Origin of the sequence: Saccharothrix lopnurensis (genome assembly GCF_042658445.1) — a bacterium.
GTDB classification, from domain to species: domain Bacteria; phylum Actinomycetota; class Actinomycetes; order Mycobacteriales; family Pseudonocardiaceae; genus Actinosynnema; species Actinosynnema lopnurensis.
This window is the reverse complement of sequence record NZ_JBHSQO010000029.1, coordinates 7,837-63,951: the sequence shown is the minus strand read 5'-3', so window position 1 is coordinate 63,951 and position 56,115 is coordinate 7,837. Positions and strand designations below refer to the sequence as shown.

55 protein-coding genes (1 of these 55 only partly in view) are annotated in these 56,115 nt (G+C 73.1%); 39 read left to right on the top strand and 16 right to left on the bottom strand.

Features of this window, described 5'->3' with window-relative positions; genetic code table 11:
* Positions 1-1,667 carry the 5' portion of an ATP-binding protein gene (locus ACFP3R_RS24705; protein WP_380638773.1) on the bottom strand. Its footprint begins 745 nt before the window's first position, so the window shows 1,667 of its 2,412 coding nt (coding positions 1-1,667); its start codon is at positions 1,665-1,667; the stop codon falls past the left edge of the window.
* Positions 1,664-2,284 carry a DUF6879 family protein gene (locus ACFP3R_RS24700; RefSeq protein ID WP_380638772.1) on the bottom strand — a complete coding sequence of 207 codons (621 nt, stop codon included), beginning with the start codon at positions 2,282-2,284 and terminating at the stop codon, positions 1,664-1,666. Before ACFP3R_RS24700 ends, ACFP3R_RS24705 begins: the two co-directional genes overlap by 4 nt.
* 509 nt (positions 2,285-2,793) lie before the next feature.
* Between ACFP3R_RS24700 and ACFP3R_RS24695 the strand changes: the two genes are divergently transcribed.
* Positions 2,794-3,312, top strand: a complete 519-nt coding sequence (locus ACFP3R_RS24695) for a hypothetical protein (protein ID WP_380638771.1) — start codon at positions 2,794-2,796, stop codon at positions 3,310-3,312.
* A gap of 51 nt (positions 3,313-3,363) precedes the next feature.
* Here ACFP3R_RS24695 and ACFP3R_RS24690 read toward each other — a convergent pair whose 3' ends face one another.
* Positions 3,364-3,582 carry a hypothetical protein gene (locus tag ACFP3R_RS24690; protein WP_380638770.1) on the bottom strand — a complete coding sequence of 73 codons (219 nt, stop codon included), beginning with the start codon at positions 3,580-3,582 and terminating at the stop codon, positions 3,364-3,366.
* 217 nt (positions 3,583-3,799) lie between these two features.
* Between ACFP3R_RS24690 and ACFP3R_RS24685 the strand changes: the two genes are divergently transcribed.
* Together ACFP3R_RS24685 and ACFP3R_RS24680 are read left to right on the top strand one after the other, a co-directional pair.
* Positions 3,800-4,657, top strand: a complete 858-nt coding sequence (locus tag ACFP3R_RS24685) for a helix-turn-helix domain-containing protein (RefSeq protein ID WP_380638769.1) — start codon at positions 3,800-3,802, stop codon at positions 4,655-4,657.
* A 40-nt stretch (positions 4,658-4,697) separates the two neighbouring features.
* Complete coding sequence (locus ACFP3R_RS24680) at positions 4,698-4,802, top strand: DUF397 domain-containing protein (protein WP_380638768.1); 105 nt, start codon at positions 4,698-4,700, stop codon at positions 4,800-4,802.
* A gap of 12 nt (positions 4,803-4,814) precedes the next feature.
* Here ACFP3R_RS24680 and ACFP3R_RS24675 read toward each other — a convergent pair whose 3' ends face one another.
* Both ACFP3R_RS24675 and ACFP3R_RS24670 read right to left on the bottom strand, forming a co-directional pair.
* Positions 4,815-5,822: an EamA family transporter gene (locus ACFP3R_RS24675; RefSeq protein WP_380638767.1), complete on the bottom strand. Its 1,008-nt coding sequence runs from the start codon at positions 5,820-5,822 to the stop codon at positions 4,815-4,817.
* A complete protein-coding gene (locus tag ACFP3R_RS24670) occupies positions 5,819-6,589 on the bottom strand; it encodes a lysophospholipid acyltransferase family protein (RefSeq protein ID WP_380638766.1) in 771 nt (256 codons plus the stop codon). Before ACFP3R_RS24670 ends, ACFP3R_RS24675 begins: the two co-directional genes overlap by 4 nt.
* A 130-nt stretch (positions 6,590-6,719) precedes the next feature.
* Here ACFP3R_RS24670 and ACFP3R_RS24665 point away from each other — a divergent pair, with 130 nt between their 5' ends.
* The 3 genes from ACFP3R_RS24665 to ACFP3R_RS24655 are packed head-to-tail and all read left to right on the top strand — an operon-like array spanning position 6,720 to position 10,780.
* A complete protein-coding gene (locus ACFP3R_RS24665) occupies positions 6,720-9,272 on the top strand; it encodes an FtsK/SpoIIIE family DNA translocase (protein WP_380638765.1) in 2,553 nt (850 codons plus the stop codon).
* Between the two features lie 30 nt (positions 9,273-9,302).
* A complete protein-coding gene (locus tag ACFP3R_RS24660; RefSeq protein WP_380638764.1) occupies positions 9,303-9,971 on the top strand; it encodes a GTPase domain-containing protein in 669 nt (222 codons plus the stop codon).
* Complete coding sequence (locus ACFP3R_RS24655) at positions 9,968-10,780, top strand: hypothetical protein (protein WP_380638763.1); 813 nt, start codon at positions 9,968-9,970, stop codon at positions 10,778-10,780. Before ACFP3R_RS24660 ends, ACFP3R_RS24655 begins: the two co-directional genes overlap by 4 nt.
* Before the next feature lie 58 nt (positions 10,781-10,838).
* On the opposite strand, the gene ACFP3R_RS24650 is transcribed toward ACFP3R_RS24655, so the two are convergent.
* The 3 genes from ACFP3R_RS24650 to ACFP3R_RS24640 all read right to left on the bottom strand — a co-directional run bounded on the left by ACFP3R_RS24650 (position 10,839) and on the right by ACFP3R_RS24640 (position 12,894).
* Positions 10,839-11,306, bottom strand: a complete 468-nt coding sequence (locus tag ACFP3R_RS24650) for a phospholipase (protein WP_380638762.1) — start codon at positions 11,304-11,306, stop codon at positions 10,839-10,841.
* A gap of 173 nt (positions 11,307-11,479) precedes the next feature.
* Complete coding sequence (locus ACFP3R_RS24645; protein ID WP_380638761.1) at positions 11,480-12,328, bottom strand: MerR family transcriptional regulator; 849 nt, start codon at positions 12,326-12,328, stop codon at positions 11,480-11,482.
* A 65-nt stretch (positions 12,329-12,393) separates the two neighbouring features.
* On the bottom strand, positions 12,394-12,894 hold the full coding sequence (locus ACFP3R_RS24640; protein WP_380638760.1) for an amino-acid N-acetyltransferase: 501 nt from the start codon (positions 12,892-12,894) through the stop codon (positions 12,394-12,396).
* Between the two features lie 840 nt (positions 12,895-13,734).
* Here ACFP3R_RS24640 and ACFP3R_RS24635 point away from each other — a divergent pair.
* The 8 genes from ACFP3R_RS24635 (at position 13,735) to ACFP3R_RS24600 (ending at position 21,251) form a co-directional block, all read left to right on the top strand.
* A complete protein-coding gene (locus tag ACFP3R_RS24635; RefSeq protein WP_380638759.1) occupies positions 13,735-14,403 on the top strand; it encodes a helix-turn-helix domain-containing protein in 669 nt (222 codons plus the stop codon).
* 84 nt (positions 14,404-14,487) lie between these two features.
* On the top strand, positions 14,488-15,864 hold the full coding sequence (gene rimO / locus ACFP3R_RS24630; RefSeq protein WP_380638806.1) for a 30S ribosomal protein S12 methylthiotransferase RimO: 1,377 nt from the start codon (positions 14,488-14,490) through the stop codon (positions 15,862-15,864).
* Positions 15,861-16,490 carry a CDP-diacylglycerol--glycerol-3-phosphate 3-phosphatidyltransferase gene (gene pgsA / locus ACFP3R_RS24625; RefSeq protein WP_380638758.1) on the top strand — a complete coding sequence of 210 codons (630 nt, stop codon included), beginning with the start codon at positions 15,861-15,863 and terminating at the stop codon, positions 16,488-16,490. Before rimO ends, pgsA begins: the two co-directional genes overlap by 4 nt.
* Positions 16,491-16,545: 55 nt before the next feature.
* Complete coding sequence (locus ACFP3R_RS24620) at positions 16,546-17,052, top strand: CinA family protein (protein WP_380638805.1); 507 nt, start codon at positions 16,546-16,548, stop codon at positions 17,050-17,052.
* Positions 17,053-17,208: 156 nt separating this feature from the next.
* Positions 17,209-17,631: a helix-turn-helix domain-containing protein gene (locus ACFP3R_RS24615; protein ID WP_380638757.1), complete on the top strand. Its 423-nt coding sequence runs from the start codon at positions 17,209-17,211 to the stop codon at positions 17,629-17,631.
* Between the two features lie 329 nt (positions 17,632-17,960).
* On the top strand, positions 17,961-18,848 hold the full coding sequence (locus ACFP3R_RS24610) for a PspA/IM30 family protein (RefSeq protein ID WP_380638756.1): 888 nt from the start codon (positions 17,961-17,963) through the stop codon (positions 18,846-18,848).
* A gap of 16 nt (positions 18,849-18,864) precedes the next feature.
* Complete coding sequence (gene pspM, locus ACFP3R_RS24605) at positions 18,865-19,704, top strand: phage shock envelope stress response protein PspM (RefSeq protein WP_380638755.1); 840 nt, start codon at positions 18,865-18,867, stop codon at positions 19,702-19,704.
* Positions 19,705-20,006: 302 nt separating this feature from the next.
* Complete coding sequence (locus ACFP3R_RS24600; RefSeq protein ID WP_380638754.1) at positions 20,007-21,251, top strand: uracil-xanthine permease family protein; 1,245 nt, start codon at positions 20,007-20,009, stop codon at positions 21,249-21,251.
* A 73-nt stretch (positions 21,252-21,324) separates the two neighbouring features.
* Here the strand turns inward: ACFP3R_RS24600 and ACFP3R_RS24595 are convergent, their stop codons facing one another.
* The 3 genes from ACFP3R_RS24595 to ACFP3R_RS24585 are packed head-to-tail and all read right to left on the bottom strand — an operon-like array spanning position 21,325 to position 24,019.
* On the bottom strand, positions 21,325-22,353 hold the full coding sequence (locus tag ACFP3R_RS24595) for a quinone-dependent dihydroorotate dehydrogenase (RefSeq protein ID WP_380638753.1): 1,029 nt from the start codon (positions 22,351-22,353) through the stop codon (positions 21,325-21,327).
* A gap of 10 nt (positions 22,354-22,363) precedes the next feature.
* Positions 22,364-23,161: a DNA-formamidopyrimidine glycosylase family protein gene (locus ACFP3R_RS24590; RefSeq protein ID WP_380638752.1), complete on the bottom strand. Its 798-nt coding sequence runs from the start codon at positions 23,159-23,161 to the stop codon at positions 22,364-22,366.
* 21 nt (positions 23,162-23,182) lie between these two features.
* Positions 23,183-24,019: a ParA family protein gene (locus ACFP3R_RS24585; RefSeq protein ID WP_380638751.1), complete on the bottom strand. Its 837-nt coding sequence runs from the start codon at positions 24,017-24,019 to the stop codon at positions 23,183-23,185.
* A 34-nt stretch (positions 24,020-24,053) separates the two neighbouring features.
* On the opposite strand from ACFP3R_RS24585, the gene ACFP3R_RS24580 reads away from it, so the two are divergent.
* From ACFP3R_RS24580 to ACFP3R_RS24550, 7 genes are all read left to right on the top strand, one after another.
* Entirely contained in the window at positions 24,054-24,776 is a 723-nt protein-coding gene (locus ACFP3R_RS24580) for a class I SAM-dependent methyltransferase (protein WP_380638750.1), read from the top strand.
* 81 nt (positions 24,777-24,857) lie between these two features.
* On the top strand, positions 24,858-25,442 hold the full coding sequence (locus tag ACFP3R_RS24575) for a sigma-70 family RNA polymerase sigma factor (RefSeq protein ID WP_380638804.1): 585 nt from the start codon (positions 24,858-24,860) through the stop codon (positions 25,440-25,442).
* Positions 25,443-25,690: 248 nt separating this feature from the next.
* A complete protein-coding gene (locus ACFP3R_RS24570) occupies positions 25,691-26,284 on the top strand; it encodes a sigma-70 family RNA polymerase sigma factor (protein ID WP_380638803.1) in 594 nt (197 codons plus the stop codon).
* Positions 26,285-26,405: 121 nt separating this feature from the next.
* Positions 26,406-27,686, top strand: a complete 1,281-nt coding sequence (locus tag ACFP3R_RS24565; RefSeq protein ID WP_380638749.1) for a DNA polymerase IV — start codon at positions 26,406-26,408, stop codon at positions 27,684-27,686.
* A gap of 183 nt (positions 27,687-27,869) precedes the next feature.
* The gene (locus tag ACFP3R_RS24560; protein ID WP_380638748.1) at positions 27,870-28,511 is read left to right on the top strand and encodes a Crp/Fnr family transcriptional regulator; all 642 of its coding nucleotides are present in this window, start codon (positions 27,870-27,872) and stop codon (positions 28,509-28,511) included.
* A gap of 85 nt (positions 28,512-28,596) precedes the next feature.
* On the top strand, positions 28,597-28,854 hold the full coding sequence (locus ACFP3R_RS24555) for a hypothetical protein (protein WP_380638747.1): 258 nt from the start codon (positions 28,597-28,599) through the stop codon (positions 28,852-28,854).
* Positions 28,855-29,357: 503 nt separating this feature from the next.
* A complete protein-coding gene (locus tag ACFP3R_RS24550) occupies positions 29,358-29,741 on the top strand; it encodes a DUF3040 domain-containing protein (RefSeq protein WP_380638746.1) in 384 nt (127 codons plus the stop codon).
* 159 nt (positions 29,742-29,900) lie between these two features.
* On the opposite strand, the gene ACFP3R_RS24545 is transcribed toward ACFP3R_RS24550, so the two are convergent.
* From ACFP3R_RS24545 to ACFP3R_RS24535, 3 genes are read right to left on the bottom strand one after another with little or no spacing between them, the layout of a single operon-like run.
* Positions 29,901-32,339 (bottom strand): transglutaminase TgpA family protein, encoded by a 2,439-nt coding sequence (locus tag ACFP3R_RS24545; RefSeq protein ID WP_380638745.1) that lies wholly within the window; start codon positions 32,337-32,339, stop codon positions 29,901-29,903.
* A 2-nt stretch (positions 32,340-32,341) separates the two neighbouring features.
* Positions 32,342-33,607, bottom strand: coding sequence for a DUF58 domain-containing protein (locus tag ACFP3R_RS24540; RefSeq protein ID WP_380638744.1), 1,266 nt, complete (start codon positions 33,605-33,607; stop codon positions 32,342-32,344).
* Between the two features lies 1 nt (position 33,608).
* Positions 33,609-34,766 carry an AAA family ATPase gene (locus tag ACFP3R_RS24535; RefSeq protein ID WP_380638743.1) on the bottom strand — a complete coding sequence of 386 codons (1,158 nt, stop codon included), beginning with the start codon at positions 34,764-34,766 and terminating at the stop codon, positions 33,609-33,611.
* Between the two features lie 475 nt (positions 34,767-35,241).
* Between ACFP3R_RS24535 and mraZ the strand changes: the two genes are divergently transcribed.
* The 13 genes from mraZ (at position 35,242) to ACFP3R_RS24470 (ending at position 48,974) form a co-directional block, all read left to right on the top strand.
* Positions 35,242-35,673, top strand: coding sequence for a division/cell wall cluster transcriptional repressor MraZ (gene mraZ, locus ACFP3R_RS24530; protein ID WP_380638742.1), 432 nt, complete (start codon positions 35,242-35,244; stop codon positions 35,671-35,673).
* A 163-nt stretch (positions 35,674-35,836) separates the two neighbouring features.
* Positions 35,837-36,829, top strand: coding sequence for a 16S rRNA (cytosine(1402)-N(4))-methyltransferase RsmH (gene rsmH / locus ACFP3R_RS24525; protein ID WP_380638741.1), 993 nt, complete (start codon positions 35,837-35,839; stop codon positions 36,827-36,829).
* Positions 36,826-37,527 (top strand): cell division protein FtsL, encoded by a 702-nt coding sequence (gene ftsL / locus ACFP3R_RS24520; protein WP_380638740.1) that lies wholly within the window; start codon positions 36,826-36,828, stop codon positions 37,525-37,527. Before rsmH ends, ftsL begins: the two co-directional genes overlap by 4 nt.
* Positions 37,527-39,419, top strand: a complete 1,893-nt coding sequence (locus ACFP3R_RS24515) for a peptidoglycan D,D-transpeptidase FtsI family protein (protein ID WP_380638739.1) — start codon at positions 37,527-37,529, stop codon at positions 39,417-39,419. The genes ftsL and ACFP3R_RS24515 overlap by 1 nt, the downstream gene beginning before the upstream one ends.
* A 268-nt stretch (positions 39,420-39,687) precedes the next feature.
* Positions 39,688-41,217, top strand: coding sequence for a UDP-N-acetylmuramoyl-L-alanyl-D-glutamate--2,6-diaminopimelate ligase (locus tag ACFP3R_RS24510; protein WP_380638738.1), 1,530 nt, complete (start codon positions 39,688-39,690; stop codon positions 41,215-41,217).
* Positions 41,214-42,674 carry a UDP-N-acetylmuramoyl-tripeptide--D-alanyl-D-alanine ligase gene (locus ACFP3R_RS24505; protein ID WP_380638737.1) on the top strand — a complete coding sequence of 487 codons (1,461 nt, stop codon included), beginning with the start codon at positions 41,214-41,216 and terminating at the stop codon, positions 42,672-42,674. Before ACFP3R_RS24510 ends, ACFP3R_RS24505 begins: the two co-directional genes overlap by 4 nt.
* Complete coding sequence (gene mraY, locus ACFP3R_RS24500) at positions 42,671-43,759, top strand: phospho-N-acetylmuramoyl-pentapeptide-transferase (RefSeq protein WP_380638736.1); 1,089 nt, start codon at positions 42,671-42,673, stop codon at positions 43,757-43,759. Before ACFP3R_RS24505 ends, mraY begins: the two co-directional genes overlap by 4 nt.
* A 4-nt stretch (positions 43,760-43,763) precedes the next feature.
* Positions 43,764-45,146, top strand: a complete 1,383-nt coding sequence (murD, locus tag ACFP3R_RS24495; protein ID WP_380638735.1) for a UDP-N-acetylmuramoyl-L-alanine--D-glutamate ligase — start codon at positions 43,764-43,766, stop codon at positions 45,144-45,146.
* Positions 45,147-45,361: 215 nt separating this feature from the next.
* The gene (locus ACFP3R_RS24490) at positions 45,362-45,790 is read left to right on the top strand and encodes a hypothetical protein (RefSeq protein ID WP_380638810.1); all 429 of its coding nucleotides are present in this window, start codon (positions 45,362-45,364) and stop codon (positions 45,788-45,790) included.
* On the top strand, positions 45,708-46,037 hold the full coding sequence (locus ACFP3R_RS24485) for a DddA-like double-stranded DNA deaminase toxin (protein ID WP_380638734.1): 330 nt from the start codon (positions 45,708-45,710) through the stop codon (positions 46,035-46,037). The genes ACFP3R_RS24490 and ACFP3R_RS24485 overlap by 83 nt, the downstream gene beginning before the upstream one ends.
* The gene (locus ACFP3R_RS24480) at positions 46,034-46,474 is read left to right on the top strand and encodes an Imm1 family immunity protein (RefSeq protein ID WP_380638733.1); all 441 of its coding nucleotides are present in this window, start codon (positions 46,034-46,036) and stop codon (positions 46,472-46,474) included. Before ACFP3R_RS24485 ends, ACFP3R_RS24480 begins: the two co-directional genes overlap by 4 nt.
* A gap of 81 nt (positions 46,475-46,555) precedes the next feature.
* A complete protein-coding gene (ftsW, locus tag ACFP3R_RS24475) occupies positions 46,556-48,001 on the top strand; it encodes a putative lipid II flippase FtsW (protein WP_380638732.1) in 1,446 nt (481 codons plus the stop codon).
* A 346-nt stretch (positions 48,002-48,347) separates the two neighbouring features.
* The gene (locus tag ACFP3R_RS24470; RefSeq protein WP_380638731.1) at positions 48,348-48,974 is read left to right on the top strand and encodes a hypothetical protein; all 627 of its coding nucleotides are present in this window, start codon (positions 48,348-48,350) and stop codon (positions 48,972-48,974) included.
* A 357-nt stretch (positions 48,975-49,331) separates the two neighbouring features.
* Here ACFP3R_RS24470 and ACFP3R_RS24465 read toward each other — a convergent pair whose 3' ends face one another.
* Positions 49,332-49,868, bottom strand: a complete 537-nt coding sequence (locus tag ACFP3R_RS24465) for a hypothetical protein (RefSeq protein WP_380638730.1) — start codon at positions 49,866-49,868, stop codon at positions 49,332-49,334.
* Complete coding sequence (locus tag ACFP3R_RS24460) at positions 49,865-50,455, bottom strand: RNA polymerase sigma factor (protein ID WP_380638729.1); 591 nt, start codon at positions 50,453-50,455, stop codon at positions 49,865-49,867. The genes ACFP3R_RS24465 and ACFP3R_RS24460 overlap by 4 nt, the downstream gene beginning before the upstream one ends.
* Before the next feature lie 155 nt (positions 50,456-50,610).
* Between ACFP3R_RS24460 and murG the strand changes: the two genes are divergently transcribed.
* The 5 genes from murG to ftsZ all read left to right on the top strand — a co-directional run bounded on the left by murG (position 50,611) and on the right by ftsZ (position 56,069).
* Entirely contained in the window at positions 50,611-51,681 is a 1,071-nt protein-coding gene (gene murG / locus ACFP3R_RS24455; RefSeq protein WP_380638728.1) for an undecaprenyldiphospho-muramoylpentapeptide beta-N-acetylglucosaminyltransferase, read from the top strand.
* A 46-nt stretch (positions 51,682-51,727) separates the two neighbouring features.
* Complete coding sequence (murC, locus tag ACFP3R_RS24450; RefSeq protein ID WP_380638727.1) at positions 51,728-53,206, top strand: UDP-N-acetylmuramate--L-alanine ligase; 1,479 nt, start codon at positions 51,728-51,730, stop codon at positions 53,204-53,206.
* Positions 53,203-53,937, top strand: coding sequence for a cell division protein FtsQ/DivIB (locus ACFP3R_RS24445; RefSeq protein WP_380638726.1), 735 nt, complete (start codon positions 53,203-53,205; stop codon positions 53,935-53,937). The genes murC and ACFP3R_RS24445 overlap by 4 nt, the downstream gene beginning before the upstream one ends.
* An 85-nt stretch (positions 53,938-54,022) precedes the next feature.
* Positions 54,023-54,529 (top strand): DinB family protein, encoded by a 507-nt coding sequence (locus ACFP3R_RS24440; RefSeq protein WP_380638802.1) that lies wholly within the window; start codon positions 54,023-54,025, stop codon positions 54,527-54,529.
* Between the two features lie 208 nt (positions 54,530-54,737).
* Positions 54,738-56,069 (top strand): cell division protein FtsZ, encoded by a 1,332-nt coding sequence (ftsZ, locus tag ACFP3R_RS24435; RefSeq protein ID WP_380638725.1) that lies wholly within the window; start codon positions 54,738-54,740, stop codon positions 56,067-56,069.
* The last annotated feature ends 46 nt before the right edge of the window (positions 56,070-56,115 follow it).

The window sequence follows — 56,115 nt, the reverse complement described above, 5'->3', positions numbered from 1 at the left end:
CCGTTGAGGACCGCTGCCTCGCCCAGCCGGTCGCCGGTTCCGCGGCGGAGTTCCAGGCACCTGGCGAAGTACCGCGCGCCGTCGGTGAGTCGGCGGGTCTGCACGCACACCGTGGCCATGCTCTCCAGCAGTTCCGCCTCCGCGCCCGGGTCGCCCTCCCGGCGGGCCGCGTCCAGCCCGATCCCGGTGGTGACCCGCCAGTCGTCCACCGGCCCCAGGACCCGCTGGACGTGGTGCAGGACGGCGGCGAGTCGCCAGGCGTGCCCGTGGAGCCCGGCGTCGGCCGCCGCCCGCACCGCCGCCACGAGGTTCGGGCGTTCCAGCGCGTACCAGTCGTTGGCCTCCTCGACCCCGGCGAACACCGGGGACCCGACGCCGGGCTCCTCGTCCGGGGGGAGCGGAACGCGCGGTGACAGGGGGTTGAGCGCCGCCTGGAGCGCGTCGGCGCCGCGCAGGTACCATGCCACGACCCGGCGCAGGACCCGCACCCGCTCCCGGTCGGTCTCCTCCGCGCGGGCCTGGTCGTTGGCGTAGAACTTCAGGAGGTCGTGGAACTGGTACCTCCCCGGCGCGACCTGTTCGAGCAGGTGCGCCCCGGCCAGGACGTCCAGGACGCGGCGGGCCTCGCCCGCGCCGGTGCCCAGGAGGGCCGCCGCGGCGGCCGCGCTGAACGTGCCCCCGGGGTGGAGGCCCAGCAGGCGGAATGACCGCGCCGAGCTGCCGGTGAGCGCGCGGTACGACCACGCGAAGACGCTCCGCACCGCGTCGGCGTCGTCGTCGTCACCGGCCAGCGCACCCCACAGACCGGACTCGTCGCGGAGTTCCCCGGCCAGCTCGTCCAGCGGCACCACGGGTTCCCGGGCGGCTCTCTCCGCGGCGATCCGCAGCGCCAGCGGCAAGCGCCCGCACAGCCGCGCCAGTTCGGCCAGCTGGTCCGGGTCGTCGTCCGCGCGGTAGTCGGCGGTCACGTCGCGCAGCAGCGCCACGGCCTCGGACTCCGTGAGCATGTCCAGGGTGAGGCGGTGCGCTCCGTTGCGGAAGACCAGGCTGGAGAGCCGGCTCCGGCTGGTGATGACGGTCAGGCACTCGGAGGTGCCCGGCAGGAGGGGCCTGGCCTGGGCGGCGGTGGCGACGTTGTCGAGCAGGACGAGGACCCGCCGGTCCGCCAGCAGGGAGCGGTAGAGGGACGCCTTCGCCTCCAGGTCCACCGGGACGGCGCCGCGCGGGACGTCGAGCGCCCTGAGTAAGTGCTCCAGCGCCTGGGTCGCGTCCACCGGCGGTCCCGGGTCGTACCCCCGCATGTTCACGTAGAGCCGGCCGTCGGGGAAGTCCTTGCGGACCCGGTGCGCCCAGTGGACGGCGAGGGAGGTCTTGCCCACGCCGGCGGTCCCGGCGATGACCGCGAGCCTGATGGTGGACGGTTGGCTCGCGTCCCCGAGCAGGATCCGGTCGAGCCGCTCCAGTTCGGCGGTCCGGTTCACGAAACCCCGGACGTCCGCGGGGAGCTGCCGCGGCTGGACGGCCCACCGCCGCTGATCGGCGCCGTGGAAGTGGACGCCCCCGTGGACGTCCCTGGCCTGCACGGTCTCGCTCGCCGACCCCGACACCTCGGAGCGGGTGGCGCTGTCGTCCGGCGGACGGCCGTGCCCGTTATCCCGGTGCGTCAACGCGCTTCCAGCCGCGGGGGGTCGAGGTGCTCGATCTCGCGTTCGAAGTACGTTTCCAGGTCCTCGCCGGCCGCGTACAGGGCTTTGACCAGTTCGGCGCACCGGCGACCCGACTCGGCGTCGGTGGTGCGCCGGGCGCCGGTCGGCCGCCCGTCCGGCGAGTAGAGCACCTCGTACACCGCGCCCGTGCCGGTGGCGATGATCTCGGGCAGCGGCCCGTCCCGCTCGTGCTCCTCGACGCGGTCGGACCTCAGCACGCGGATCCTCTCGCCGGCGCCGGCGGGGATCATCAGGTAGTGGAACTCCCACTGGACGTACGGTTGCACCGGTTCTTCCACGACCCGCACCCGGTAGTGGGTGACGCCCTGGGCCCGCGTTTCCTCGTAGTACTCCCGGTAGGTCGACCGGGTCCCCTCCATCAGCCGGAGCGACTCGTGCCATCGCCCCCGGGAGAACGCCACCCACGGCGGGTCGTCCGGGTCGCTGAAGAACTGGCGCCGTTCCAGCTTCCACGCCTCCCCGGCGCCGTTCGGGTCCCGCCTCCTCCGGCGGAAATCGGCGCTGTACTCCTCCAGGGTCATCGGTTCGCTGCGGGCGCGGTCGAAGAGGTCAGGCATCGGGTATGTCCGCCAGGAATCAGCTGTCGCCGAGGCAACGTGGGAAGGGATCCTCGGTCCGTGGTCGACCGGTGATCGCTCCGAGGTGCGACAAATTCAGGCATAAACGCTAGCACCGATCGAGGGTGTATCTGTTCCGTCGAAGGCGGGTTGACCGGTATGGGGTATGGACTTTTCGGAAATTAATCCGTTCGTGGCGTCATCACCACCGTCCGTCCACTGTGTGGGGCTCCTGCGGGGGGCCAGGTTACGTCTTAGGGCTGAACGGGTCCGGCTTCCTTGATCTGCGGACGGGCGCGCAAGGTTTCGGCAGGCCGCAGTTGTGCGTGCCCGGTCGGCTGTCTTCCGCGCATCGGCGGCCTGCGGCATGACGTACGGATGATCCGGTTTTTCCTTCTGGTCGCCAACCGAACGGTCGGCACTCGATCGCCGCATTTACCGGGAACCGGCCCGTCCATAGTGTTGGCGCTCGGTTCTCCATCGGCGGATCAGGAATGGTGAGGAAATCCATGGGAAGAATCCTTGAGCGGAGACCGGCTGCCCTCCTGGCGAGGGTGGCCGCGTTCGTGCTGGCGGCTTCGGCGGTGGTGGCGCTCGGTCCGGTCGCGCAGGCGGGGACCGACGGGCCGCGGTCGGTCGTCACCAAGTCGGCCGTGCGGCTCGCGGCCTCGGACGTCTCCGCGCAGGCCGCCAACACCATCACCCGGGGCGCCTGGTCCTGCACGCTGACGGTGAGCAACCCCCTCCGCTGGTACGGCGGCTCGGGCGGCGGCGTCCAGGGCGCGGGGTGGCTGAACTGCTCCCACGTCATGCCCCAGCTGGAGATCTTCGTCGGCGTCGTCCGCAACAACGCGCTGGTGAACCTCGTGACCGACTACGACACCTCCACGATCCAGGTCAACACGGTCTCCTCCGTGTCCCCCTACATCCGGGCGAGCTACCTGACGGCCGCGATCGGTTACGTCGAATGGCCCGACGGCGTCATCACCGAATTCCCCGAACTCCAGACCCCCGCTTTCACGATCTGACCCTCGGTCTCCCGGTCCGCCGTCCAGGGGGAGGTGGACCGGGAGACCGCGTCACCACTGGGACGGGCCGGCCGGTCCCTCGGCCAGCATTTCCGCGAGGGTCCGGTTCCCGTCCAGGCCCTTGAGCGAGCGGATCTGCGCCGGGGTGTAGCCGGCCGCAATCAGGTCCCTGATGTCGAGCAGGTCCGGGTGGTGCGGCATGAGCTTCCGCATGAGTTCGATCAGCGTCTCGTCGGCCATCGCGAAGCGGTCCTCCTGTCGTCTCCGCACCGCGAGGCGGCCGGGGCGCACCCAGCGGGGTCCGCGTGCTCGCCGTTGCGCGGCAACAACATCGCCGTGGTGCCCCGCCCGGCCTCTCGATCGCCCGAAGCTACCGCTCGCCCACCCGATCCGACTACCGCTGGACCGCTGGTACCGGGTGGATCGTTGGGGTGGAATCGGCCGAGTTGAGTGGAAACCGCTGGTCAAGGCGCTCTAGCTTGCCCGCATGGAGACCAGGACGTCCAACGCGCTCAGTCGCGAACTCGGGGATGCGCTGCGCCGGGCCCGGTACCGGGCGCAGCTCAAGACCAACACCCTGTTGGCGGAATTGGGGTGGTCGGCGGGCAAACTGTCCAAATTGGAGACTGGAACGCGCAACGCGAGCACCGACGACATAGCGCGGTTGGTCGGGCACGTCCGCGCCGAGCCGGAGATGTACGAGCACATCATGGCGCTGGCCCACGAGGAGCCCAGCGGCCACTACGTGCGACCGCACGGTGTCGCGATGCCCGACAGCCTGCGGATGCTGATCCTGCACGAGCAGATGGCCAAGACGATCTGCGGCTACGAGGGCTTCGTCATCCCGGGCCTGCTCCAGACGGCGGACTACGCCCGAGCGCTGATGGGTGACGCGGAAGGTGCTGAATCCGCTGTGGCCACCCGCATGGCGCGCCAGAAGGTCTTCGACCGACCACTTGGCCCCAGGGGCCGCTTCTACCTCTACGAGGCCGCGTTGCACCGCGTGGTCGGTGGGCCGCAGGTGATGTACGAGCAGATGCTGCAACTGCTGTTCCGGGGCGGGGTGCGGCTCATCCCGTTCACCACCACGCTGCCGCGTTCGCTGAACTCGCCCTTCACCTACATGACCTTCGCTGACCACTTCCCCGTCACCTACGTCGAGTGCGGTCCGGTGTCGCTGTTCCTGGACACCTTCGAGTCGACCAAGGCGTTCCAGCGGAGCTGTAATGACCTCGCGCGGGTGGCGTTGAGTGAGGAACAATCGCGGTCGGTGTTCGCCGAGTGGGCGGACCGCTACGACCGACTGCGGGAGGCAAAGTTTGCGACCGAGGGTGAGGTGGCGTAAGAGCCGTTTCAGCGAGGGAGTGGGCACAAACTGCGTTCAAGTGGCGTTCGCGTCCGAAGCCGTGGGCGTCAGGGACTCCAAGAACACCACGCCGCAGTTGGCCTTCACCCCCGACGCCTGGCGGGCGTTCCTCGCCAGGCTCTGACACCGCGACCGATCATCCGACTCCTGGTGAGGCGCTGTCCGACGAGCGCCCGCGCTCACCGGGAGCTTCGGCGCGTCCGGGCGTCCTGGGGCTGTTCCCCGGGGCGCTCGCCACCCGCACCACGGCCGCCCCGGTCAGCAGCACCACCGCGCCGGCCACCTGCACGGCGGTCAGCTCCTCGCCCAGCAGCCACCACGCCAGGGCGGCCGACACCACGACCTCCAGCAGTCCGATCACGCTCGCCACCGCCGACGGCAGGTGGCGCAGCGAGAGGATTCCGGCCAGGTAGGCCACCACGGTGGAGAACAGGGCCATCACCGCCAGCAGGAGCCAGGACGGGCCCAGCTCCGTCGGCACGCCCACCGGGATCAGCCACGGCGGGCTGAGCACGGCCAGGACCACCGCGCCGAACAGCATCCCGACCGCCGTCACGCCGAACGGGTCGGCCCGGCCCGCCGCGCGTTCGCCCAGCAGGTAGTACGCCGCCAGGCACACGGCCGAGGCGAGGGCGGCCACCACGCCGACGGTGTCCAGGCGGGGTGCCCGCCACACCTCGCCGACCACCGCCAGGCCGACGACCGCGATCGCCGTGCCCCACCACGCGGCGGTCGGCAGCACCGCGCGGCGCACCAGGCGCACCCACAGCGCCACCAGGACCGGCGCGGTGAACTGGAGCAGCATCGCGATGCCGACCGGGATGCGCGACGCCGACACGAAGAACAGCAGCGGCGCGCCGACGACCGCGAACAGGCCGTAGCCCAGCGGCAACGCCCACCCGCGCGGTCCCGAACCCCCCGCGGCGAACCGCAGGGCGCGGGGGCGCAGCACGGCGGTGCCGACGAGCAGCACCACCGCCGCGAGGGCGATGCGGGCGCTGGTGACCTGGGCGGGTGCCGCGCCCGCCGCCATCACCGGTTTCGCCAGCACCCCCGAGGTGCCGAACGCGATCGAGGACAGGACGGCGAGGGACGTGCCGCGACCGAGCCCGCCGGCCCCGCCCACGGGTGCGAGCCCGCTCACGGTCGCCAGGGGCTGGTGCCGGTGGTGGGCCTCGTCGGGTCGTGGAACCTGGGCAGGTCCGGCTCGTCGACCCGCAGCGGCACCAGGCCCTCGGTGATCGCCCGCATGATCCGCTCGTGGGCGCGGCGCGCGTGGCCGGGACCGCCCTCCTCCAGGTCGGCCAGGTCCACGGGCTTGCCGAAGTGGACCTTGAAGGTGGGTCGTCGGCGCAGCCCGCGCGCGTAGGACGTCAGGTAGGGCTTGGCGTCGTCCCAGTTCCTGACGCGCGTGTTGCCCCAGTACACGGCCTCGTGCGCGCCCCACTGGCTGATCGGGACGACCGGCACGCCGCAGCCGAGCGCCAGCCGTGCCGCCCCCGTCTTGCCCCGCTCCGGCCACAGGCCGGGGTCGAGGCTGATCCGGCCCTCCGGGTACAGGGCGATCGGGTCGCCGTCGTGCCGCAGCGCCTCCTCCATGCGGTGGTACGCCTCGCCGACGTTCGTCGAGGCGCGGTCCACCCGCAGGTGACCGGAGGCCCGCAGCGCCGGTCCCAGGACGGGCGCGTCGAGCAGCCCGCCCGCCAGCAGGAAGCGCGGTGCGACGCCGATCCGGCGGCACGCGGCGACGAGGACGAACGGGTCGAGGTTGCCGATGTGGTTGGACGCGAGCAGCAGGGGACGGCCCCTCAGGTCCGCCGGGATGTCGCCGGTGACGTCGAGTCGTCCGCTGAGACCGACGATCGCCTCGTCGACGGCGGTCAGCACGCGCCACAGCAGTGGTGTGGGCACAGCGGGCAGGCTACGGCGTGTCGACGTGCCCGCGCACCGGGTTCCGGGCAACCATGGTCGTCGGGCAGCACACACCCCGCCTCGCGTGACTGCTGGGGCGGTTGGGGCTTGAGGGACTACCGTACACACCATGGCCGGCCGAACGGGAACCTCGCGCAAGGGCACGACCCGCAGCAGATCCTCCGGGTCGAAGCCCAGCGCCGGCACGTCCCGCTCGGGCGGCGCGCGGTCCGGTTCGCGGGCCGGTGGCGCGAAGTCCGGCGCCGGTCGGGCCGGTGCCGGTCGGGCCTCGGGCGGCAGCGGCTCCAGGGCGGGCGGCAAGCGGCCGGTCCGCCGGTCCGGGCCACCCGGCGGCGCGTTCGGGATGCTCTGGGGCTGGCTCAGTCGGGGCACCGGGACGGTGGTGAGGACCGTGGTCCGGAGCAAGGAGATCGACCAGGAGCACCGCCGCGACGGGCTGGGGCTGCTGCTGATCGTCCTGTCCGTGATCACCGCCGCGGGCGTGTGGTGGCAGGCGGGCGGCCCGGTGGGGCAGTGGGTCGACGTGGCCGTGCGCAGCTCGGTCGGCGGGCCCGCGGTGATCGTGCCCGTGGTGCTGCTCGGTGTCGGCATCGGGCTGATGCGGACCGACCCCAACCCGGAGTCGAGACCCCGGCTGGTGTTCGGGGGCGTCCTGGTCGGTGTCGGGTTCCTCGGCATGTTCCACCTCGTGGGCGGGTTGCCCGCGGACCCCCTGGCGCGGCGCGACGCGGGCGGCGCGCTCGGGTACCTGTCGGGCGGGTTCCTGGCGCAGGGGCTGACGCCGTGGGTGGCCGGGCCGGTGCTGGTGCTGATCTTCGGGTACGGGCTGTTGTTGCTGCTGCACGTGCCGGTCCGGCAGGTGCCCGCCCGGCTGTCCGGGCTGCTGCACCACCGCCGCGCCGACAAGCCCGCGTTCGAGGGCTTCAGCGACGCCGAGGAGCCGGACGAGGAGCCCGTCGAGGTCGAGGAGAAGCCCGCCAGGCCGCGCCGCGCCCCGCGCGGCAGGCGCGCCGCGGTGGAGGAGCCCGACGAGCAGCCCGAGCTGCCGCTGGACGAGGAGGAGCCGCCGCCCCCGCCGGTCGCGCCCAGGGCCGTGCCGAAGGTCAGGGCGAAGGCCGAACCCGAGGCGACGCCCGCGAAGACCGCGCCGCTGGTGGTGCGCGCGGTGGAGGGGGACTACCGGCTGCCGCCGCCGACCATCCTCAAGGACGGCGACGCGCCGAAGGCCCGCAGCCGGGCCAACGACCAGATGATCGAGGCCATCACCGGCGTGCTGGAGCAGTTCTCCATCGACGCCCAGGTCACCGGGTTCACCCGGGGGCCGACGGTCACCCGGTACGAGGTCGAGCTGGGCCCCGGCGTGAAGGTCGAGAAGATCACCGCGCTGACCAAGAACATCGCCTACGCGGTGGCGACGGACAACGTGCGGCTGCTCGCGCCGATCCCCGGCAAGTCGGCGGTCGGCATCGAGGTGCCCAACAGCGACCGCGAGATGGTGCGGCTGGGCGACGTGCTGCGCGCGCCGTCCACGGTGAACGACGCCCACCCGATGGTCATCGGGCTGGGCAAGGACATCGAGGGCCACTTCGTCACCGCGAACCTGACCAAGATGCCCCACCTGCTGGTGGCCGGCTCCACCGGTTCGGGCAAGTCGAGCTTCGTGAACTCGATGCTCGTGTCGCTGCTGGCGCGGGCCACGCCGGACGAGGTCCGGATGATCCTGATCGACCCGAAGATGGTCGAGCTGACCCCGTACGAGGGCATCCCGCACCTGATCACGCCCATCATCACCCAGCCGAAGAAGGCCGCGGCGGCGCTGGCCTGGCTGGTGGAGGAGATGGAGCAGCGCTACCAGGACATGCAGGTCAACCGGGTGCGGCACATCGACGACTTCAACCGGAAGGTGCGCTCGGGCGAGATCGCCGCGCCGCCGGGCAGCGAGCGGGTGTACCGGCCGTACCCGTACATCATGGCGATCGTCGACGAGCTTGCCGACCTGATGATGACCGCGCCCCGCGACGTGGAGGACGCGATCGTCCGGATCACGCAGAAGGCGCGGGCCGCCGGTATCCACCTGGTGCTGGCGACCCAGCGGCCCTCGGTCGACGTGGTGACGGGTCTGATCAAGACGAACGTGCCGTCGCGGCTGGCGTTCGCGACCTCGTCGCTGACGGACTCGCGGGTCATCCTGGACCAGCCGGGCGCGGAGAAGCTGATCGGCATGGGCGACGGCCTCTACCTGCCGATGGGCGCGGGCAAGCCGGTGCGGGTGCAGGGCGCGTTCGTCGGTGACGAGGAGATCGCCGAGATCGTCAACTTCACCAAGCAGCAGGCGCAGCCCGAGTACACCGACGGCGTGACGGCGGCGAAGGCCGGGGAGAAGAAGGAGATCGACCCGGACATCGGCGACGACCTGGAGGTGTTGTTGCAGGCGGCGGAGCTGATCGTGACGTCGCAGTTCGGGTCGACGTCGATGTTGCAGCGCAAGCTGCGGGTGGGGTTCGCCAAGGCCGGGCGGCTGATGGACCTGCTGGAGACGCGCGGGATCGTGGGGCCCTCGGAGGGGTCGAAGGCGCGCGAGGTCCTGATCAAGCCGGACGAGCTGGCGTCCGTGGTCGAGCTGATCCGGGGCGGCGGCGGGGCGTCCGACGACGAGGACTGAGGTCGGGTGGAACGGACGAGGGGGTAGTGGATGCCGTTACCGGTGGTGGTGCTCGCCGCGGTGGGGGCCGTGAGCGCGGTGGGCGCGGTGATCGCCCGGCAGTGGCACGACTCCCGCGACGTGGTGGTGCTGGGACAGCGGGCGGTCGGCAAGACGAGGCTGGTCAATTCGTGGCTCGGTGATTGGTCGACGCCCGAGCCCACCCGGTCCCCGAGCGGGTTCACCAAGATCACGCTGTCCGTCGAGGACCGCGAGCAGGCCCCTCCCCGGGAGATCCTGCTCGACACGGTGACCGATGTCAGCGGTGGGGACCAGGGCCTGCACACGGTCGCGGCCGAACTCGGCCGGGCGAGCGCGGTGCTGTACCTGCTCAGGGCCGACACCCTGCTGACCGAGGAGCGGCGCGCTCCCGGGGAGGAGCAGGGCGAGGACTGGGAGCGGGCGCAGCTCGACGCGGCCAGGATCGGAGGTCGCGCCACGGCCGCGAAGCGCGTCGTCTTCGTGGTGACCCACACCGACCTGGACCCGCGCTGCGCGCGGACGGGTTCGCAGGACTACCTGGACCTGGTGTTCGGGCAGCTGTCGGACCTGCGGACCGCAGCGGGCGCGCCGGACGGGGTGCGGGTCGTCGCGGGCAGCCTGGTCGACCAGGCGAGCGCCACCGCGCTGACCGGCGAGATCATCGAGAACCTGCGGTGACCCCGCCGCGCGCGACGTCCGGCCGGGCGGGGCCCGCGGACCGGGTCCTCTTCCTGTCCCACGCGGACTACGTCGAGCTGAAGGACCGCCACCCCCGGTTGATCAAGGACGACCAGGTCACCGTCGTGCCGTACCCGCTGCTGGGGAAGTGGGTGGCCGACGAGCGGATCAGGGACGTCCGGGCGAGCCCGAACACCGTGCTCATGCGCGACGTGCGCTCGGGCGGTTACGTGCCGGTGGAATCCGCGCTGACCACCCTGGCGCTGGCGCAGGCGCACGTGTTCACCGAGGTCTGCCAGTTGCTCGGGGCGACGAGCTTGAGGACCGTCGAGTCGGATCGGGAGGTGGGGGAGACGGCGGTCACCGACAGGTCCACCAGGGACGTGAGCGCCTCGCTCACCCCGGGGGTGTCCGCGGGTTGGGGGTCCGACACCGATTTCGCGCTGGGCCTCCGGAAAGAGGTGCGGCGCGACATCGAGGCCGGCAGCACCTTCGCCGGGGGAGCGCCGGACATCGAGGGGGCGCGGGCGGCGGAGTTCGACGACGTGACCCGTGCGCTCGGGCACCTGATCACGCTCCGGGAGTTCCGCACCAACCCGATCCGCCACTACCGGGCGCAGGTCGACTTCCTCAGCGTCGCGCACAAGCAGGTGGACCTGCTGCTGGAGTTCGCCCGGGGGCTGTCGGCGGTGCTGCCGAAGCGCGGTGAGCTCTCCCTGGACGTGACGCTGACCAACCGGTTCCGCTGGTCCACCGACACCAACCGGCAGCAGCGGTTCTCCATCGAGGTGTCGTTCCCGGACGCCTGACGCGCGAGTCGGCGGGCGGGTGCGCCGCCCGCCGGTGATCGTGGTCAGCCCCTCGTGGTCAGCCCTTCACGGCCAGGGCGAACTGCTCCTTGGTCATGATCGCGCTGGCGCCGAACTCGCGGACGGCGCTGTAGTACAGGTCGGCGGTGCGGTTGCACGCCCAGTTGCCCGCGCACTGGTGGTACATGTCGGACTTGAAGTTGTTGTCGATGCTCAGCCGGGTGGCCTCGGTGAACCGGCCCTGCCGCTTGTAGTTCCGGTAGCCGAAGTCGTGGCGGTGGCAGGCCGGGAGGAACTTGAAGCCGAACGGGTTGTCCGGTGACCAGGAGCAGCCGTCCGAGGACCAGTCCAGCTGGTCGCTGTAGGGGGCCTGGGCCCTCAGCGAGCTGAACTGGGCGAGGGACTTGGTGAACACGTAGTCGTCGGTCACCGCCGGGGCGTTGATCGCCGCCTGGCCGAGGCCGGAGCCGAGCAGCAGGGCTGCCGAGGCGAGCACGCCGGCGAAGGCGTTGCGCAGGGTCTTCATGGTTTCCCCTCGTTGCACGGGCTTGGGATTTTCTTACCCGGCGGGGGAGCGACCCGACAGCCCCGATCGGCTCACGCGGCGTCGACGACGGGTGAACGTCGGGTCAAGGGTGCGGATCAGCGCAGTCGTGGGCCCTGGTCCTGGTGCCGGTCCCGGTCCCGGTGCTGGTCGGGTCAGCGGGGCTCGTCCTGGTCGTCGCGGTCGAGGAAGCGCCGGATGGCGGGTTCGTCCGGGACCTCGTCGTCCTCGGGGGCCTCGACGAGGCGTTCGGCGATCGGCACCGGCTCGTCGAGCCAGGCGGGCCGGAAGTCGTCGCCGGGCACCAGCCGGTGGCGGCGGGCGAACTCCTCGGCGGCGTCGCGGATCGACTCGCGCAGCGTGCCGACCACGGCCGTCTCGGCGGTGTAGGTCAGCTCGACCAGCAGGGCGCGCATCCGGTCGAGCTGGTCCTCCTGGTCGGCGTTCTCGGCCAGCTTGGGCCACAGGTGGCGCTCGAACAGCTCGACGAAGTTGGCCGCGATGGCGTCGGTCGACCGGCGCAGGTCGGCGAAGCTGTCGAGCACGTCGTCACTGGGCACCAGCAGCGTCGCGAGCCTGCTGCCGGCCTCCAGCGCCCAGCGGCGGGCGTGCGGCCAGCCGCGCCGCCAGCGGATCAGGCCGAGCTGGGACGCCTTGGTGATGATGCTCGGGCGGACGTCGCCCAGCGGCACCAGGCGCCGGATGTCCCGGACGCGGACGCGGACCCAGTCGTCGGGGCCCTCCGCGTCGCCGACGCCCAGCACGGCCGCGACGCTGGCGCCCTCCTCGCGGGCCTTGACCAGCTCGGCGATGGCGGGCAGCGAGAAGCCGCGTGCCTGGAGGCGCTGCACCAGGGCGAGGCGTTCGAGGTGGGAGGCGTCGTAGTGCGCGACCCGGCCCTGTCGGCGAGGGGGGTGCAGCACGCCCTTGGTCTGGTACATGCGGATGGTGCTGCCCGGCAGGCCCACGCGGACCGCCAGCTCGTCGACCGTCAACTGCTCCACCGGCCCAGCTTGACCCGTTGTGGTTAGTCGAGTCAAGACTGTTCGAGTGAGGGCTGGAACAGTTGTCAGAGGTGCATCAGCATCCGGGTGTTGCCGAGGGTGTTGGGCTTGACGTAGGAGAGGTCGAGGAACTCCGCCACCCCCTCGTCGGCCGACCGCATGATCTCCTCGTAGACCTCGGGGGAGACCGGCGTGCCGTCGATCTCGACGAACCCGTGGCGACCGAAGAAGGACGTCTCGAAGGTCAGCACGAAGATCCGCTCCAGCTGGAGCTCGCGCGCCGTCGTGATCAGCTGCTTGACGATGCGGTGCCCGATCCCCCGCCCGCTCTGCCCGGGGTCGACGGCGACCGTGCGGATCTCGGCCAGGTCCTCCCAGAGGACGTGCAGCGCGCCGCAGCCGAGGACCGTGCCGCCCTCCTCCGCCACCCAGAACTCCTGGATGTCCTCGAACAGCGTCACCAGGGGCTTGGAGAGCAGCACCTTGCCGGCGTACTGGTCGATGAGGGCTTTCATGGCGCGCACGTCGCCGGTGCGGGCGCGACGCACGTTGATCGGGTCGGTCACGGCGACAAAAGTATGCCCCCGCGCGGGGGACCCGGCAGCCAGGTGAGGCGAGCCATGGGCGGACGGGCGGCCCCTGCGCCAACGGGGGCCGCCCGACCCCGTGCCCGACCGGTCCACTGACGTGCTCGGGGATCGGGCTCGATGCTAGTCACGTCGTTCGGCTCTCGGGCAACTACCGGGGAGCGCTTCGGACGATTTGGACGGCACCTGCCTGCGGCAACGCCCACCGGCTCGATCGACGCCGTTGCGCCAACGCGCCGATCGGTATTTTTTCGTACGGAATCGGACGGGGTGGTGGACGTGGTCGGACTGCTGATTTGAGGAGCGATCTCGATTGCTGCCACCATCTGCTCCTGTCGGGCGGAGCGCCAACCGCCCGGGTGATCGAGCGCATGTATGTCAAAGACCCGACCGGTCCACGGTCGAATACCAGAGGAGTTCCGGTGGCTCAGGGAAAGCCAGTTGTCGCGCCGGGGGCGCATCGGGTGTCGTCGCACGGGTCGGTTACCGCCCCTGAAGTCGTCCTGGTGGGTATCACCTGCACTTTTGCCGGTTGGCTCGTGGCTGCCGGACACGCCCTGCCGGTCGCGGCGTCTGTGCCGCTGCTGGTCGTCGTGGTGGTGCTCTCGGCGGCTCGTGCGGACCTCTCCACCGTTCGTAGGTCCCTCGATCCGTCCTGGCGGGTTTGAGGTGGCGGGCGGGAATTCCCGGCGTCCGGTGGACTGGCTCAACCGGACGGTTGCGAGAGTTTTCACCGTTAATCGTGTGGAAGCGCCTGCCGATTTCCTGCGCGCGTTGGAGGGAGGGGCATTGCTGGACTGGGGTCGCTACACCGAACTCTTGTTCGAATTCGGCCTCGAACGGGATTTCTGCCGCCGCATCAGGGACGCCTACCTCGACGCCTCGCGGGCCGGCGCACCCCGGCTCCGGGCACCCGGTGGACTGCGTCCGCCGATGGCCGAGGTGGAGTTGCAGGCCCGGGACGAGGCGGAGTTCGCCGAGTTGCTCCAGCTCATCAAGGAGCGGTCCGGGCTGTCGTACCGGGAGATCGGGGAGGCCGCGGGCATCAAGCACAGCCAGGTCCACTCGATGACCACCCGCGGCACGCTGCCCACCAGACCCAAGCAGGTCGAGGCGGTCCTCGTGGCCTGTGGCCTGCCGGACGACCAGGTCGTCCTGGTGATGAGGCTGTGGGGCCGGCTGCGGGAGCGCAAGCGGGATCGGGGCTCGGTGATCCTCGGCCCGTTCGGGGATCCGGAATCCCTGGAAGCGGCGGCGTGGTTCAGCGGTCCGAAGCGAGCGGTGCTGGCCGGCTCGCCGGGAGGGGGGAAGAGCACGCTCGCGGCCCGGCTCGTGCGGGGTCTCGCGGCGTCGGGGGACGAGCGTCGGGTGTTCATCGTGTCCAGCTCCAACAACTGGGCGCACTCGTGGATAGATCAACTGGAGGGGTTCGCCAACGGCGGCGACGACCCTCCCGGTCCCCTGCCCCTCGTCCCCCGCCCGACCTGACCCCTCAGCGGGCCGGCGGCCCCCGCGACGCCGCCGGTTACCCTGAGCACCGTGCCTTCCCCCACCACGTCCAAGCGCGTCGCCATGCTGACCCTCGGCTGCGCCCGCAACGAAGTCGACTCCGAGGAACTCGCCGGCCGCCTCACCGCCGGCGGCTGGGAGCTGGTCGACGACGAGGCGGACGTGGTCGTGGTCAACACCTGCGGCTTCGTGGAGTCGGCCAAGAAGGACTCCGTGGACACCCTCCTCTCCGCCGCCGACAGCGGCGCCAAGGTGGTCGCGGTCGGGTGCATGGCGGAGCGCTACGGCACCGAGCTGGCCGACAGCCTGCCCGAGGCGAACGCCGTCCTCGGGTTCGACCACTACGGCACCCTGGCCGAGCGCCTGGACGACGTCCTGGCGGGCCGGGCCGTCGAGTCGCACAAGCCCGTGGACCGCCGCACCCTGCTCCCGCTCACCCCCGTGCAGCGGCCCCGGGCGGCAGCGGACGTGCAGGTGCCCGGCCACGGGTGGGGGCCCCGCGTGCTGCGCACCCGCCTGGAGGACACGCCGGTCGCGCCGCTGAAGATCGCCTCCGGCTGCGACCGCCGCTGCTCGTTCTGCGCGATCCCCTCCTTCCGGGGCGCGTTCGTCTCCCGCCACCCCGACGAGGTGGTGGCCGAGGCGATGTGGCTGGCCGAGCAGGGCGTCCGAGAGGTCTTCCTGGTCTCCGAGAACTCCACCTCCTACGCCAAGGACCTGCCCCGCGAGCTGGGCGGCCTGGAGCAGCTGCTGGCCCGCCTGGCCGCCGTGCCCGGCATCGACCGGGTGCGCGTCTCCTACCTCCAGCCCGCCGAGACGAAGCCGACCCTCGTCCGGGCGATCGCGACCACCGACGGGGTGGCCGACTACTTCGACATGTCGTTCCAGCACTCCAGCGAGCCGGTGCTGCGGCGGATGCGCCGGTTCGGCTCGACCGAGTCGTTCCTGGGCCTGGTCGAGCAGATCCGGTCGCTCGCCCCGCGCGCCGGCATCCGCAGCAACGTCATCGTCGGCTTCCCCGGCGAGACCGAGGCGGACGTGGCCGAGCTGGAGCGCTTCCTCACCGAGGCGCGCCTGGACGCGGTGGGCGTGTTCGGCTACTCCGACGAGGACGGCACCGAGGCCGAGGGCCTGCCGGACAAGCTGGACGCCGACACGATCGCGGAGCGCGTGGCCCGGCTCTCGAACCTGGTCGAGGAGCTGACCGCGCAGCGCGCCGAGGACCGGGTGGGTGACGAGGTCGTCGTCCTGGTCGAGACCGAGGAGGACGACGAGAGCGACTGCGTCGGCCGCGCCGCCCACCAGGCGCCCGAGGTCGACGGCGAGTGCGTCATCACCAACGCCGACGGGCTGCGGGTGGGCGACCTGGTGCGCTGCCGCGTCGACGCGGCCGAGGGCGTCGACCTGGTGGTCTCCGCCGTCGAGGTGCTCCCGAGGTGACCGAACCCGCGCGCGTGCCGGTGCTGAACATCGCCAACGTGCTGACGATGTCCCGGCTGGCGCTCGTGCCGGTGTTCCTCTACTTCCTCTTCGCCGAGGACGGCCGGCAGTTCTGGTGGCGACTGGCCGCGTTCGGCGTGTTCGCCGTCGCGTCGGTGACCGACCACGTGGACGGCAACCTGGCCCGCAAGCTGGGCCTGATCACCGACTTCGGCAAGATCGCGGACCCGATCGCGGACAAGGCGCTGACCGGCGCCGCGCTGGTCGGCCTGAGCCTGCTGGGGGAGCTGCCCTGGTGGGTGACGGTGGTCATCGCGGTGCGCGAGCTGGGCGTGACGTTGCTGCGCTTCTGGGTCATCCGCCACGGCGTGATCCCGGCCAGCCGCGGCGGCAAGCTCAAGACGCTCGTGCAGATCTTCGCCATCGGCCTGTACCTGCTGCCGCTGCCCGACTACCTGGAGCCGGTGGCGCTGGTCAGCATGGGCGCGGCGGTGGTGCTGACGGTGGTGACCGGCGTCGACTACGTGATCCGCGCCTTACGGCTGCGGGCGCGGGGGAAGCGGGCCGTGGCGGGGGCCGGGTTGGACCTGGAGCAGGAGCGGGACGTGAGCGGCAGCGGGGCCTGAGGAGCGGGCTGTCGCCGGACGCGGGCGGGAGCGGGAGCGGGGTGTGAGCAAAGTCATGACCGAGCGTGACCAGGGGTGCGGGCAGGGCACGGGCGCCGAGGACGTGGTCCGGGCGCTGCGCGAGCGCGGCGAGACGGTGGCCACCGCCGAATCGCTCACCGCCGGCCTGGTCGCGGTCACCCTGACCGAGGTCCCCGGCTCCAGCGCCGTGCTGCGCGGCGGCCTCGTGGTGTACGCCACGGACCTCAAGCACACGCTCGCCGGCGTGGACGGGGCGCTGCTGGCCGAGCACGGCGCAGTTCACCCGGAAGTGGCAAAACAGCTCGCCGAGGGTGCCCGGGACCGCTGTGGCGCGACGTGGGGGCTCGGGCTGACCGGTGTGGCCGGCCCCGCCCCGCAGGACGGCGTCCCGCCCGGCACAGTCCACATCGGTGTGGCTGGTCCACCCGGTTCAGTGACCAGAACGTTCACTCTGAGTGGTGATCGTCGGCAGGTGCGCGAAGGTGCCTCCGCAGCGGCGCTCGATCTGCTGCGGAAACAGCTCATGATCCCGATCAGGTGACTTGACCAGCGGGTTTTCCGTCACACAACGCCGACAACACGGGAACTTACCGGCCGGTTCACTCGTTCGCCCTTGGCGGACGTGTCCAGAACTCACTGCCCGTCGACGGGACGGGTCGGTAACGTGGTGGCACGGCCGGCCGGAAGGAGGCGCGCGATGACCGTGCTGCTGCGCGAGGCGATCGGTGATCGGCTCCGCCATGCCCGCACCACCCAACGCCGCACGCTGCGCGAGGTCTCCAGGACCGCCCGCGTGAGCCTGGGGTACCTCTCCGAGGTGGAACGGGGCCGCAAGGAGGCGTCCAGCGAGCTGCTGGCCGCGATCTGCGAGGCGCTGGACCTGCCGCTGTCCGAACTCCTGCACCTGGTCGCCTCCGACATCGGCGCCGTCCAGAAGTCCGTGACCAGCCCGGCCGAGCTCACCGAGCGGGCCGCGCCCGCCCCGGCGGGCCTGGAGGGCGGCACCATCGTGCCCGCGATGATCGGCAACGACCTGTCCGACCTGCGCCTCCAGCCCGTGCTCACGCACCGGCTGTCCACCTCCCTCAGCGAGCCCCGCGGCGCGGTGGTGGCGGCGTAACCGACCCAGACCTGCGACGAGCCGAGCCGGGAGCACCCGGCTCGGCTCTCGGTCTTGTCCGGTCCCGCCGGACGTGGGTCTTGTCACGGGTTGGCAACCACCCGCCGCGCCCGCGCGTCAGGACGGGCGTGCCGGGGAAGCATCCGGGGTGCCGGGCGCACCGGATCCGTTCGACGAAAGTTCGGGGGGCACTCAGGGTGATCCCGGAGATCTCCCCCGGTCGGTGGAACGAGCGCGGCACAACTGGAACGATGGAACCAACAACAGCACCGGGTCGTTGCCAATCACGAGCGCGAGCCAAGGACGTGCGGAGAAGGCAGGCGTAGGAGATGGCCAACCCTTTCGCGAAGGCGTGGAAGTACTTCATGGCGGCTTTTTCGTCGAAGATCGACGAGCACGCCGACCCGAAGGTGCAGATCCAGCAGGCCATCGAGGAGGCGCAGCGGCAGCACCAGGCCCTGTCTCAGCAGGCCGCCGCGGTGATCGGCAACCAGCGGCAGCTGGAGATGAAGCTCAACCGGCAGCTCGGTGAGGTGGAGAAGCTCCAGGCGTCCGCGCGCCAGGCGCTGGTGCTCGCCGACGAGGCCCGCGCCAAGGGCGAGGAGCAGCGGGCGGCCGAGTTCGAGAACGCCGCGCAGTCGTTCGCGACCCAGCTGGTCACCGCGGAGCAGAGCATCGAGGACCTGAAGACGCTGCACGACCAGGCGCTCCAGGCCGCGGGCCAGGCCAAGCAGGCCGTCGAGCGCAACGCGATGGTGCTCCAGGGCAAGCTGGCCGAGCGCACCAAGCTGCTCAGCCAGCTGGAGCAGGCCAAGATGCAGGAGCAGGTGTCGCACTCGCTGCGCCAGATGACCGAGCTGGCCGCGCCGGGCAACACGCCGTCGCTGGAGGAGGTCCGCGACAAGATCGAGAAGCGGTACACCACCGCGCTCGGGTCCGCGGAGCTGGCGCAGAACTCGGTCCAGGGCCGGATGCTGGAGGTCCAGCAGTCGACCACGCAGATGGCGGGCTCGGCCCGGCTGGACCAGCTCCGCGCGTCGCTGGCGGGCGGCAAGGTCGCCGGCGAGGTCACCGGTGGCCAGTCGAGGAGCGCGAGCGCGAACATCCAGCAGGAGATCCAGCAGCGGGTCCAGCAGACGCAGGCGCAGCAGACGCAGGCGCAGCCGGTCCAGCAGACCCAGCAGATCCCGCAGAACCCCCAGACCAACCAGGGCTGAGAGGACGGTGTCCGCGATGGATCCCCGGCGGAAGGCGGCCGGCGAGATCGTCCAGTTCGTCGGCGGCCAGTTGCAGAACCAGTTGCAGGGCCAGTTGCAGGGGCAAGTCGCGGACCAGGTGCGGCGGAGGGTCGCCGCGTGGAACGACCCGCGCGCGAAGCTCGACCGGCGCTACCGCCGGTCGGGCCGCGTGCTCACCTTCTGGCTGATCGTGCTGGCGCTGCTCACGACGCTCGGCGCGCTGGCGGTGTTCGGCGTGGTCGAACCGGCCATCGGCATCGGCGTGGCCCTCGGGTTCGCCGGCACGTCGGTGCTGGCGGTGCGCACCGGCCTGCGCCGGCGCGAGATCGACCGGGCGCGGCAGGAGCTCGCGGCCGTGCCCGTGCGCACCCCGCTGCCCGCGCGGGCCTCCGCCGCCCGCCAGCCGATGGAGCGGCTGGAGGAGGCCGAGGACACGCTGCGGGAGCTGCTGCGCCAGCTCGACTCGGCGGCGCTGACCTCCGTGCCGTCCGACTCGGTCGAGCAGGCCCGCGCCACCGGCGTCGAGGCGTCCGGCGCGATCCGCGCGGTGTCCCTCCAGCTCCAGGCCGTGGAGCGGGCCCGCGACACCGCCCCGCCGCTGGACCGCGCCCCGCTGGTGGAGGGGGTGCGCCGGCTGCGCGAGCAGCTGGACGAGGGCGTGGAGGGCTACTGCGGGCTGGTCGCGGCCGCCGGTCGGGTGCTGGCCGAGAGCACGGCCACCCACCCGCGCGAGGTGCTGGGCGAGGCGACCGACCACCTGGCCGGCCTGTCGGCCGGGCTGCGCGAGCTGTCGCGCTGGACCCGGGGCGGCGCCGAGCCGGAGCCGGGGTACTGAGGCGGCACCGCGCGTAGCGGTCCCACCCCGAACCCCCTCCTCCGACCCCTGGCCGCGGTCCTGGGCACAGCCCGGGACTGCGGTCAACCGAAGTTCCGCCCGTGCGCCCGCGCGTCCATCTGCACGAACGTCCGCTACCTCACGTTGCGTAGCAGAGTTCGGCTGACTTGCTCGAACCAGTGGCGTACGCTGCTGCAATCGTGTGATTATCAGACCGTTACCCGGGCTGGGTCACTACTTGGCGTGGCAGGATTCCTTGTCGAACAGCGTGGTTCGGCCTGGTCGCCCAGGGAGGTCATTGCGTGGCGTTGTGGACCGTGCACGGCGATGGCCGCACCACAGACGGTGACGCCATCGCCCCGCAGGAGCGGTTGAGCTGGCCCCTCACCGTCGGCTTCGGCGCCCAGCACCTCCTCGCGATGGCCGGCGCCACGCTCTACGTCCCCGCCGCCACCGGTCTCCCGGTCAGCACCACCCTGCTGTTCTCCGGCGTCGGCACGCTGCTGTTCCTGGTCCTCACCCGCAACCGGGTGCCCAGCTACGCCGGGCCGTCGTTCGCCTTCATCGCGCCGCTGGCCGCGGCCCGCGACGAGGGCATCGCCGCGCAGCTCGGCGGCGTGCTCGCGGCCGGCCTGCTGGTGATCATCATCGGGATCGCGGTGAAGGCCCTGGGCGTGCGGCTGCTGGAGTCGGTGATGCCGCCGCTGGTGACCGGGGCCGTGGTGATCATCATCGGGCTGGACCTGTCCGGTCGGGCCACCGAGCCGTTCGCGCGCCAGCCGCTGCCCGCCGTGGTGACCGCGGGCGCGATCCTGCTGTGCGGGGTGCTGGGCCGGGGCTCGTCCTTCCGGTTCTCCGTGCTCATCGGCGTGGTGGCCGGGTGGCTGTTCGGCTTCTTCGCGGGCCTGGTCGACACGGGCGCGGTCGCGCGGGCGGCCTGGTTCGGCCTGCCCGAGTTCCACTCGCCCGAGCTGCGCCCGTCGGTGACGCTGCTGGTGCTGCCGGTGGTGCTCGTGCTGGTCGCGGAGAACGTCGGCCACGTCAAGGCGGTCGCCGCGCTGACCGGCCGCAACCTCGACGGCAGCGCGGGCGACGCGATCATCGCCAACGGCCTGTCCACCACGTTCGCCGGCCTCGGCGGGGGCTCCGGCACCACCACCTACTCCGAGAACATCGGCGTGATGGGCGTGACCAGGGTCTACTCCACGGCCGCGTTCGCGGTGACCGGCGTGACGGCCGTGCTGCTGTCGTTCTCGCCCAAGGTCGTGGCGGTGCTGGGCACCGTCCCGGCGGGCGTGGTCGGCGGCGCGACGCTGGTGCTGTTCGGCCTGATCAGCCTGGTCGGCGTGCGGGTGTGGATGGAGAACCGGGTCGACCTGACCAACCCGGGCAACGCGCTGGTCGGCGGCGCGGCCCTGGTCGCGGGCGTGGGCGACCTCACGCTGGTGGTGGGCGACATGGAGCTGGGCGGGATGGTCTGGGGCCCGCTGCTGGTGGTGATCCTGCACCCGCTGCTGCGCCGGCTGCGGGCCGCCCGCGAGGTCTAGCGCGCCGCCCGCGAGGGCCGGCGGACCGCCGGTGGCGAGGGCCGGCGCGCCTGCCCGCGCCCGCCCGCGAGGTCTAGCGCGCCGCCAGCGCGCGGTTGATCCGCCGCACCAGCCCCGGACCCTCGTAGATGAAGCCGGTGTAGAGCTGCACGAGGCTCGCGCCCGCGTCCAGCATCCGAGCCGCGTCGTCCGGGCTCGCGATGCCGCCCACGCCGATGATCGGCAGCCGCCCGTCGGTCCGCCTGCTGACGAACCGCACCACCTCGCGCGCCCGCTCGGCCAGCGGCCTGCCGCTCAACCCGCCCGCCTCACCCGCCAGCGCCCGGTCGGCCGGGGCCAGCCCCTCGCGCGACAGGGTGGTGTTCGTCGCGATCAGGCCGCTGACCCCGTGGCCGTCGCACACCTCCAGCAGCTCCCCGATCGCCCCGTCGGTGAGGTCGGGGGCGATCTTCACCAGGATCGGCTTGGGCGCGGCGCCGCCGGCCAGCTCGCGCGCGGCCTCGTCCAGCCCGGACAGCAGCTCGGTCAGCGCCCCCCGGTCCTGGAGCCCCCGCAGGCCGGGGGTGTTGGGCGAGCTGATGTTCACCGCGAAGTAGTCGCCGAACCGGTAGAGCGCCCGCAGGGACGCCCGGTAGTCGCCCACGGCCTCCTCGACCGGCGTCACCTTGGACTTGCCCAGGCTGATGCCCAGCGGCACGGACAGCGGCCCCAGGCGGGCCAGCCGGTCGGCCAGGGCCTGGGCGCCGTCGTTGTTGAAGCCCATCCGGTTGATGATCGCCTCGCTGGCGCGCAGCCGGAACAGCCGCGGCCGCGGGTTGCCCGGCTGCGGGTGCCGGGTGACCGTGCCGACCTCCACGAAGCCGAACCCCAGCGCGCCCCACGCGGGCAGCGCCCGGCCGTTCTTGTCCAGCCCGGCGGCCAGGCCGACGGGGTTGGGGAACCGCACGCCGAACACGGTGCGCTCCAGCGCCGGCCCGCGCCGGACGAGCCCCGCGGCCGGGCTCACCCTCTCCAGCAGGCCGAGGGTGGTCTCGTGGACCCGCTCCGCGTCCCCGCCGTGCATCCGGAACAACGCCTTGCGCACCACGCTCCTGTAGACCACGGCGGAAACCCTAAGCGATCGGTCCCGGCTGGCAGTGCGGGCACCAGTACGCGGGACGCTCCTGCACGCCCGCGCCCTGCCCGCCGACGCGGACCCGCGTGCCGCAGCGGAAGCACGGCTTGCCGGTGCGCTCGAACACCCAGTGGTGCCGGCCCCGGGCCATGCTCCCGGTCGTGCTCTGCTCGGGGTGCCAGGCGTTGGCCAGCAGCAGCTTGCGCGACAGCCGCACCGCCTCCGCCGGGTCGACCCCGGACACCGGGGTCCACGGCGAGGCGCCCAGCAGGAAGCACACCTCGGCCTTGTAGAGGTTGCCCACGCCGGCCAGCACGCGCTGGTCGAGCAGCGCCACGCCCAGTTCGCGGTCCGGGTCGGCGGCCAGCCTGCGGGTGGCCTCGGCCTCCTGCCCGGCGTCCCAGTCCTCGCCCAGCAGGTCCGGCCCCAGGTGGCCGACCAACCGGGCCTCCTGGTCGGTCGGCAGCAGCTCCACGTCGTGCAGCGAGAACCCCACCGCGACCCGGTCGGGCACCTCCAGCCGCGCCCGCACCTGGTGGCCGGGCCGCTTCCAGCGGTCGCCGGGCCGGTAGAGGTGCCAGGCGCCGTCCATCCGGAAGTGGGTGTGCAGGCTCAGGCCGCCGGAGAACCGGGTGAACAGGTGCTTGCCGACCGAGCGCACCCCCAGCACGTCCCGGCCGCCCAGGTCCGCGGTGGCCCACCGGGGGTGGCGCAGCTCGCCGCGCACCAGCGTGCGGCCGGCCAGCGCCTCGTCCAGGCGGTGCCCGGCCAGGAACACGGTGTCACCCTCGGGCACCGGCGCCCGCGCTTCCCCGGGTCACGCCTCCACGGCCTCCTGGATCTCGTCGTCGTCGAAGTCGTCGTGCGAGGGCCGCCTGCGGCTGCGGCTCATCCGCAGGATGCGGGCCAGCAGCAGGTTGAACGCCAGCGCCACCTCGCGCGCGCCGGGGGTACCCCACTCGTGGATCGGCATGCACGCGCCCTGCGCCTGCTGCACGGCCAGCCGGTCGGGCATCGCCACCGGCATCACCAGGGGGCCGAAGATGTCGCGCAGCTCCTCGATGCGGAACTGGTGCTCGTGCGAGCGCGGCCGGACCCGGTTGACCACCACGCCCAGCGGCTGGAGCTCCCGGTTGTGCTCGCGCTCGGCCTGCACCGCCTCGAACGCCCGCTGCACGCCCGCCACCGCGAACATCGTCGGCTCGGTCACCAGCAGCGCCCGGTCCGCCGCGACCAGCGCCGACCTGGTCAGCTGACCCAGCGACGGCGGGCAGTCCAGCAGCACCAGCTGGTAGGGCTCCTCGTCCTCCTTGAGCAGGCGCAACGCCTCGCGCAGCCGGCCGAGGCGGGCCTCGTTCGGGTCGGGGTGGTTCAGCGACTCCGCGTCCTCCGAGCCGACCAGCACGTCCAGGCCGTCGCCCCACCCGCTCGGTGAGACGGCCTCGCGCAGCACCTCCGCGGTGGGTTCCCGGAGCACGTCGTAGATGCTGGCCCCGGTCTCCTCGGGTTCCAGGGTGGAGGTGGCGTTGCACTGGGGGTCCAGGTCGATGACCAGTGTCCGGACCCCGCGCCGCAGAGCGGCCGACGCGAGACCCAACGCGACCGTCGTCTTGCCCACGCCACCCTTGAGACTGAGCACCGCCACCGTATGCACAACGTGCAGCCTACGACCCTTACGCTCTGGTGCCATGCGACCGGACGCCGTACACAGGGTGCTCGACACCGAGCTCGCCGCCGCGCGGGACCGCCGGGGCGGTGAGCCGCCGAGGGTGCTCGACGTGGGCGGCGGCAGCGGTGTGTGGGCGGTCCCGCTGGCCGTGGCCGGGTGCTCGGTGACCGTGGTCGACCCGAGCCCCGACGCGCTGGCGACGCTGCACCGCCGGGCCGCCGAGGCGGGCGTGCTGGACCGGGTCACCGCCGTGCAGGGCGACGCGGACGTGCTGGACCAGGACGCCTCGGCCGACCTGGTGCTGGGCCACGGCCTGCTGGAGGTGGTGGACGACGCGGGCGCCGCGCTGGCCGCGCTGGCCGCCGCCGCGGCCCCGGGCGGCGCGGTGTCGGTGCTGGTGGCGAACCGGTTCGCGGCCGTGCTGCACCGGGCCATCGCCGGTCGGCTGGTGGAGGCCCGGCGGCTGCTGGACGACGAGGCCGGGCAGCTCGCGGGCACCCGCGACCCGCTGCTGCGCCGGTTCGACGCGGTGGGCCTGGAGGCGCTGGTGTCGGCCGCGGGCCTGAAGGTGGAGCTGGTGCAGGGCCACGGCGTGGTGTCCGACCTGGTGCCGGGCTCGGTGCTGGACGCCAACCCCGGCGCGGCCGACGCGCTGGCGGAGCTGGAACTGGCCGCGTCGACCAGGTCGCCGCTGCGCGACGTGGCGGCCCGCCTGCACGTCCTGGGCCGCAAGTACGGCTGAATGCGGTACAACGGTAGGCATCCGCCGCCTACCGCAGAGGACCGCAGCCGTGGGAGACCCGCTTTTACCCGGAGCCCCGTGATGACCGCCGCCGCGCCCGAGGAGATCGAGGACCGGGTGCGCGAGGCCGTCCGCGGTGACCGGGCCGCCGCCGCGCGGCTGCTGACCATCGTCCGGCCGCTGGTGGTGCGCTACTGCCGGGCCCGCGTGGGCCGCCAGGAGCGCTCGTACACCTCCGCCGACGACGTGGCGCAGGAGGTCTGCCTGGCCGTGCTGACCTCGCTGCCGACCTACCGCGACCACGGCCGGCCGTTCCTGGCGTTCGTCTACGGCATCGCCGCGCACAAGGTGGCCGACGCGCACCGCGCGGCGCTGCGCAACCGGGCCGAGCCCGTGCCCGAGGTGCCCGACGCCCCCGACGACTCGGCCGACCCCGAGCGGTCGGCGCTGCGCGGGGAGCTGTCGCGCAAGCTCGGCGAGCTGCTGCGCCTGCTGCCGGACAAGCAGCAGGAGATCCTGCTGCTGCGGGTCGTGGTGGGCCTGACGGCCGAGCAGACCGCCCAGGTGGTGGACGCGACGCCGGGCGCGGTGCGGGTGGCGCAGCACCGGGCGCTGACGCGCCTGCGCCGCGAGGTCGAGCGGGCGTCGTGGCTGGCCGTCACGTAGCGTGTCTGGTTACTCAGCGCAGCCAAATGTGGTAGTCGGCTCCGCCGTTCGCATCTTAAACGCGACCGTTTGGAGCAACTTTCGAATACCTGCGTCATCCGCGTGAGGGAGCTGCGTCGCGTTGCCATGTGGCCCAAGGGGTGGTCCAGCGCGCGGACGCCGAGGAGCTCGCGATGGCAGTGGTGGTCGATTTCGGAGTTATGCCGGGACGCGGCGGTGCGTCGCGCGTCCGAGCCGGGGAGGCGGTGATGGCCGTGGACTGCGAGGACGCCCCGGTCGCCGTGGTACGTGCGGAAGTGGGTCCGGACGCGCTGGTCGAACCGGCGGTGCGGGGCGACCGGCGGGCCGTGGAGGCGTTGCTGGGGCTGATCCGGCCGCTGGTGGTCAGGTACTGCCGGGCCAGGGTCGGCCGCGGGGAGCGGTCGCGGTCGTCGGCCGACGACGTGGCGCAGGAGGTGTGCCTGGCGGTGCTCAAGGCGCTGCCGTCCTACCGGGACCAGGGGCGGCCGTTCCTGGCGTTCGTCTACGGCATCGCCGCGCACAAGGTCGCGGACGTCCACCGGGCGTCGGCCCGGGACCGGGCGGAGTCGGTCTCGGAGCTGCCCGACAGCGTCAGCGGCGGGCCGGGGCCCGAGCAGGAGGCGTTGCGGGGCGAGCTGGGCGAGCGGATCGGGCGGCTGCTGGGCGTGCTGCCGGAGCGGCAGCGGGAGATCCTGGTGCTGCGCGTGGTCATGGGCATGTCCGCCGAGGAGACGGCGGTGCTGGTGGGTTCGACGCCCGGTGCGGTGCGGGTGGCGCAGCACCGGGCGCTGCTGAGGTTGCGCAAGGTGCTGGGGGAGTAGGTTCCCGGTTTGCCCGTTCGGGTGTCTTGTGCGCGTCCTCGCCACTGGTCGGGTGGCGGAGTGCGCGGCACGCCTACCGCTTGGCGTAGGGTGTCGAACGGGTGTTCGACGGGGGTGGATCTTGGGTCGCAGTGCCGACCTGCCGCGCGGTCTGGTCGACCGCTTCATCGCGCGCGGCGACGTGTGGCCGGACGACACCGGTTGCCCGATGCTGCACGTGGACATGGACGCCTTCTACGCCTCGGTCGAGATCCGCGAGCGGCCGGAGCTGGCCCACCGCCCGGTCGTGGTGGGCGGCACGGCGCACCGGGGCGTGGTGGCGTCGGCGAACTACCTGGCGCGCGAGTTCGGCGTGCGCTCGGCCATGCCCACCGCCCACGCGCGCAGGCTCGCGCCGCACGCGGTGTTCCTCCCGCCCGACTTCGCGCGCTACCAGGAGGTCTCGCGCGGGGTGATGGCGATCTTCCGCGACACCACGCCGCTGGTGGAGCCGCTGAGCCTGGACGAGGCGTTCCTCGACGTCAGCGGCTCGCTGCGGCGGCTGCGCGCGACCCCGGCCGAGGTCGCCGGGTCGATCCGCGAGCAGGTGTTCCGGGCGTTCGGGGTCACCTGCTCGGTGGGCGTCGCGCCGACGAAGTTCCTGGCCAAGCTGGCCTCGGGGATGTGCAAGCCGGACGGCCTGATGGTGGTGCCGCGCGCGGAGGTGCTGACCTTCCTGCACCCGCTGCCGGTGTCCGCGCTGTGGGGCGTCGGCAAGCGGACGGCCGAGGCGCTGGAGCAGGTGGGCCTGGAGACGGTGGCCGACGTGGCCGCCGTGCCGCTGCCCAGGCTGCGGCGGGTGATCGGGGTGGCGCTGGCCGAGCACCTGCACGCGCTGGCGCAGGGCCACGACGACCGGCCGGTGGTGCCGTCGACCAGGGAGAAGTCGATCGGCGCCGAGGAGACGTTCGAGGTCGACCACGTCGACCGGGACCTGCTGCGGCGCGAGCTGCTGCGGCTGGCGGAGCGGTCCACCGCGACGCTGCGGGAGCGGGGGCTGCGCGGGCGCACGGTGTCGATCAAGGTGCGGTTCGCCGACTTCACCACGATCACCCGGTCCAGGACGCTGCGGGTGGCCACGGACGTGACGCAGGAGGTCCACCGGACCGCCGCGGCGCTGCTGGACGAGCAGGTGCCGCCGGGCGCGGTGCGGCTGATCGGTGTGCGGATCGAGCAGCTGGTGGAGGAGGGGAGCGGCGAGCAGCTGATGTTCGACGCCCCGGAGCGCGGGTGGCGGGAGGCGGAGCAGGCGGCCGACCAGGCGCGGTCGAGGTTCGGCCGGGCGGCCGTGCGGCCGGCGTCGCTGCTCGCGGAGGGGCCGGCGCGGTCCGGGGTGGAGGAGCCGGGTCCCGACCCGGGCTGACGGGACCTGGTCCCGACCCGGGCTGACGGACCCGACCCCGACTCGGGCTGACGGGACCCGGTCCCGACCCGGGCTGGAGCGACCCGGTCCCGACCCGGGCACCCGAGGCGGCGGAACGGGCCGATCGGGTGGTTGGCGGGCCGGATCGGACCGCGCGCGACGATCACCGGGCACGCTGGTCGGGTGGACCGGTTCTGGGGCTTGCTCACCCCCGCCGAGCACGAGGTGCTCGGCGCCACGGGTGCGGAACGCGACTACCCGCCCGGCTCGGTGATCTGCGCGGAGGGCGAGATCACCCGGCACGTGCTGGTGGTCCGCCGCGGCCTGCTGCGGGTGACGGCCACCACCGCCAACGGGTACGAGAAGGTGCTCGCCATCCGCGGCTCGGGCGACATCGTCGGCGAGCGGTCCGCCGTGGACGGGCTGCCCCGCTCGGCCACCGTGTGCGCGCTCAACGCGGTCCGGGCGCTGGTCCTCTCGGCCCCGACCTTCGTCGCCCTGTGCCAGCGGTACCCGCGCATCTCGTGGGCGGTGCTGACCGTGGTGATCACCCGGCAGCGCGACACCGACCGGCAGCGGACCCAGATCAGCGGCACCGCCACCCAGCGCGTCGCCGCCGTGCTGATCGACGTCGCGCTGCGGCGCGGCATCGCGGACCAGGGCGCGGTCTCCCTCAGCCAGGAGGAGCTGGCCGGCATCGCCGGGACGTCCCGGGAATCGCTCGTCCGGGTGCTGCGCTCGTTGCGCGAGCGCGGCATCATCTCCACGGGTCGGCGGAAGATCGAGATCCACCAGGTCAGCAGGCTCCACGACCTCACCAACTGATATTCCCGCTGTGCGTCATCTGACGCAGAAGTCCGTCGTCGGACGCCCTACAAATGAGTTGTCGGAACAGCTCAGAGGGGGCGTCATGAACCACAACGAGGAGCGAGCCAAGTCCCGCCGCAGGTTCACCGAACGGCTCGCCTGCACCCTGCTCTTCACCGCGGTCCAGCTGTGGGCGGCGGTCGTGATCGTCATCAAGTCCGACGCCCGGGGCGTCGTCGCGCTCGCCGTCGCGCTGGTCCTCGCGGGCGGGCTGATCGCGATGTACGACGCGTGGCGCGAGGTGCGCTCCACCCACCGCGAACTGGACGTCGAGTTCCAGGACAACCTGGTGCGCCTGTAGGGCGCGACGAGACCGGGACCCAGCGGTGGCCGGCGAGGGGCGGCCATCGCTCTCCCCGGGCCTTCCGCGGGCGGTCGGGCCCGCGGAAGGCCCTTCTCCACGGGGGGTGGAGGAGGTCGAGGTGCGCCCGTTCGGGTCGAGCTGCGCGGACCGGGACGGGCGCGGGGGACCGGGACCGGGACCGGGACCGGGACCGGGGGGTGGGTCGTCCCGAGGGGGCGGTGGGCCCGGTGGTGGGCCCGACCCGCCCACCACCGCGAACCGGGCGGCGCAGGGCCTTGACACGGCGTTCGGCGGGGGTCTGCCGCCAGCTTACGGAGGTCTGACCGTTGACCCGTGAGGATGATGGTGACCTAACGAACCGCTTAGGGGCACAGACTGGGTAGTCGGCGGGCCTCCCGAATCGTATCCTGGTCGTGACGCCCCCAGGGCGGGGCGTCCGCCGGGACCGGCGGCAACCGTGATTACCCGGCGCCCGCGACCGCTGTGCCGGAGGAGGAGCCATGCCACTCTCCGAGCACGAGCAGCGACTGCTCGACCAGATCGAGCGCGCGCTCTACGCCGAGGACCCGAAGTTCGCATCCACCGTGCGCGGCGCCAAGCTGCGCAAACCGTCCCGACGGCGTCGTATCCAGGGCATCGCGTTGTTCGCCGTGGGTGTGGCGCTGCTCGTGACAGGTGTGATGTTGCCGAAGCTCGCTGGTATCCCGGTGGTGAGCGTCGTCGGCTTCCTGTTGATGTTCTTCGGCGTACTGCTCACCGTGACGACACTCCGTCGTGGTGATCAGGGTGCCGAAGAGCCCAACGACGAGGGAGGCCGGCCCAGCCGCAGCTCGTTCTCACAGAAGATGGAAGAACGTTTCCGTCGCCGTTTCGAGGACGAGTAGTCCGCGTAACAGCCCTGACCGCACTGCCCGCAGAACGCACACGGCCCGCCCCGGGAGTCCTGGGGCGGGCCGTGGGGTGTTCGGGGTGGGTGTTCGGAGGCGGGGCGGGGTGGCCGCCTGAGCCGGGGCCGGCCCACCTCACCTCACCTCACCTCACCCTCACTCGTCCGAGTCCGGGCTGGTAGGCGGCTTCGGGTGCAGCACCGACCGGGGCAGCACCCTGGCCTTCAGCGCCAGCGGCGCGTTGCGGTTCAGGCTCGCCCGCACCTCGTCGACCGCCCGGGGTAGCGAGGGGTCCGCCCCCGTCCGCGTGCTGTACCAGGACCGCTCCACCGCCCCGACCACCGCGCGCAGCCCGTCCCGCCCCTGCTCGTCCAGGTTGTGCGCCTTCACCAACCGCCGCGCGGCCACGCGCACCGTCTCGGTGTTCGGCACCCGCGTCCCCCGGTCGACCGACTCGGCCACCAGCTCCCGCCAGGCCGCACCGGCGGCGTCCGGCTCCAGCCCGGCCACCGCCCGCACCCGCGCCCGCCGCCGCCACTCCCGCACGCCCGCGTGCGCCGCCGCGCCCGCCAGCAGCACCAGCGCGATCGCCAGCTCCCACCACAGCAGCGCCGCCACCAGCGCCAACACCACCACCCACGCCGCGGCCGCCGCCGCGAGGGCCGCCGGCCGCAGCCCGGGCAGGCGCAGCCACGCGGGTCCGCCGGGCCTGCCGCTCGCGATCGCCAGCCAGGTCAGCAGCGCCGCCAGCAGCGCCGCCACCGCGAGCGCCACCAGGTGCCAGGTGGGCACCGACTCCCCGGTCTCCGTCGTCCCGCCCTGGGCGAGCGCGTCCGGCGCGGTCGACTCCGAGGTGGACGAACCCGAGGTCGGCGCGGTGGTCGTGGTCGTGGCCGCGGTGGCGCTGGACCCGTCCTCCTCGTCGTCGGCGTCCAGGCCGGAGATGTACGGCGGGGTCACGCCCCGGCCGTCCGACAGCGGGGTCGGGTCGAACGTCATCCAGCCGTAGCCGGCGAAGTAGATCTCCACCCACGCGTGCGCGTCCTGCGTGGTGATGGTCTGGAAGTCGTCGGTGGGGAACCCGGCGGTGAAGCCGAGCGCCACCCGCGCGGGCATCCCGACCGACCGCGCCATGATCGCCATCGCCGAGGCGTACTGCTCGCAGTACCCGCGCTTGCCGTTGAACAGGAAGTCCTCCAGCGCGTCCGGCCGGTTGTCGCCACCGGTCTCGGTCGTGTAGGTGAACCCCTGCGTGCCGTCGGTGAAGTGCCGGTACAGGGCGGTCGCCCGGTCGAACTGGTTGTCCTCGCTCGCCACGACGTCCCGCGCCAGCTCGGCCACCCGCTCGCTGACCCCGGGCGCGTCCTGGTAGGCCGGGTCGACGTCCGGCACGCCCGACGCGCGGCGCAGCGTGTCCGCGCCCGGCGACTCCAGCACCGTCTCCAGCGTGTACTGGCCCGACTTGCGCGCCCGGACGCTGTAGACCATGCCGCGCGCCGGGTCGTAGCGCCAGTTGTCCTCGACCTGCCCGATCGAGCGCGGCCGGCCGTACACCGGCAGCCAGTTGTCCACCCAGTTCACCGGCTCGACCTGGACCGAGGTCACCCGGCCGTCACCGGGGTCGCCCGGCTGCGGGGGCAGCTCGCCCTGCGCCGACACGCCCTCGGGCATGTTGCCGCCCAGCTGCCAGCCCTTGTCCGGCACGTACTCGCGCAGCGTCATCGCCCGCAGGTAGGCCGAGCTGGGCAGGCCCCGCACCCGGAACATCTCCCGCGTCGAGCCCTGGTCGAGCATCCCGCGCAGCTCGGTCATCGGGTCGATGCCCAGCCCGCCGGAGCCGCCGCCGATCTCGTCGCCCGTGCCGGGCAGCCGCCCGACCGTGCCGACCAGCGTCAGGCTGCCGCCCACCACCAGGGCGATCACCACGGACAGCCCGGCCACGGCGGCCGCCGCCGGTCCGGAGCCCTGCCGACCGCCGTTGGGCAGCCTGCCCCGCCACGCCTCGTGGCGGTGCTGCCCGTCCACGGCCAGCAGCATCGCGAACGCGCCCGCGCCGAACGCGAACGTCCACAGCGGCAGCATCTCGTCGGCCAGCGACGCGGGCACCGCGAACACGCACAGCAGCACCAGGCCGGACGCCGCGGGCGCCGCCGCGCCCACCGCCAGCCCGTCGACCAGGACCGCCACCAGCCCGATCGCCACCATGACCAGGCACCGCATGGCCGGGCTGTCGGGCACCGGCGGCACACCGGTCTGCACCTCGGCCATCGCCTGGCCGAGCACGTCGAGCAGGTCGTTCAGCGACTGCGGGCCGGGCAGGAACACCAGCACGCCGCTGCGCGTGAAGATCGTCACCAGCAGGCACAGCAGGGCCAGCACCTGCCCGAGGCTCACCACCACCGGGGGCAGCCGCCGGGACGCGCGCAGCAGCACGCCCGTGCCGGCGACCACCGCGATCGCCACGGCCAGGTACACCGGCCACAGCGCGCCGCCGATCACGCTCGACAGCGCGGTCGCCGCGCACAGGGTCGCCAACCCCGCGACCGCGGGCGTCGCGCCCACCGCCCACCCGCCGTCCGCGGTCCTGCCGGTCATGGTCACCCCACCTCCGTGCGCACCACCGGGCCGCGGTTGCCCGCGCTGTGGCACAGCTCCTGCCAGACCTGGCGCATCGGCGTGTTCGGCCGAGCCACCACCACCCCCCACCCGGCGGCGGCGAGCAGCCGCACCGCGTCGTCGGGGTCCGGCGCGGGGTCGTCCGAGGGGGACGCCCACGCCGCCACGTCCATCAGCACCGCCAGGCTGCGCACCCCGCGCGGCCGGTGGCGCGCCAGCGAGTCCACCGCCGCGGGCGTGCAGCCGCCGAGGATCGCGATGACCTCCTGGCCCGCGCCCGGGTCCACGCCCGCCGCCGGCTCGCGGTGGTGCGAGGGCTGGAGCGCGGCCAGCGCGTCGAGCACCACCGCGTCGCTGTACCCGGACCCGCCCGGACCGCCCACCAGCACCCGGCCGTCGTCGCCGACCAGGCGCACCTGGTGGCCGTACCGGTGCAGGTGCAGCGAGATCGACGCGGCGAACGACACCGCCCACTCCAGGCTCGCGCCGGGCCCGCCGCCGCGGTGCGCGACCACCCGGTGGTCCAGCAGCACGGTCGTGCCGCCGCGCCACGGCCGCTCCTCGACGCGCACCATCAGCTCGTCGCGCCGCGCGGTCGAGCGCCAGTGCACCTTCCGCAGGTCGTCGCCGTGCCGGTACGGGCGCACCACCGCGTCGTCCTCGCCCTGCCCGGCGCGCAGCCGGATCGAGCCGTCGTCGCCGGAGCCCATGCCGGAGCCGCCGGGCAGCCCGGTCAGCGGCACCACCCGCGGCACCACCACCAGCCTGCTGCGGCCGGCCATCTCCCGGTCGAACTCGGCCAGCCCGAACGGGTCGGTGATCCGGGCCAGCAGCGGCCCGACCTGCTGGACGCCGCGCATGACCGGCTTGAGCTGGTAGCGCAGCACGGTCACGGTGTTGCGCGGCAGCCGCTCCACCACGAACCGGGGGCGCGCGCCCAGCGCGTACGGCACCGCGTCCTCCAGCAGCAGGCCGCCGGTCGGCAGCCGGCCCGCGCTGCGCAGCTCGACCCGCACGTCCGCGGCCGACCCCACCTGGACCCGGCCCGGGTGCAGCAGCCGGTTCGCGTGCAGCCCCACCCGGGCCCGCTGCGCCAGCCACGCCGCCAGCACCGGCAGCGCCACCACGAACGCCGCCACGCGCAGCAGGTCGCGCTCGTTGAGCACGATCGCGCACAGTCCCGCCGCGAAACCGGCCGCGAGCAGGCACCGGCCCCTGGTCGTCAGCCCGGACAGGGTGCCCCGCATGTCAGCGGTGGTGGTTCGGGTTGGCGCCGTGCGCGAACTGGCCGCCCTGGTCCGGGCCGGCCTGCGGCACCGGCACCCGCTGGAGCAGGTTGCGCACCAGGTCGGCGGGCGACCGGCGGGCCGCCTGCGCCTCCGCGGTCGGCACCAGGCGGTGCGCGAGCACCGGCACGGCCACCGCGTGGACGTCGTCGGGCACCACGAAGTCGCGCCCGGCCAGCGCCGCCTGCGCCCGCGCGGACCGCACCAGCTGGAGCGTCGAGCGCGGCGAGGCGCCCAGCCGCAGCTCCGGCAGCCGCCGGGTGGCCCCGACCAGCTCCACCGCGTACCGGCGGACCTCGGGGGACAGGTGCACCCGCCGCACGGCGTGCACCAGCTTGAGCACCTGGTCGGCGTCGGACACCGGGCGCAGGTCGGCCATCGGGTCGTGGCCCGCGTGCTCGTCCACCATCGCCATCTCGGCCTGCGGGTCCGGGTAGCCGATGGACACCCGCGCGGTGAACCGGTCGCGCTGCGCCTCGGGGAGGGCGTAGGTGCCCTCCATCTCGATCGGGTTCTGGGTGGCGATCACCATGAACGGCGCGCCGAGCGGGTAGGTCTGCCCGTCGACCGTGACCTGGTGCTCCTCCATGCACTCCAGCAGCGCCGACTGGGTCTTCGGCGAGGCGCGGTTGATCTCGTCGCCCACCACGATGTTCGCGAACACCGGGCCGGGGCGGAACTCGAAGTCGTTGTCCTGCCGGTTGTAGATCGACACACCGGTGATGTCGCTGGGCAGCAGGTCGGGGGTGAACTGGATGCGGCTGACCGTGCAGTCGATCGACCGGGCCAGGGCCTTGGCCAGCGAGGTCTTGCCGACGCCCGGCACGTCCTCGACCAGCAGGTGGCCCTCGGCCAGCAGGGTGACCAGCGCGACCCGCACCACCTCGGGCTTGCCGACGATGACCTTCTCCACGTTGGCGGCGATCCGCCCGACCACCGCGTGCAGCTCGGCGAGCACCTCGTCCGGCCGGACCTGCTGCGCCTGCTGCCCCTGCTGGACCTGACCCTGTTGGCCGAGCCCCTGGTGCGCCGCCCCGGGCACGTGGTTGTTCGCCGCCGGTCCCCCGCCACCCCCGTAGGAGTGTTCCGGCAGGGTGCCTGGCTGGGTACTCGGAGTCACTCGACCTCCTGGAGCAGGGCGCGGCCCTACCGCGACCGGTTCGCGGTGGCGGTGAGCGTTTCACGCAGTGTGTCAAACCAGGGCGAAGCGCCCCACACCGATTGAACAGTTTCGTGCACTCGGGTGCCACGGGCGCGGGGCGCGTCCGGTGCGCGTCCGGTGCGCCCACCCCGTTTCGCCACGATTCCCCACCCGGGCCGGGGTCGGACCGATTTTGCCCGGTTTCCCTGGGCCGTTCGGGTGTATTTCGGGACGGATCGCCTCACTCGGCGAGGTGGTGGCCGCCCACTTCCCCCACCGCCCTCCACCGGCGCCATCTTCGCTCTACCAGCGGAAACGTCCCACAACACGTCGATCAACCACCCGGTTCAGCGTTGACTGTGGTGAAAAGTGGGGTACTGTGGCGGCCGGTGGGGCAGACGGGGGCTCCACCGCCGGTTCGGACGATCGGTCCCGGCACCGGGAGGTGGGCGCCGTGTTCCTGGGCACGCACCACCCGAGGCTGGACGACAAGGGCCGGCTGACGCTGCCTGCCAAGTACCGGGATGCGCTAGCGGGGGGTCTGATGGTCACCAAGGGCCAGGACCACTGCCTGTACGTGTTCCCCCGGGCCGAGTTCGAGCAGATGGCGCGCAAGGTGGCGGAGGCTCCGTTCACCAACGAGGCGGTCCGCGCCTACCAGCGCTACCTGTTCGCGGGCACCGACGAGCAGCGGCCGGACGGCCAGGGCCGGGTGCTGATCGCCCCGGAGCTGCGCCGGTACGCGGGGTTGACCAAGGAGTGCGTGGTCATCGGCGCGATCAACCGGCTGGAGATCTGGGACTCCCTGGCCTGGCAGCGGTACATGGACGAGCACGAGCAGCGGTACGCGGAAACGCGCGAGGAGGTGTTCCCCGGCCTGTTCTGACATCGGCTGGTCGTTCGAGGTTTCGGGTGCCGTTTGGCCTCGGTCCGCTCGGCTTTCGGCCCTGGCGCACCTTCCCCGGCGCCAGGTCCGACGGGCGGGCGGGGACCTGACTGCACCCGAATTTTTTCGTCCCGGGCGCGACCGCGCCCGGGACGGCGACGACATGCAGGGCGCAACGCGAGGAGGGGGAGTCATCCAGGGAGGGTTCGTGGTGGAGCGGGCGCGGCACGTGCCGGTGCTGCTCGACCGGGTCCTCGGCCTGCTGGCCCCCGCGCTGGCCGATCGGGACGCGTTGTTCGTGGATTGCACGCTCGGCCTGGGCGGGCACTCCGAGGCGGTGCTGCGCGCCCACCCGCGGGTGCGGCTCGTCGGCCTCGACCGGGACCCGCAGGCCATCGCGCTGGCCCGGGAGCGGCTGGCGCCGTTCGGCGACCGGGTCACGCTCGTGCAGACCACCTACGACGGCATCGCCGAGGCGGTCGAGGGCAAGCGGGTCGACGGGATCCTGATGGACCTCGGCGTGTCCTCGCTCCAGCTCGACGCGGAAGAGCGCGGCTTCGCCTACTCCAGGGACGCCCCGCTGGACATGCGGATGAGCGCCGGCGCCGGGCCGACCGCGGCCGACGTGCTCAACACCTACTCCGCCGACGACCTGGCCAGGGTCCTGCGCGACCACGGCGAGGAGCGGTTCGCCCGCAAGATCGCCGCGGCCGTGGTGCGGGAGCGCGCCAAGGAGCCGTTCACCACCAGCGGCCGGCTGGTCGAGCTGCTCTACGCGGCCGTGCCCGCCGCGACCCGCCGCACCGGCGGCCACCCGGCCAAGCGGACGTTCCAGGCGCTGCGCATCGAGGTCAACGAGGAGCTGGAGTCGTTGCGGCTCGCGCTGCCCGCGGCGCTGTCGGTGCTGGCCGTGGGCGGGCGGATCGTCGTGGAGTCCTACCAGTCCCTGGAGGACCGGATGGTCAAGCGCGCGTTCGCGGAGCTGGCCACCTCCACCACCCCCCTGGACCTGCCCGTCGAGCTGCCCGGCCACACGCCGCAGCTGCGGCTGGTGACGCGCGGCGCGGAGCAGGCCACGGAGCAGGAGATCGAGGACAACCCGAGGGCCGCCCCGGTCCGGCTGCGGGCGGCGGAACGGATCCGGGAGGCGACGTGACCGCACCGGCACGGACCGGCGGCTCGTCGCCGTACCCAGCCAAGCCGCGCGAGCGCGCGTTGCGCGCGGTGCCGGCCGAGCGCCGCCGCTCGGCGGCCGTCGAGCGCGCCTACGCGCGGCGGGCGCAGCGCTCCTCGCCCCGGCGCGGCCGCGCGGTGACGCGGCAGTCCGCGCCCGCGCCCAAGGCCCCGTTCGTGGTGATGGTGATGGTCGTGCTCGGCCTGGGCATCACGGCGATCATGTGGCTGTCCACGCAGGCGACCGCGGACTCCTACCGGCTCCAGGACGCGCGGGCCGAGGAGACGGGGCTGGCCAGGCAGGTCGAGCAGCTGCGCCGGGAGGTGGCCCTGGCGGAGTCGCCGCTGGAGCTGGCCGCCACCGCGGCGGAGCTGGGGCTGGTCCCGGCGGGCGACCCGGCCCGGCTGCGCCGGCTGGCGGACGGGACGGTGGAGGTGCACGGCACGCCGTCCGCGGTCGAGCCGCCGCCACCGCCCACCACCCGGTCCACGGCGGCGTCCACCGCGCCGGCCACGGCGGCGTCCACGGCACCCCCGGGCACGCCGCCCACCACGCCGTCCGTGCCCACCACGACGGCCACGCCCCCCGCCGGCGAGGGGCAGCAGACCCCGCCCGACCAGGGGCGACAGCAGCAGGGCGGGCCACCGCCCGCCGAACAGCCGGTAGCGGGAGGTCGTTGATGCCGGGTCCGAGTCGGGACAGACCCGTGCGGCGCCCGCTGTCGGTGCGCGGCTCCGCGCCCAAGCGGCGGGGCAACAGCCGGGTCCGGCTCGCGGTGGGCCGGTTCCTGCTGATCGGCGCGCTGGTCGCGGCGGGCCTGAAGCTGGTGCACGTGCAGGGCTTCCAGGCCGACGCGCTGTCCGCGCAGGCCGAGCAGCAGCGCGCCACGCCCATCGACATCCCCGCCGAGCGCGGGTCGATCCTCGACCGCAACGGCAACCAGCTCGCGTTCAGCGTCGAGGCCCGCGCCCTGTACGCCGTGCCGCGCCGGATGCGCGTCGAGTGGGGCAAGGCGCTGGAGAAGACGCCCAGGATCGGCAGCTTCGAGCAGCGCATCGCGACCATCGCCGAGGACATCGAGAAGGCCCTGGGCACGCGGGTCAACGGCCAGAAGACCGACCGCGACACGATGTTCGCCAAGCTGTCCCTGGACACCACCTACGTCGAGCTGGTCGACAACGTCGACCCGGCCAAGGCGGCGCTGATCACGGACAAGTACCTCGACATCGGCTCGGAGTACCGGGCGGTGCGCGTGTACCCCAACGGCGAGCTGGCGTCGAACATCATCGGCGCGGCGAACTGGCGCAAGAACGAGGAGCCGCCCGCCACCCACGGCCTGATCGGGCTGGAGAACTCGCAGGACAACCTGCTGGCGGGCAGCAACGGGCGGCGCGTCGTCGACACCATGCAGGGCAACGACGACGTGGTGATCCCGGGCCCCGACCGCTCGCGCGAGCTGGCGGCCGCCACCCCGGGCAAGAGCCTGGAGCTCACGCTCGACGTGGACACGCAGTACGCGTTGCAGCGGCTCGTCACCGACTACACCCGGGATACGGCCTCGCGCACCGGGTCCGCGACGGTGCTGGACATCCGGACCGGCGAGGTCCTGGCGATGGCCAACGACAAGACGTTCGACCCCGCCGACTTCGGCCGGGCCACCGACGCGGAGCTGCGCAACACCGCGGTCTCGTCGGTGTTCGAGCCGGGCTCGGTGAACAAGGTGGTCACCGCGGCGGCGGCCATCGAGGACGGCGTCTACCAGCCGGACAGCGTGCTCCAGGTCGACGGCCAGATCAAGGTCGCGGACCGGGTGATCAAGGACGCGGTGGACCACGAGCTCCAGGACATGACGTTCACCGGCGTGTTCGCCAAGTCCTCCAACGTGGGCACGCTGATGACCGCCCAGCAGGTCGGCCAGGACCGGTTCGCCGAGATGCTGCGCAAGTTCGGCCTGGGCCAGCGGACCGGGTCGGGCCTGCCCGGCGAGGAGGCCGGCTACGTGCCGCCGCGCAACCAGTGGTCCGGCTCGACGTTCGGCAACCTGCCGATCGGCCAGGGCCTGAACCTGACGCTGCTCCAGATGACCGGCATGTACCAGGCGATCGCCAACGACGGCGTGCGCATCCCGCCCCGGATCATCCGGGCCGAGGTGTCGGCGGACGGCACGCGCAAGGAGACGCCGAGGCCGGAGGGCGTGCAGGTAATCTCGCCGCAGACGGCGAAGACCGTGCGCGACATGTTCCGGGCGGTGGTCCAGGAGGACACGCCGCAGCAGACCGGGACCGGCCCGTCGGCGGCGCTGCCCGGTTACCAGGTCAGCGGCAAGACCGGGACCGCGCAGCAGGTCGACCCCACCTGCCGGTGCTACTCCTACAGCGACTACTGGGTGACGTTCGCGGGCATCTTCCCCGCCGACAACCCGCGGTTCGTGGTCGGCATCATGCTGGACCGGCCGACCAGGGGCCAGCAGTCGGCCGCGCCGCTGTTCCACGACATCGCCTCCTACCTGGCGCAGCGCTACCAGGTGCCGATGTCGGCGGAGCAGACCCCGGTAGTCCCCCTGATCCTCTGACCCCCCCGCGCGAGTCGAACACTCAGACCGACCGTGTCGAACACTCGGAACCACCGTGTCGAACACTCGGGACCCCCGAGTTCAACACCCGGGTTCGTCCCGGACCCCGTCCGCCGGACCTGAACGCGGAACTCACCGGTCCTGAGCGTTCGACACGGTGGTCCCGGGTGTTCGACTCGCGCGGTTCGGTGGGGTGCGGGAGGTCGGGAGCGGGTCCGGAGTGGACGTGCCGCACGACCACTCTGCGTGCGCCGGTAGCCTTCCGCGCGTGCCTGCCAAGCTCCAGGGCAAGGTCGCGACCGCCCCGCCTCGCCCTTCCCGCACCCAGCCCGTGGCCGTGGCGGAGCTCGCCGCCGCCGTCGACGCCCACCTGACCGCACCGGACCAGGCCCACGTCCAGGTCACCGGTGTGACGCTGCGCGCCCAGCACGTGCGCGCGGGCGACCTGTTCGCCGCCCTGCCCGGCACCCGGGCCCACGGCGCCGACTTCGCCGACCGAGCAGCGGCCGGCGGTGCGGTCGCGGTCCTGACCGACGCGGCCGGCGCGGGGAGGGTGAGCGGGCTGCCGGTGCTGGTGCACCCCGACCCGCGCGCCGTGCTCGGCGCGCTGGCCTCCCGCGTCTACGGCGACCCGTCCGCCCGGCTCGACGTCTGGGGCGTCACGGGCACGTCCGGCAAGACCACCACCACCTACATGATCGAGTCGGCGCTGCGGGCCGCCGGGCGGGCCACCGGCCTCATCGGCACGGTCGAGACCCGCATCGGCGCCGACCGGCTCGACAGCGCGCTCACCACGCCCGAGGCGCCGGACCTCCAGGCGCTGCTGGCCGTCATGCACGAGCGCGGCACCACCGACGTGACCATGGAGGTCTCCAGCCACGCGCTCGGCCTCGGCCGCGTCGGCGGCGTCGGGTTCGCGGTCGGCGCGTTCACCAACCTCTCCCAGGACCACCTGGACTTCCACCCGGACATGGAGGACTACTTCCGGACCAAGGCCCGGCTGTTCGACGGCCGGGCGCGGGTCGAGGTCGTCTGCGTGGACGGGGAGTGGGCGCCCCGGCTGGTCAAGGAGCACACCGTCACGGTGGCCACCACCCGCGACGCCCACTGGACCGCCTCGGACGTCGCCGTCACCCCCACCGGCGAGCAGTCGTTCACCGCGCACGGCCCCGGCGGCGCGACCCTCGACGTCGAGCTGCGGCTGCCCGGCGACTTCAACGTGGCCAACGCGCTGCTGGCCATCGCCTGCCTGCACGCCAGGGGCGTGCCCCTCGACGCCGTCCGGCGGGGCCTGCGGGACGTCCAGGTGCCGGGCCGGATGCAGCGCGTGGACGAGGGCCAGGACTTCACCGCCGTGGTCGACTACTCCCACAAGCCCGCCGCCGTCGCGCTCGCCCTCCAGGCCGTGCGCGCCCGCACCGCCGGCCGCGTCATCACCGTGCTCGGGTGCGGCGGCGACCGCGACGCCGCCAAGCGGCCCCTGATGGGCGAGGAGGCGGCCCGGCGCAGCGACGTGCTCGTCGTGACCGACGACAACCCGCGCGGCGAGGACCCGGCGGAGATCCGGGCGGCCGTGCTGCGCGGGGCGCTCGCCGTGCCCGACGCCGAGCGCGGCGAGGTCGTCGAGATCGGCGACCGCCGCGGCGCCGTGGAGCACGCCGTGTCCCTCGCGCGCGCCGGCGACGTCGTCGTGGTCGCGGGCAAGGGCCACGAGACCGGCCAGGAGGTCGCCGGGGTGGTCCACCCCTTCTCCGACGTCGAAGCGCTGGCCACCGCGATCCGGGAGACCACCAAGTGATCCAGCTCAGCCTGGCCGAGATCGCCGAGGTCGTCGGCGGCACGCTGCACAACGCCACCGGCGACGAGGTCGTGACCGGCTCCGTCGAGTTCGACACGCGGAAGGTGACCCCGGGCGGGCTGTTCCTGGCCCTGCCGGGCGAGCGCGTCGACGGCCACGACTTCGCCGCGCGCGCCGTCGCGGCGGGTGCGGCCGGCGTGCTCGCGGCCCGCCCGGTCGACGCGCCCGCCGTCATCGCGCCGCCGGTCACCGGCACCGGCGGCAACGCCTACGTGCTGTCCGGCGACGCCGACGGCGCGGGCGCGGCGGTGCTCGCCGCGCTGGCCAGGCTCGCCCGCCACGTCGTCGACCGGCTGCCCGACCTGACCGTGGTCGGCGTGACCGGCTCGTCCGGCAAGACCTCCACCAAGGACCTCATCGCGCAGGTGCTGACCCCGCTGGGCGAGACCATCGCGCCGCCCGGGTCGTTCAACAACGAGCTCGGGCACCCGTGGACCGCGCTGCGCGCCACCCCGGGCACCCGGTTCCTGGTGCTGGAGCTGAGCGCGCGCGGCCGCGGCCACATCGCCGGGCTGTGCGAGGTCGCCCCGCCGCGCGTCGGCGCGGTGCTCAACGTCGGCAGCGCCCACCTCGGGGAGTTCGGCTCCCGCGAGGGCATCGCGCGGGCCAAGGGCGAGCTGGTCGAGGCCCTGCCCGAGGACGGCGTGGCCGTGCTGAACGCCGACGACCCGCTCGTGGCCGGCATGGCCTCGCGCACCAGGGCCCGGGTCGTCCTGGTCGGGGAGAGCCCCCGGGCCGCGGTCCGCGCCGCCGACGTCACCCTGGACGAGCAGGCCCGCGCCTCGTTCACGCTGGTCACGCCCCAGGGCGAGGCCCCCGTCCGGCTCGCCCTGCACGGCCCGCACCAGGTCGGCAACGCGCTCACCGCCGCCGCGATCGCGCTGGAGCTCGGCGCCGACCCGCAGCAGGTCGCCGAAGCCCTCGGTCGGGCCGAGCGCGTCTCCGCGCACCGCATGGAGGTCTCCGAACGCCCCGACGGCGTGACGGTCGTCAACGACGCGTACAACGCCAACCCGGAGTCGGTGCGCGCGGCGCTCAAGGCGCTGGCCACCATCTCCCGCGCCACCTCACCGGCCCGCCGCAGCTGGGCGGTGCTGGGTCCGATGGCGGAGCTCGGCGCGGACCACGTCCGCGCGCACGACGAGATCGGCAGGCTCGCGGTCCGCCTGGACATCAACAAGCTGGTCGTCGTCGGCGAGGACGCCCGCGCGATGCGCCAGGGCGCGCACCTGGAAGGATCATGGGGAGAAGAAGCGATTCTGGTGCCGGACGTGGCGGCGGCCGCGGAGCTGCTGCGCGACGAGGTGCGACCGGGTGACGTCGTGCTCGTGAAGGCATCCAACTCATACGGCCTGTGGCGGGTTGCCGAGGCCCTCCTGGAGGCGGTCAGCAAGTGAAGAGCATCCTGATCGCGGCGGCCATCGCCCTGATCACGTCGATCATGCTGACGCCGTACCTGATCAAGATCTTCTCGCGGCAGGGCTTCGGGCAGGAGATCCGCGAGGAGGGCCCGCAGCACCACAAGACCAAGCGCGGCACGCCGACCATGGGTGGCGTCGCGATCCTGATCGCGATGTGGGCCGGCTACCTCGGCGCGCACCTGGTCAACTCGATGTCGGCGTCCGCGCAGGACCAGACGCCCAGCGCGTCCGGCCTGCTGGTGCTGATGCTGACCACCTCGCTGGGCGTCGTCGGCTTCCTCGACGACTTCATCAAGATCCGCAAGCAGCGCAACCTGGGCCTGAACAAGACCGCGAAGCTCGTCGGCCAGTTCATCGCCACGATCATCTTCGCCGTGCTGGTCGTCCAGTTCCCGAACCGGGACGGGATCACGCCCGCCTCGGTGAACCTCTCGTTCGTGCGCGACATCACCGTGGTGTCGTTCGGCATCGTCGGCTTCGTGGTGTTCTGCTACGCCGCGATCAGCGCCTGGTCCAACGCGGTCAACCTGACCGACGGCCTCGACGGCCTGGCGGGCGGCACGTCGGCCATGGTGCTGGGCACCTACGTGGTGATCAGCTTCTGGCAGTTCCGCTACAACTGCTCCAACCTGCTCGTGGCCGGCTGCTACGACGTGCGCGACCCGCTGGACCTCGCGCTGGTCGCCGCCGCCGCGATGGCGGGCTGCATCGGCTTCCTGTGGTGGAACGCCGCGCCCGCCAAGATCTTCATGGGCGACACGGGCTCGCTGGCGCTGGGCGGCCTGGTGGCCGGCCTGTCCATCACCACCCGCACCGAGCTGCTGATGGTCGTCATCGGCGGCCTGTTCGTGGTGGAGGCGCTGTCGGTGGTGCTCCAGGTCGCGGTGTTCCGCACGTCGCGACGGCGGTTGTTCCGCATGGCGCCGTTCCACCACCACTTCGAACTCGCCGGGTGGGCGGAAACCACGGTGATCATCCGGTTCTGGCTGCTCGCGGGCATGTGCTGCATGCTCGGCCTGGGCCTGTTCTACAGCGAGTGGCTGACCGCGGTCGGGAGCTGAGCGCATGGGTTTCCTGGCCGGCCGCGACGTCCTGGTCGCCGGCGCCGGTGTCACCGGTCGGTCCGTGGTGGAGGCGCTGCTGGCGGCGGGGGCCTCGGTCACGGTGACCGACGCGTCCGCCGACCGCCTCGACGCGCTGGGGCAGCTGACGCCCGGGGTCGCCCTGGTGCCGGGCCTGGACGCGCCGCCCGCCGGCGTCGACCTGGTGGTGACCAGTCCCGGCTGGCGACCCGGCGGCCCGCTGTTCACGGCGGCGGCCGGGGCAGGCGTCGAGGTGATCGGCGAGGTCGAGCTGGCCTGGCGGATGGGCCTGGAGCTGGCCGACCCGCCCGCGTGGCTCGCGGTGACCGGCACCAACGGCAAGACGACCACGGTCGGGATGCTGGAGTCGGTGCTGCACGCGGCCGGCATCGACGCCGTGGCGTGCGGCAACGTCGGCCTGCCCGTGGTGGACGCGCTGCTGGCGGGTCACCGGGTGCTGGCGGTCGAGCTGTCGAGCTTCCAGCTGCACTGGTCGCCGTCCGTGCGGCCGTTCGCCGGTGTGCTGCTCAACCTGGCGGAGGACCACCTGGACTGGCACGGCGGCTTCGAGGAGTACGCCGCGGCCAAGGCGGGCGTCCTCACCGGCGAGGTCGCGGTGGGCAACGCGGACGACCCGGTGGTGTCCCGCCTGCTGTCCCGCGCGCCCGCCCGCACCCGCGTCGGGTTCACCCTCGGTGAGCCGGCGGAGGGCCAGCTCGGCGTGCTCGACGGGCAGTTGGTGGACCGGGCGTTCGGACCGGGCGCGGTGCTGCTCGGCGTCGACGAGGTCCGCCCCACCGGCCCGCCCGGGGTGGCCGACGCGCTGGCCGCCGCCGCGCTGGCGCGGGCGCACGGCGTGCCGGTCGAGGCGGTGGCCGCCGGCCTGCGCGGCTTCCGGCCCGGCGCCCACCGCGCGGAGCTGGTGGCGGAGGTCGGCGGGGTCGTCTACGTCAACGACTCCAAGGCCACCAACCCGCACGCGGCGGAGGCGTCGCTGCGGGCCCACGACAGCGTCGTGTGGATCGCCGGCGGGCTGCTCAAGGGGGCCTCGGTGGAGGAGCTGGTCCGGGCCCAGGCCCACCGGTTGCGCGGCGCGGTGCTCATCGGCGCCGACCGCGAGGTGATCGCCGAGGCGCTGCACCGCCGCGCGCCGTCCGTGCCGCTGGCCGTGCTCGACGACGCGACCATGGTGGACGCGGTGCGGGCGGCCAGGTCCATGGCGCGGCCCGGTGACGCGGTGCTGCTCGCGCCGGCGGCGGCGTCGATGGACATGTTCACCGACTACGCCCACCGGGGTCACGCGTTCGCCGAGGCGGTGCGGGAGCTGGCCGTGCCGCCGCGCAGCGGGGGCCCCAGCCGGTCGTGATCGTGGTCGCCTTGGGCGACACGCCGCGAATCAGCGGCTTCCCCGGTGTGGTCCGGGAGACGATGGGGTCATGACTGCGGTGGAACAGCGGCCCGCCCGTGCGGGTGGGTCGCGGCGGGCGGGTCGTGCGGTGGCGGTGCGCACGTCGTTGACCGCGTGGCTCGGCTGTTCCCACGTCTGAGTCGGTAGCGGGCGCGCTGCGGCGCGTCCTGGCGGTGGTCGACCGGGTCATCGTCCTGCTCGGTGAGTCGGCCGACCTGCTGGAGGGCGTCCACACCACCCTCGTCGCAGCTGTCGCGGGCACCAGCCGGTCACGGTACGAGCAGGTCGCCGCCACCTTCGCCGAAGCCCGCCGGGACAACGCGGAACTTCTGGACGAATGCGCCCGACTCCGTGCCGGGATCGATGTGGTCCTGGCCAGGGTGGTGGCGGTGGTGGGCGACGGCGCACTGCCACCTGCGGCCGAGGACCGCGTTCGAGCCGTGCGTCGAGAGCTGCGCCCCGGCGTGCGCGGGGCACGAGCAGCCGGTTGGTGGCTTCACCCGGACGGCAGTCGCACACGTGTGCTCAGCGGTCGGGACAGTGATCCGAACAGTTGGCAACAACGGGCTGAACGGTTCCTGCGGCGGGAGTTCCCCCGCTGACTGGCCGGAGCTGTCCGTCCTCGCACGCCACGTCGAGGTCAAGATCGCTTTCCGCTTGCTCGACCGGCCACCCGGCGATGAGGTGGTCGTCATGGGCCGCAAGGTGTGCGGACGGGACCCGATCACCGCGGGCTACCCGTACACCTGTGACAAGCTCTTGCCGTTCCTCCTCCAAGAAGGCACGACACTGACGGTGGTTGAGGACGACGGAACACGAGTCACGTACCGAGGCAGGCGACCCAGATGACAGTCCAGGTTCGGTGGACCGACCTCGAACCGGGCACGATCCGGCACGCGGAGGTCCACGAGGTCGTCCTGACCGCCCGGTCGGACGTGGAGGAGCTGGTGGCGCGCCTGGCGCGGCCGGACACCAGCGAAGCGCTGCTCGTCCACTCGGCGCGGCCGCTCAAGACCAGCTCGCTGACCGGCGGGAGCGCGCCTGACCACCGGGTCGTCGTCGCCGTCGGGAGCAGCGGGTTCGGGTACGTGGAGTACCTCGGTCCCGGTGGGGTGGACCAGCTCGTCGGCGACCCCGGGTCCCCCGAGTGGCACACGACCACGGGCGGCCACTTCCCGGCCGGCGCCGGTGTGGACCTGGCCACCCTGGTCGAGGTGGTCGAGGAGTTCCGGGTCACGGCCGCGCGCCCCGCGTCGGTCGGGTGGCGGGACGCGCTGGGCGACTGAGCCGGTCGTGATCGTGGTCGCCTTGGGCGACACGCCGCGAATCAGCGGCTTCCCCGGTGTGGTCCGGGAGACGATGGGGTCATGACTGCGGTGGAACAGCGGCCCGCCCGTGCGGGTGGGTCGCGGCGGGCGGGTCGTGCGGTGGCGGTGCGCACGTCGTTGACCGCGTGGCTCGGCCGCCCGCTCGCGGACTTCCACCTGCTGCTCGCGATCTTCGGCATGTTGACCGCGATCGGCCTGATCATGGTCCTGTCGGCGTCCGCGCCCGACGCGGTGGCGGTGGGCGAGTCGGCGTTCAGCGTCTTCAAGAAGCAGCTGCTCTACGTGGGCGTGGGCGCGGTGATCTTCCTGGTGGTGCTGCGCATCCCGCTGCGCACCGTCCGGCACGGCAGCACCATGGCCATGCTCGTCAGCATCGTCCTGCTCGGCCTGGTGCTCACGCCGCTGGGCACGTCCATCAACGGCACCCAGTCCTGGTTCAAGGTCGGGCCCGTCTCGCTCCAGCCGATCGAGCCCGCCAAGCTCGCGCTGGCGCTGTGGGGCGCGCACGTGCTGGTCACCAAGCGGGCCCTGCTCAACCAGTACCGGCACCTGCTGGTGCCGGTGGTGCCGGTGGCCCTGCTGCTGTTCGCGCTGGTGATGCTGCAACCCGACCTCACCGGCACGATCACCCTCGGCGTCGTGCTGATGAGCCTGCTCTGGTTCGTGGGCGCGCCGATGCGGCTGTTCGGCGTCCTGGTCATCGCCGCGGTGAGCGGCGCGGTGGTGCTGGCGATCACCGCCGCCTACCGGCTGGACCGCCTCCAGTCGTTCCTCAACCCGGAGGACGACCCGACCGGCGGCGGCCTCCAGGCGCTCCAGGCGCTGTACGCGCTGGCCGAGGGCGGGTTCTTCGGCAAGGGCCTGACCAACGGCAGCTCCAAGTGGCGCTACCTGCCCAACGTGCACAGCGACTTCATCTTCGCGGTCATCGGCGAGGAGCTGGGCTTCATCGGCTGCCTGCTGGTGCTGGGGCTGTTCGGCCTGCTCGCCGTGGTGGGACTGCGGATCGCCGCGCGCAACACCGACCCGTGGATCCGCATGGTGTCCGCGACGCTGACCGTGTGGCTGGTCGCGCAGGCCGCGATCAACATCGGGTACGTGGTGCAGTTGCTCCCGGTCACCGGCATCACGCTGCCGATGATCTCCTCCGGCGGGACGTCGGTGGTCACGACCATGGTCGTGTTCGCCATCCTGGCCAGTTGCGCCCGCCACGAGCCGGAAGCGGTGGCCGCGCTGCGCTCGCTCGGTCCCGGCCGGGTCGGCGGGGTGCTGAAGCTGCCCGCGCCCGAGGCGTACAAGCCGCCGCCCCGCCGCCGCCCGTCCCGGCCCTCCACGCCGCCCCGCGGGCGCAAGGCCGCGCCGCCGCCGGTGGACGAGAGGCGGATGGCCGGCCGGCACGCTCCGCCGTCGGAGTACCGCCGGCGCGAGTCCCGCAAGGCCGGTCAGGACCGGGACGTGCGGTCGCGCCGCCGCGACGGGCGCTGACGCCGCTTTCGGCGGAGGGATCGCCGCGCGTTCGCCGGAATGCGCTTCTGCATCGATGGGGCTTTGCCGCACATACCGCGTAAAACGGCGCCCGGATGTATCCCATCATCCTATGTCTAGGTTGGGTTCCGTGCCGATTGAGTGATTCGCCGACAATTCTTCGACCTGATCGGACTATTTCGGAGGTCGATAAAGACCGCCGATAATTGTCGCGCCGGAAGTTGGGGTCGGGGGTCATTCAGCCGGTGTTCCGGTGCCGTTCTGCCTGTTGGTGGCAGGCGGTGATCGTTCTTCTTGCTCTGTTCTCCCCAATTCTTTCCGCTGAATGCTTGGGAGTGAGAAAATCATGCAGACGACGAACCGAAGAAAGAGGATCACGGCCGCGTTCGCCGGGCTGGTGTTCGGTCTGGCCTGGGTGGTGTACGCCCCGACGGCCTCCGCGGGCGAGGGCAAGCCCGCGGCCTCCGCGGCGCAGGGCACGCACTGCGTCATCTCCGTGACGACCAAGGCTGTGGACTGTTTCGCCACCATCACCGAGTCGATCGCCTTCGCCACGGGCGGCCGGGTGACCGACGCGCCGTCCGACGTGCTCACCGCCGTCAAGGACCCGGACGTGACGGCCCGGATCAACGGTGGTGGCCCTGGCGCGCTGGCCGTTATCGGCATCCAGTACTACCTGGCGAACTACGGCAGCCACTCGCTGACCGTCAACGGGCCCGACGTCGGCTGCGACGGTCCGGTCGACCCGCCCGAGTACTTCGTCGCCCCGCTGCCGAACTTCGTGCCCAGCGGCGGGATCAACTGGAACAACAACATCAGGTCCTTCCAGGGTTACTCCGGCTGCTGGCAGGCGCTGTTCGACGACCCGGGCTGCACCGTCCGGATCTACCCGACGATCCCCCCTTGGTGGGGGCCCTTCGCCGCCGATCTCGGCGTCGCCAACGACCGCGCCGAGTGCATCTACTGGTCGTGACCGGCGGGGCGCTGCCCGCGTGAGCGTTCCTTCGTCGATCCGGTGATCCCGGGCGACCTCCGGGGGAATTCCCCCGGAGGTCGCCTCGTGTCCGATCAATCGACATCGGAATTTCTCGGGTTCCGACAGGCGGTGGCCGGAACCCGTCGGCGCCGGTCACTTTTCTCGTGTGCTGGAATTAGTTCGGACGTCAATGTGATTATTCCTCCGTCAGTCCGGTCCCCACGTCGGTCGAGGGGGCCGGCAATGGTGTCGCCAGGTGCCGTCGGTTTTTTTCCGACCATTCCGCCAAATGTCCGGGAGGGCGAACGCGGGGTGCCCCGGACGGTTCCCCGGGGCCACCCCGACGCGTGCCGGTCAGCCGTCGAGTTCCCGCAGCTCCGGCAGGCCGAGCCGCCGGCAGAGGTCGGGACCGCCGGGGAACACCCCGGCCACCCCGTCCGACACCACGCAGGCCACCAGTGCGGGGACCGCGTGCTTCGCGACGGGCGGACCCGCCTTGGGGTCGTGCTCCTGCGGCGCCACCTGGGCCGAGGCCGGGCCGGCGGTCAGCGCGCCCAACCCCCACAGTTCGGCGCACAGGGACACCGCCTCGTCGGCGACGTCGGCGGGCCGGCCCTCCAGGGTGACGCCCACCGCGTCGCCGCGGTGCCCCCCGACGTCGGCCTCGGTGTAGCAGCGGACCTGCTCGCGGACGGTGGCCGGCCGGGCCGCCACGTAGGCCGCCACGGCCACCCCGCCGGTCAGTGCGCACAGCACCACCGCTCCGGGCACCGCCCACCGGACGGCGCGGCGACCCGTCGCGGACCGCTCGGCGACCTCGGCCACCAGGTGCCTGCCTCGGGCGTCGAGCCGGTGCGGTGCCATGGGGATCTGGTCGAAGGGCTCGGTCATCGCAACTCCTTTTCCAAGGTGGCGGGCCGGTCGAGCAGCTCGCGCAGGTGCCGGCGGGCCCGGTTGAGCCGGGAGCGGACGGTGCCGACGGGGACCGCCAGGGCGATCGAGGCGTCCTCGTAGCTCAGGCCCGACCACGCGCACAGCGCCAGCACGTCCTGCTCCTCGCGGCGCAGCCGGTGGTAGGCGGGCAGGATCGAGGCCATCTCCACCTCCGCGTCCACGCGGAGCGCGGCCACGTCGGCCGGGTCCGCCTCGTCCGCGAGCGGGGGCAGCCGGGCCAGCGCGCGCTCGTACCGCCCCAGCGCCCGCACGTGGTTGCGCACCACGTTGGTCGCGATGCCCAGCAGCCACGGCAGCACCGAACCGGTGGCCGACGGCCGCAACCTGCTCCGCTGCCGCCACGCCTCCAGGAACACCACCGAGGTCAGGTCCTCGGCGGTGCTCCAGTTCCCGGTGCGCCGGAAGCAGTGGTTGTAGACGGCGTTCGCGTGCCGCCGGAACAGCGCGCCCATGCCCGCCGCGTCGCCCGCGGCGGCCCGGCGCCACAGCGCCTCGTCGTTCTCGACGGGCTCGACTGGGTCCATGTCCACTCATGTCCGCTCGGCGCGGTGCGGTTCCACCCGGTCCCGGATGGTGCCGTTGCTAGGCTCGGCGCGTCGAGTGGACGAGATCCCGACGAGATCCCGCAGCCCTGGAGGTTCCCCTGTCCGGCGATCGGCTTGTCCCCAACGGTCCGTGCGTGGTGGTCGCCGGAGGCGGCACCGCCGGGCACATCGAGCCAGCCCTGGCCCTGGCCGACGCGGTGATGCGGCTGCGGCCCGACGCGCGCGTGGTCGCGCTCGGCACCGAGCGGGGCCTGGAGAGCAGGCTCGTACCCGCCCGCGGCTACCCGCTGGAGCTGATCCCGCCGGTGCCGATGCCGCGCAAGCCGTCACCGGACCTGCTCAAGCTGCCGCTGCGGGTGCGCGGCGCGGTGAAGCTGACCCGTGACGTGCTGGAGCGCGTGCGCGCGGACGTGGTCGTCGGCTTCGGCGGCTACGTGGCCCTGCCCGCCTACCTCGCCGCGCGCGGCCGGGTGCCGATCGTGGTGCACGAGGCCAACGCCAAGGCCGGCCTGGCGAACAAGGTCGGCGCGAAGTTCGCCGAGCGGGTCGCGGCCGCCGTGCCCGACTCGGGCCTGACCGACGCCGAGATCATCGGCATCCCGCTGCGCCACTCGATCACCACGCTGGACCGGGCCGCGCTGCGGCAACGGGCCCGCGCCCAGTTCGGCCTGCACCCCACCGCGCCGGTGCTGCTGGTGTTCGGCGGCTCCCAGGGCGCGCGGTCGATCAACAACGCGGTGTCCGCCGCCGCGCCCGCGTTCGCGCGGGCCGGGATCGGCGTGCTGCACGCGCACGGCCCGAAGAACACCGTGGCCGTGCAGTCGGTGCCGGGCGCGCCGCCGTACGTGCCGGTGCCCTACCTGGAGCGGATGGACCTGGCCTACGCCGCCGCGGACGCGGTGCTGTGCCGGTCGGGCGCGATGACCGTGGCCGAGGTGTCGGCGGTCGGCCTGCCGGCGGTGTTCGTGCCGCTGCCGCACGGCAACGGCGAGCAGGCGCTCAACGCCGGCCCCGTGGTGTCGGTGGGCGGCGGCCTGCTGGTGCCGGACGAGAACCTGACCCCGGAGTGGGTCGCGGCGAACGTGGTGCCGCTGGTCGCCGACCGCGACCGGCTGGCCGCGATGACCTCGGCGACGTTGAGCACCGGGCACCGCGAGGCCGACGAGGTGCTGGCCCGCATCGTGCTGGAGGTGGTCCGGAAGTGACGGATCCGGTCGGCGGTCGCCGTTCGGGCGCGAGGGGGAGGACGCGGTGAGCGACGTGTTGGAGCGGGTGCACCTGGTCGGGATCGGGGGCGCGGGCATGAGCGGCATCGCCCGCATCCTGCTCGCGCGCGGGGCGCGGGTGTCCGGTTCGGACGCCAAGGACTCGCGCACGGTGCTGGCGCTGCGGGCGCAGGGCGCGGCCGTGGCGGTCGGCCACGACGGCGCGCACCTCGACCAGCTGCCCGGTGGGCCGACCGCGGTCGTGGTGTCCACCGCGATCCGGGAGGACAACCCGGAGCTGGTCGCGGCGCGCGAGCGCGGGGTGGCGGTGCTGCGGCGGGCGGAGGCGCTGGCCGCGCTGATGGCGGGCCACCGGGTGGCCTGCGTCGCCGGCACGCACGGCAAGACGTCCACCACGTCGATGCTCACCGTGGCGCTCCAGCACTGCCGGATGGACCCGTCGTTCGCCATCGGCGGCGACCTGAACGAGTCGGGCGCGAACGCCCACCAGGGCGCCGGCGGCGTGTTCGTCGCCGAGGCCGACGAGAGCGACGGCTCGTTCCTGTTCTTCTCGCCCTCGGTCGCGGTGGTGACCAACGTGGAGGCCGACCACCTGGACCACCACGGCACCCTTGAGGCGTACGTGGGCGCGTTCGACTCGTTCCTGGAGCGGATCGAGCCGGGCGGCGTGCTGGTGGCCTGCGTGGACGACCCGGGCGCGTCGGCGCTGGCCGAGCGGGCCGCGAAGCTGGGCATCCGCGTCCGCCCCTACGGCCGCGCGGCGGACGGTCCGGGCTCGGCCCGGCTCGTCGACCACCGGCCGGACGAGGGCGGCGGCCTGGTCCGGGTGGAGCTGACCGGCGTCCCGGCCGCGCAGGCCGCCGGCGCCCAGGCGGTTGACACCCAGACCGTTGACGCCCAGGACTCCGACGCGCCGGACGTGCGGGTCGTCGACGTGCGGGTCGCGGTCCCCGGCGAGCACATGGCCGGCAACGCCGTCGCGGCGCTGCTGGCCGCGCTGGAGCTGGGCGCCGACCAGGAGGGCGTGCTGGAGGGCCTGGCCGCGTTCGGCGGGGTGCGCCGGCGGTTCGAGTACAAGGGCCGCGCCGCGGGCGTGCGCGTGTACGACGACTACGCCCACCACCCCACCGAGGTGGCCGCCCAGCTCACCGCCGCCCGCCCGCTGGCCGGCGAGGGCAGGCTGGTCGTGGTGTTCCAGCCCCACCTGTACTCGCGGACCCGCCTGTTCGCCGACGGGTTCGGCGCCGCGCTCGCCCTGGCGGACGAGGTGGTCGTGCTCGACGTGTACGGCGCGCGCGAGGACCCGCAGCCGGGCGTCACCGGCGGCCTGGTCGCCGAGCGCGTGCCGCTGGCGGCCGGCAAGGTGCACTACGAGCCGTCGTTCGACCGGGTGCCCGCGCTGGTCGCGGGCCTGGTCGGGGACGGCGACGTGGTCGTCACCATGGGCGCGGGCGACGTGACCGTGCTCGGGCCGGAGATCATCGGGGAGCTGGACGGAAGGTGAGCACGAAGACGGCGCGTCGCCGCCCGCGGCCCGCGCCGCGGCGGCGCCCGTCCCGCGGCCCCGCCCGCCCCCCGTCCCGGCGCACGGTGCTGCGCCGGAGGCTGGTGGCGGTGCTGGTCCTGGTGGTCGTCACGGCCACCGTGTGCACGGTGTGGTTCACCCCCGCGCTCGGCGTCCGCGAGGTCCAGGTGCGCGGGGTGGTGGAGATGACGTCCGCGCAGGTCGTCGAGGCCGCCGCGATCCGGCCCGGCACCCCGCTGGCCCGGGTGGACGGCGGGGAGGTGGCCGCGCGCGTGCGCGCCCTGCCGCGCGTGGCCGACGTGCGGGTGGAGCGCGTCCTGCCCGGCGTGGTGCGGCTCACCGTGGACGAGCGCGACCCGGTCGGCGTGGTCACCGGGCCCGACGGCGCGCACCTGGTGGACGCCACCGGCCGGGACTACGCGACCGTGGCGCAGCCGCCCGCCGGGCTGCCCGAGCTGAAGGCGTCCGGCGACGCGCTGACCGCCGTCGTGGGCGTGGTGACGCAGCTGCCCGAGGCGCTGCGCAGCGAGGTGCTGGTGGTCTCCGCCGACTCGCCCTCGGGCGTGCGGCTGACCCTGAGCGCCGGCCGCGAGGTCCGCTGGGGCTCCGCGGACGACACGCCGCGCAAGGCCGCCGTGCTGGACGTCCTGCTGACCCGGGACGGGTCCGTGTTCGACGTCTCCAGCCCGCAGCTGCCGACGGTGTCGTGACGTGCCCGTGGTGAACCCCGCCACACCGGCGCACCCGGTCGATTCCGCCACGCCGGGCGCGGCGGGCGGCGATACTGCGGGTGTGATGGGGAAGACGGAGGACCACCGCGTCGAGGTGCCGTTCACGGGGGACGAGCGGACCCTGCTGAACGCGTTCCTGGACTTCCTGCGCGGGACGATCGAGTTCAAGTGCGCGGGCCTGTCGGACGAGCAGGCGCGGCGCCCGGTGCTCCCGTCGCAGCTCACCACCGCCGCGGGGGTGGTCAAGCACCTGCGCTGGGTGGAGAACCACTGGTTCCGCGTGGTGCTGTCCGGACAGCCGAGCGAGGCGCCCTACACGCTGGAGGACCCGGACGCGGATTGGCGCGTCGAGCCGGGCGAGACGATCTCCGGTCTGCTCGCCGACTACGCTGCGGAGTGTGCGGTGAGCCGGGAGGTCGCCGCGGGGCTCGACCTCGACCACGAGGTGGCGTTCCGCGGGGGTCGGCTTCCCGCGCGCTGGGTGCTGATCCACATGATCGAGGAAACGGGTCGGCACGCGGGGCACCTGGACGCGGTCCGGGAACTGCTCGACGGGGCAACGGGGGAGTAGTGACCGCTCACCCGGTCAGGAGACGACACGGCGTGGCTGCTGGACCGAGGCATTCCCGATGCATAACGTCCAGCAGGAACATACGGGGTTGACATAACTCTCCACCTCTGGTTGAGAGTTTCAATCCGGGTGGTGATCCGTCCGGGTGTGACACCGGTGGTCATCCACTCCAGCACATGAGCACGGACACGATCAGGAAGGCGGACCGATGACGCCCCCGCACAACTACCTCGCGGTGATAAAGGTCGTCGGCATCGGCGGTGGCGGCGTGAACGCCGTGAACCGGATGATCGAGGTCGGGCTCAAGGGCGTCGAGTTCATCGCGGTGAACACCGACGCCCAGGCTCTGCTGATGTCTGACGCCGACGTGAAGCTCGACATCGGCCGCGAACTGACCCGCGGCCTCGGGGCCGGCGCCAACCCCGAGGTGGGCCACAAGGCCGCCGAGGACCACAGGGAAGAGATCGAGGAGGTCCTCAAGGGCGCGGACATGGTGTTCGTCACCGCCGGCGAGGGCGGTGGCACGGGCACCGGCGGCGCGCCCGTCGTGGCCTCGATCGCGCGCAAGCTCGGCGCGCTGACGATCGGCGTGGTGACGCGGCCGTTCTCGTTCGAGGGCAAGCGGCGCGCGAAGCAGGCCGAGGAGGGCATCCAGGCCCTGCGCAACGAGTGCGACACGCTCATCGTGATCCCGAACGACCGGCTGCTCCAGCTGGGTGACATCGGGGTGTCGCTGATGGACGCGTTCCGCTCGGCGGACGAGGTGCTGCTGTCCGGTGTCCAGGGCATCACCGACCTGATCACCACCCCCGGTCTGATCAACCTCGACTTCGCCGACGTGAAGTCGGTCATGTCCGGGGCGGGCAGCGCGTTGATGGGCATCGGTTCGGCGCGCGGCGAGGGCCGGGCGGTGACGGCCGCCCAGAAGGCGATCAACTCGCCGCTGCTGGAGGCGTCGATGGAGGGCGCCCACGGCGTGCTGCTGTCGATCGCGGGCGGCAGCGACCTGGGCCTGTTCGAGATCAACGAGTCCGCGTCGCTGGTGCAGGAGGCGGCGCACCCGGACGCGAACATCATCTTCGGCACGGTCATCGACGACTCGCTCGGCGACGAGGTGCGGGTCACGGTGATCGCGGCCGGCTTCGACAGCGGCGGTCCGACCCACAAGAAGCTGGAGCCGCAGGTCCTGGCCGCCCCGCAGCGCGGCAACCCGGTCGCCTCGGCGACGGCGGGTGAGCTGTCGGTGCCCCAGCCCCAGCAGCCCCCGCCGATGGCCCAGCCCACCGTGCCCGCCGTGCAGCCGGTCCAGCAGGTGCAGCAGCCCGTGGAGCACACCCAGGTCGTCCAGCAGCGGCCGACCGTGCCCCAGCAGCCGCAGTCCCAGGGCAACGGCTCGCCCTACGCCTCGCCGGCGCAGCCGTCCGTGCCGCGCACCCTGTCGCCCGGCCTGCCGACCAGCGGCAGCCTCCCCAACCGGGCCGTCCCGGTCACCGACGACCCGGACGACGAGGTCGACGTCCCGCCCTTCATGCGGCGCTGACCTCACCCAGTTCTGCGTTCGAGGGCCCCCGGGACACCGTCCCGGG

What these genes read in the sequence shown, in the direction of transcription:
- ACFP3R_RS24700 (WP_380638772.1), bottom strand. Translation starts at nt 2,284, where the DNA reads ATGCCTGACCTCTTCGACCGCGCCCGCAGCGAACCGATGACCCTGGAG.
- ACFP3R_RS24695 (WP_380638771.1), top strand. Translation starts at nt 2,794, where the DNA reads ATGGGAAGAATCCTTGAGCGGAGACCGGCTGCCCTCCTGGCGAGGGTG.
- ACFP3R_RS24685 (WP_380638769.1), top strand. Translation starts at nt 3,800, where the DNA reads ATGGAGACCAGGACGTCCAACGCGCTCAGTCGCGAACTCGGGGATGCG.
- ACFP3R_RS24665 (WP_380638765.1), top strand. Translation starts at nt 6,720, where the DNA reads ATGGCCGGCCGAACGGGAACCTCGCGCAAGGGCACGACCCGCAGCAGA.
- ACFP3R_RS24660 (WP_380638764.1), top strand. Translation starts at nt 9,303, where the DNA reads ATGCCGTTACCGGTGGTGGTGCTCGCCGCGGTGGGGGCCGTGAGCGCG.
- ACFP3R_RS24650 (WP_380638762.1), bottom strand. Translation starts at nt 11,306, where the DNA reads ATGAAGACCCTGCGCAACGCCTTCGCCGGCGTGCTCGCCTCGGCAGCC.
- rimO (WP_380638806.1), top strand. Translation starts at nt 14,488, where the DNA reads ATGCTGACCCTCGGCTGCGCCCGCAACGAAGTCGACTCCGAGGAACTC.
- ACFP3R_RS24620 (WP_380638805.1), top strand. Translation starts at nt 16,546, where the DNA reads ATGACCGAGCGTGACCAGGGGTGCGGGCAGGGCACGGGCGCCGAGGAC.
- ACFP3R_RS24615 (WP_380638757.1), top strand. Translation starts at nt 17,209, where the DNA reads ATGACCGTGCTGCTGCGCGAGGCGATCGGTGATCGGCTCCGCCATGCC.
- ACFP3R_RS24610 (WP_380638756.1), top strand. Translation starts at nt 17,961, where the DNA reads ATGGCCAACCCTTTCGCGAAGGCGTGGAAGTACTTCATGGCGGCTTTT.
- pspM (WP_380638755.1), top strand. Translation starts at nt 18,865, where the DNA reads ATGGATCCCCGGCGGAAGGCGGCCGGCGAGATCGTCCAGTTCGTCGGC.
- ACFP3R_RS24580 (WP_380638750.1), top strand. Translation starts at nt 24,054, where the DNA reads ATGCGACCGGACGCCGTACACAGGGTGCTCGACACCGAGCTCGCCGCC.
- ACFP3R_RS24575 (WP_380638804.1), top strand. Translation starts at nt 24,858, where the DNA reads ATGACCGCCGCCGCGCCCGAGGAGATCGAGGACCGGGTGCGCGAGGCC.
- ACFP3R_RS24570 (WP_380638803.1), top strand. Translation starts at nt 25,691, where the DNA reads ATGGCCGTGGACTGCGAGGACGCCCCGGTCGCCGTGGTACGTGCGGAA.
- ACFP3R_RS24555 (WP_380638747.1), top strand. Translation starts at nt 28,597, where the DNA reads ATGAACCACAACGAGGAGCGAGCCAAGTCCCGCCGCAGGTTCACCGAA.
- ACFP3R_RS24550 (WP_380638746.1), top strand. Translation starts at nt 29,358, where the DNA reads ATGCCACTCTCCGAGCACGAGCAGCGACTGCTCGACCAGATCGAGCGC.
- ACFP3R_RS24545 (WP_380638745.1), bottom strand. Translation starts at nt 32,339, where the DNA reads ATGACCGGCAGGACCGCGGACGGCGGGTGGGCGGTGGGCGCGACGCCC.
- ACFP3R_RS24540 (WP_380638744.1), bottom strand. Translation starts at nt 33,607, where the DNA reads ATGCGGGGCACCCTGTCCGGGCTGACGACCAGGGGCCGGTGCCTGCTC.
- rsmH (WP_380638741.1), top strand. Translation starts at nt 35,837, where the DNA reads ATGCAGGGCGCAACGCGAGGAGGGGGAGTCATCCAGGGAGGGTTCGTG.
- ACFP3R_RS24515 (WP_380638739.1), top strand. Translation starts at nt 37,527, where the DNA reads ATGCCGGGTCCGAGTCGGGACAGACCCGTGCGGCGCCCGCTGTCGGTG.
- murD (WP_380638735.1), top strand. Translation starts at nt 43,764, where the DNA reads ATGGGTTTCCTGGCCGGCCGCGACGTCCTGGTCGCCGGCGCCGGTGTC.
- ACFP3R_RS24480 (WP_380638733.1), top strand. Translation starts at nt 46,034, where the DNA reads ATGACAGTCCAGGTTCGGTGGACCGACCTCGAACCGGGCACGATCCGG.
- ftsW (WP_380638732.1), top strand. Translation starts at nt 46,556, where the DNA reads ATGACTGCGGTGGAACAGCGGCCCGCCCGTGCGGGTGGGTCGCGGCGG.
- ACFP3R_RS24470 (WP_380638731.1), top strand. Translation starts at nt 48,348, where the DNA reads ATGCAGACGACGAACCGAAGAAAGAGGATCACGGCCGCGTTCGCCGGG.
- ACFP3R_RS24465 (WP_380638730.1), bottom strand. Translation starts at nt 49,868, where the DNA reads ATGACCGAGCCCTTCGACCAGATCCCCATGGCACCGCACCGGCTCGAC.
- ACFP3R_RS24460 (WP_380638729.1), bottom strand. Translation starts at nt 50,455, where the DNA reads ATGGACCCAGTCGAGCCCGTCGAGAACGACGAGGCGCTGTGGCGCCGG.
- ACFP3R_RS24440 (WP_380638802.1), top strand. Translation starts at nt 54,023, where the DNA reads ATGGGGAAGACGGAGGACCACCGCGTCGAGGTGCCGTTCACGGGGGAC.
- ftsZ (WP_380638725.1), top strand. Translation starts at nt 54,738, where the DNA reads ATGACGCCCCCGCACAACTACCTCGCGGTGATAAAGGTCGTCGGCATC.